This window comes from Collinsella aerofaciens, from assembly GCF_005844325.1.
GTDB lineage: Bacteria > Actinomycetota > Coriobacteriia > Coriobacteriales > Coriobacteriaceae > Collinsella > Collinsella aerofaciens_G.
The window spans coordinates 1-57,671 of record NZ_SPFY01000013.1; the positions used below are offsets into that span (position 1 = coordinate 1).

Below are 57,671 nucleotides of genomic sequence, written 5' to 3' on the forward strand. Positions count from 1 at the left end.
CCCTCCCGTCTCCTGCGCCCCTCCCGGAACTGTCCACATCAGTGTAGCCAATCCACGGCGCGGCTGGCGGCGAGGCCGGGCAGGTGGGCGACCCCGAGCCCCGCGGCGCGGGCCCGCCTCACGGCGAGGGACCCTATGTTGCGGAACTGGTCGACGACGACGAGCGTGCCGGCGGGCGCGGAGGCGAACAGCGCGTCGAGCTCGGCCTCCCTGTTGCGGACGGGGGCGCTGTCCAGCACCTCCCCGTCGCGGTCGATCAGGCAGGCCCAGTGCGATGACTTGCCGACGTCCAGGCCGAGCACGGCCGCGGGTCTGGTGGATGGCGCTTTCACGGTGGTATCCTTCCGGTAGTCGTTCGACCGGATGGCCTCCCCCTCGGCACTCACATTACCAGCCGCGGCACCTGCCCGGCACTTTCCTATCAGCCGTCGGGGGCGGCGCGCCCCGCGCCGGCAGCACCCAACGGGCCCTCTCGGGGCAGGGACGTTCGGCCGTGCGCGGGCGCCCGGTCGGCGGCCCGTTCTGGGCGCGCCTCAATCGTAGCCCGAGACGGTCCCGGGCTGACAATTTCGACTGTAATGGACGTTCTTAAACGACTAGTCATTCAAGAACGTCCCCAATGACTGGGTCGGAAAATTTCTTAAAAAAGTTCTTGCTCTTCGTCCAATCGTCCGTATAATAAACTTCGTTGCTTGAGAGCACGCACCTATTCCTCGGTAGCTCAATGGTAGAGCACGCGGCTGTTAACCGCGCTGTTGTAGGTTCGAGTCCTACCCGGGGAGCCAGAATTTCTCAGCCCATTCCGCTGGGCTTTTAAATTCCTCGGTAGCTCAATGGTAGAGCACGCGGCTGTTAACCGCGCTGTTGTAGGTTCGAGTCCTACCCGGGGAGCCAGGTTGTAAAACCCGTCGCTATGCGGCGGGTTTTTTCATGCCGCGATCGCCGGTGCCGAACGTTACCGTATCAACATTTCGTGTCGAGGATGTAATCGCGAACCCCGTGGCCTTAACATGGCGCGGTCGTTGTAAAATGTTGGAATGATTGCTCCCACGACATGGTGCCGCGAGCACCAGAAAAGGAGATTCTTGTGTCTGAGACCATTAACGGCAGCCTGAGCGTCTCGAACGACGTTATTGCCGATATTGCCGGTTATGCCGCGATGACGTGCTACGGCGTCGTCGGTATGGCTGAACAGCTGCAGGGCGCCGAGAGCGTGCGCCTGCTTGCCGGCCAGCGCCTCCGCAAGGGCGTGCTTGTTTCCGCCGACGAGAACGGCCTCACGGTCGACCTTCACGTCGTGCTCGAGAACGGCGTCAACATGAAGTCCGTCTGCCACAATCTTTCGAGCTCCGTCGCCTTCACCCTGCAGGAGATCGCCCAGATCGATCCCGCCAGCCTTAAGATCGGCATTCACATCGACGCGCTCAAGAGCCGTCTGAACTAGCATCCGAATACGGAGATTTCACCACTCATGATTGCAAAGACCATTCGCACCTGTTTTCCGATCGCTGCGGCTGCCGTTTCCGAAAAGGCCGAGGAGATCAACAAACTCAACGTCTTCCCCGTACCCGACGGTGACACCGGCACTAACATGTCGCTCACGCTCGCCTCGGTGACCAAGGAGCTTTCCGCCCTTCCCGCCGATGCCGGCATGGAGGCCATTGCCGGCGCCATCACCCACGGCTCCCTGATGGGTGCTCGCGGCAACTCCGGCGTCATCACCTCGCAGATCCTGCGCGGTGTGGCCGAGGGCCTTGTCTCTGCCGATGAGCCCATTACGTCTGCCAACATCGCCTTCGCCTTCCGTCGTGCCGTCAAGGTCGCCTTCCAGGCCGTCCGCAAGCCCATCGAAGGCACGATCCTCACGGTGCTGCGCGATGTCTCGACCAAGGCCGACGAGTGCGAAAAGAAGAAGTTCTCGGCCGAGGACGCGCTCGACGCCATCGTCGTCGAGGCCTACCAGTCCGTCGCCCGCACGCCCGACCTGCTGCCCGTTCTGAAGGAGAACGGCGTGGTCGACTCCGGCGCCTTTGGCTTTGCCATCTTCCTGGAGAACTTTGTTGCCGCCGCTCTTGGCCGCAGCACCGTTGTCGAGGATTTCTCCGCCACGTTTGATTCCGCTGGCTCTGCCCGCGACGCGGCCCTCGGTCGCGTTGAGATCGAGGCCAACGACGACTGGGAGGGCTCGGAGTTCCGCTACTGCAACGAGTTCCTCTTTAAGGCCGACGCCCCGTTTGACGAGGACGAGTGCCTTAAGTTCCTGGGTTCCATGGGCGACTGCGAGCTGCTCGTGGGTGCCTACCCCGACTACAAGATTCACGTGCACTCCAACACCCCCAACTTGGTGCTCGAGCACATGCTGCAGCTTGGCCAGATCTACGAGGTCTTTATCCACAACATGGAGATGGAGGCCCACGACCGTACCGCCAAGATTCATGAGGACCAGGAGAAGGCCGCCGAGCCCGCCAAGGCGTTGGGCTTTGTCGCCGTTGCCGCCGGTTCGGGCGAGGCTGACATCCTCAAGTCCCTCGGCGTTGACGTGATCGTCTCGGGTGGCCAGACCATGAACCCCTCGACTGCCGACCTGCTGGGCGCCGTCGACCAGGTCAACGCGACCTCGGTCATCATCCTGCCCAATAACGGCAACATCCGCATGGCTGCCGAGGCTGCCGCTTCTGCCTGCACCGACAAGAAGGTCGCCGTCGTTCCCACCAAGACCGTCCCGCAGGCGTTCTCCGCGCTGTTCGCGGTCCTGCCCGATTCCGAGCTCGAGGACGCCGTCGCCGCCATGGTCGACGCCATCAGCGAGGTTCGCGATGGCGAGGTCACCCGTGCCGTGCGCGATTCCAGCGCCTCTGACGGCTCTCCGATTCACTCCGGTGACGTCATGGGTATCATTGCCGGCTCCATCGACGTGGTCGGCTCCGATGTGAAACAGGTCACGCTCGACTGCATCAACCGCATGCAGGAGGAAGAGGAGGGCGATGCGCTGACGATTCTGGCTGGCGAGGAGCTGTCCGATGAGGCCTTCCGGGAGATCGTCGACGCCATTGAGGAGGCTCAGCCCGACCTGGAGATCGACGCCCATCGTGGCGAGCAGCCGCTCTATCCCGTGATCTTCTCGATCGAGTAGGCATCTGCCCATGTCCGAGCTGTGCTCCGTGCCGCGTGTCTCGGAGCGCTTTGCCCAGAGCAATGCGCTCGACGAGGATATCGCGCGACTCAAATATGTTTCGGGTAAACGTGAGGAGGCCCTTCGCCGTCTGGGAATTCGGACGGTGGGGGACCTCCTTCTCCATATCCCTCATCGATATCTCGACTTCACGCGCTTCTGGTCCATCGAGATGGCGCCCATCGGTACCGTTTGCACGATAGTCGCCACGGTCGATCGCATTGTTCAAAAGCAGCCTCGCCCGCGTATGCAGGTGACCGAGGTCTCGCTGGTGGACGAGACGGGCGTGCTGCAAGTCGCCTTTTTCCGTCAGCCATGGATTGCCCAGCAGTTTAAGCAGGGAGACCGCCTGGCCGTGATGGGTAAGGTCGAGTTTGCCTACGGCTTTAAGCAGATGGCCTCGCCGCATTTCGAAAAGCTCGAGGACGGGCGTGCCGCGGGCACCATCCTGCCGGTCCATTACGTGAGCGATGGCGTGAGCCAGGCGTGGATGCGCCGCATCGTAAGTGGCGCGCTCGAGGTCGTCGGCAATCCCTTCGACCCGATTCCCGCGAGCTTGCGCGCCAAGCGCCGCCTGATGAGCAATGCCCGCGCGCTGCGCTCAATTCACTTTCCATCGAGCATGGCCGAGCGCGATATTGCGCGTGCACGGCTTGCCTATGAGGAGTGCCTCTACCTGCAGCTGGCGCTGCGATTGCGCAACGACGGCGGCTTGGTCGAAGTTGCTCCCTACGCCCACGTCGCTGGTGAGCACCTGGCGGCGCTCAAGCAAGCCCTGCCGTTTTCGCTGAGCGACGAGCAGGAGGCCGCGTTCCAAGACATCCTGCGCGACATGTGCGATGGCGGGCGCGTGATGAACCGCCTTCTGCTGGGCGATGTTGGTACCGGCAAGACGGCCGTCGCCGCCTGCGCGCTGGCTGTCGCGGCCGATTCGGGCACTCAGTCCTGCGTTATGGCGCCTACGGGCGTGCTGGCGCGCCAATATGCCGATAAGACCGGCCCCTTGCTCTCGCAGGCCGGCATGTCCTGGGCGCTCCTGACGGGTGCCACGCCGGCAGCCGAGCGCGAGCAGATCCATGCGCAGCTGGAATCGGGCGAGCTCGACGTCCTCTTTGGTACCCATGCGGTCCTCTCGGATGACGTGACGTTTAAGCATCTGTCGCTTGTCGTCATCGACGAGCAGCACCGCTTTGGTGTGGGCCAGCGCAATGCCCTGCGTGCCAAGGGCCCGGGTGCCGACCTGCTCGTTATGACGGCGACGCCGATTCCGCGCACGCTGGCGCTCTCGGTCTACGGCGACCTGGATACGAGCATCATCCGCCATCGTCCCGTTCCGGGTGCCGGCGTTGAGACGCGCGTCCTCACCGAGTCGAGTCGCGACCTGGCCTATGGCGCCATTCGCGAGGCGCACGAAAAGGGTCAGCAAGCCTACGTGATCTGTCCGCTCGTGGAGCCGAGCGATTCGGCCGATGAGCTCGAAGACGTACCCGGCATCGCTCGCGACGACGAGGGCCGCGTGACCGTGCCCGTGCCGTTGCATGACACGGCGACCGAGCTCGATCGCCTTCGTCTGGCATTACCGGGGCTTACCATCGAGCGTCTTCATGGCCGCATGTCGGCGGGGGAGAAGGACCGGGTCCTCGATGCCTTTAAGCGTGGCGAGATCGATGTGCTCGTCTCGACCACGGTGGTCGAGGTGGGCGTTGACGTGCCCAACGCCACCGTCATGGTCATCGAGAACGGCGAGCGCTTTGGTTTGACGGCCTTGCACCAGCTGCGCGGGCGCGTAGGCCGCGGCAGCGTGTCGGGTACGTGCCTGGTCATGACGCACTCCAAGGGCAACGGCGGCGCGTCGGCGGCACAAGACCGCCTCCAGTCACTCGAGAAGACCTCGGACGGCTTTACGCTCGCCCAGATGGACCTGCGTCTGCGCCACGAGGGCGAAATCCTGGGTTACCGCCAGCATGGCGGCGTGACCTTGCGCTTTGTGGACCTGGACGCCGACGAGGATCTTATCGAATGGGCCCATTTGGACGCGGTCGAGCTCTTGCGGTATGCTAGTAATCTTGACTCTGTGGCGACGCGTCCCCTGCGCGATGCGGTCGCCAAGCGATATCGACATATTTTTAAGGAGGTCAGCGGAGGATGAGAATCATCGGCGGTGAATGGCGCGGTCGCAAGATCGAAGAACCGCGCGGTCGCGATGTTACGCGTCCGACGACCGACCGCGTGCGCGAGGCGTGTGCATCCATGGTCCTATCGGCCTTCGGCTTTGATTTGGACGAGGTTCGCGTACTGGATGCCTTTGGCGGCTCCGGTGCCCTAGGCATCGAGATGCTCTCGCGGGGCGCCCGTTCGCTCACGACGTTCGAGATCGATCGCAATGCCGCGAGGCTCATAACCAAGAATATCGAGTCGCTCTGTCGCGATCGCGCGCGTTGGCGTGTGGTGACGGGCGATGTCCTTGCGAGCGCTTCGCGCGGCCGCGTGCCGGGCGGCCCCTTCGATCTGGTCTTGCTCGACCCGCCCTATGCTTTTGGTGCCAAGCCGGTCGATGAGCTGCTGCAGAACCTGGCCCAGCAGGGTCTGCTCACCCCGGGCGCCTATGCTCTGTTTGAGCATGCTGCCGCCGACGCGGGTGCACATCCTGCCGGCTTTGTAACCGTGCGTGAGAAACGCTATGGCATCACCTCGGTCGATCTGCTCCGTTGGGTCGGCGAGGGCGAGGATGACGACATCGCCACCGATGCCGATGACAGCGACGGCACGACGTTTCAGGAGGATGCCCATGAGTGACACCATTAACCGCGTCATCGTTCCGGGTACCTTCGATCCCATCACGTTTGGCCATATCGACGTCATCCGCCGCGCCCGCCGCATTTTTCCCAGTGTGATCGTGGCCGTTGCCGAGTCGCAGGGCAAAAACGGCGTGGGCACCACGTTTACGCTCGATGAACGCGTGGCGCTGGCCCGTGAGGCACTCGGTGATATCGATGGCGTCGAGGTCCTGCCCTTTACCGGACTGCTCGTCGACTTTGCTCGCGAGCAGGGTGCCGGTGCCGTGGTCAAGGGCCTACGCGCCATGACCGACTTTGAGTATGAGCTGCAGCAAGCCGACCTCAACTACCGCTTGGATAACGAGCTGGAGTCCATCTTTGTCATGAGTGCTCCGCAGTATGGCTACATCTCGAGCTCGGTTGTACGCCAGATCGCCTCGCTCGGTAGTGATGTTTCGACGTTTGTGCCGGCTAATGTGGTCGAGGCGCTTAAACATCGCTTTTCGTGACGTTTTTTATTGCCAGGTGGCATGTGGTAAACTAGCACGATGATATGTTACCTATGAAAGGAGACCGGATGCCGGGCGAGAATTTTCCTGGCGACAGGATCGTGAGCCTTGTCGACGAGCTCGAGGGGCTCATCCAAGAGGCTAAGACGCCGTTCGGCAAGAACGCCCAGATGAAGGTCATCGATGCCGACGTCTTCTTTAACATCCTCGATGAGATCCGCATGAGCTATCCCGAGGAATGGCAGAAGTCCCGCCGTATCCTCAAAGAGCGCGAGGAGCTTATGGCTTCCGCCGCCGCTCAGGCCGATTCCATCATCGCCGACGCTCAGCAGCAGGCCCTCACTATTGCCGGTGAGCAGGAAATTGTTCGCCTTGCGCAGCAGCAGGCCGACGATATCCGCGACCGTGCCCAGCAGTATGAGCGCGAGACGCGCTATGCTGCCGAGGATTACGCCGAGCAGGTCTTTACGCACCTGGAGGAGAACCTCAAGAGTCTGACCGGCACCGTCACCCGTTGCCGCCAGCAGCTCAATGAGGGCGCCGCCCAGCAGAATGGTCAGTGGTAATGGCTGAGTTCCCGAGCGTTACCGTCGATCTTTCCGAGCAGCTCGAGTTTCCCGGAGACTCGTATCCGCTGACCGGTAAGGTCGATGTCGCTGCCTACACGGTGGGCGAGAAAGAGTACCAGCTGCAGGACGGTATCGACTATGACGTGGTCTTTACCAATGCCGGCACCGGTGTTCTGCTTACCGGCATGGTTCGCGCGCACGCCACCGGCGAGTGCGACCGTTGCCTGGAGCCTGCCTCGTTTGACATTGCCGGCGAGATCGAGGAGTTCTATCTCTTCCATGAGCCCGAGGACCCCGAGGCCTACGAAGACGGCTATGAGCTCCTGGGCGAGGATCGCGTCGTCGATCTGGGCGAGCCCATCAACGACGCCGTTGTCATGGACACGCCGTTTGTTGTGCTCTGCAAGCCCGATTGCCGCGGTCTTTGTCCCGTTTGCGGCGCCAATCTCAACGTGGAGCAATGCGATTGTGCTGCCCAAGCCGAGGCCGAATGGGCCGAAGCCACGGAAAATCCATTTGCAGCATTGAAGAATCTCAAGCTTGACGAGTAAAACTGTGGTAGTATCGCTACTTGCGCGTAATCGCCACACTGGATAGTTCATAAGGAAGGTCACTATGCCCGTACCTAAACAAAAGCAGGGTCGTATCCGCACTCACACCCGCCGTTCCGCCAACATGAAGATCTCGGCTGCGGCTCAGTCCACGTGCCCCCGTTGCGGTGCTGTCAAGCTCCCGCACCACGTGTGCCCTAGCTGCGGTTTCTACAAGGACCGCGAGGTTATCGTTACCGAGTAACGGTATACTCTGGATACGATGCCGTTCCAACTGGAACCACAATGGCCGGCTCATTGAGTCGGCCATTTTTGTATAAGGAGCATGTATATGAGTAACGTTCGCGTTTGCGTAGACGTTGTGGGTGGAGACGAGAAGCCGCAGGTTGTCCTCGACGGTATTGAGGCTGCACTTGCCGCCGATCCCGATATCGAGGTCTTGGCAGCTGGTCCCGCCGAAATCGTCAATCCCTTTGCAGCTTCCCATGCACGTGTTGAGGCCCTTGAGGCGCCTGACGTTATCGCCATGGATGACGATCCCATTCGCGCCGTGATGACCAAGCGTAAGTCGTCGATCGTGCTTTCTTGCCGCGCCATTAAGAAGGGCAACGCGGATGCGTTCTTCTCCGCCGGCTCCACCGGTGCCATGACCGCCGCCGCCACCGCCTATGTGACGCCGTTTAGGTATCAGGCCGAAGGCAAGAAGCAGCCGGTGCGTCCCTGTCTGACCAATGCGCTGCCCAATCGCGCCGGCGGTCTGACGGTGCTGTGCGACATGGGTGCCAACCCCGATGTGGAGGTCGATGACATGGTGCGTTTTGCCCAGATGGGTAGCGCCTATGCCCGCGTCGTCCTGGGCATCGAGCATCCTCGCGTGGGCCTGCTTGCCAATGGCACCGAGGATGAGAAGGGCTCCAACTTTACCAAGGCCTGTTTCCCTGCTATGAAGGCCGCCGTTCCCGGCTTTGTTGGTAACTGCGAGGGCACCGACCTCACCTCAGGTAACTTCGATGTCGTCGTTGCCGATGGCATGTCGGGTAATATCGCTCTCAAAGCTACCGAGGGCGCTGCCAAGTTTTTGCTGCAGGAGCTCAAGGGCGCCTTTATGGCCTCGCTCGGCACCAAGATCGCCGCGCTGCTCATCAAAAAGCAGATGCGCGAGATTAAGGCCAAGCTCTCTGGCGACGCCAAGGGCGGCGCGATTCTTCTGGGCCTGCGCGGCGTGGTCCTGATCGGCCATGGCGCCACCTCGGTCGAGGCTGTCAAAAACGGTACGCTCGCGGCGGCCGAAGCCGTGCGCGCCGGGCTGGTCGAGAATGTCGCCAACTCTATGGACAGTATCGTTTTGTAAGAGCGAGTTAGAGCGCTGTTATGTGCTTCGCGGCGCACGTCGTGGGGTAGAATCAGAACCGTGTCTTGGTACCGCCCGGGCGGTACCATTCTTTTGGTATTCATGTACTATGAGAGGAAGCGCTATGGACCGCTCCGAAATCTTCGACAAGATCGCCGAGGTCGCTGCTGACGTTCTGGGCGTCGATGTTGCCGAAATTAGCGAGGAGACCACCTTTGACGACCTCGATGCCAACTCGCTCGAGCGCCTGCAGCTGGTTACGGCTATCGAGGACGAGTTCAACCTCGAGATCGATGACGAGACCCTGCTCTCGCTCAACTCTGTCGCCGACGCCGTCGACGCTATCGAAGCTGCCAAGGAGGCCTAAGTCTTGGCTTTATCCGAACGACTTACGCGCGCCCAGGAAATCCTGGGCCACGAGTTCAACAATAAGGTGCTGCTGCGCGCGGCCCTTACGCATCCCTCGGCAGTCGAGGGCCAGCCGGTTTCTGCCAGCTATGAGCGCCTTGAGTTCTTGGGCGATTCCATTTTGGGCGCTGTGGTCGCACGCTCCCTGTTTGAGTCCTATCCCGAGTTTGACGAGGGCAAGCTCACTCGCTTGAAGGTGTCGCTCGTCTCGGGCGCCACGCTATCCGAGGTTTCTCACGAGTTGGGCATCGACGACATCATTATCTTTGGTGCCTCCGAGACCGGTACCGGTGCGCGCGGCCTGCATTCGGCCCTCGAGAACGTCTATGAGTCGCTCGTGGGCGCGCTGTACCTGGATGCCGGCTGGGACGTTGCGGCGGAGTTCATTCACCGTACGCTTAAGCCGCATTTGGCTTCCGAGCGTGCCGAGCATCCTGCGAACCCCAAGTCGTTTTTGCAGGAGTGCGTGCAAGCCGACGGTCACGAGCCCCCGGCGTACAAGCTCGTTGGCTCCGAGGGCCCGGCGCATGCGCCCACCTTTACCGCTGTGGTTTTGATCGATGGTATTCGCCAGGGTCGCGGCTCCGGCTCCTCAAAGAAGGAAGCCGAGGGAGCTGCCGCGCTTGAAGCGCTCGACCGCATGGGTTACACCACCAACGGCGTGATTCTGAACAAGAAGCACGTGTAAGCGAGGAACCGTGTATCTCAAGTCCCTTACGCTCAAGGGGTTCAAGTCGTTTGCCGACCGCGCCCATATGACGTTTGAGCCGGGCCTGACCGTCATCGTCGGTCCCAACGGCTCGGGAAAATCGAACATCTCCGACTCGATTCTGTGGGTCCTGGGCGAGCAGAGTGCCAAGCAGCTGCGCGGCCAGGCCATGGAGGACGTCATCTTCTCGGGCTCGTCGGCGCGCAAGCCGGTGGGTGTCGCCGAGGTCACGCTGGTGCTCGATAACTCGGACCATATGCTGCCCGTCGACTTTGACGAGGTCGCCATCACCCGTCGTATGTATCGCTCGGGCGAAAGCGAGTACCTCATCAACTCGAGCCCGTGCCGCCTGATGGACATTCAGGACATCCTGCACGATTCGGGCCTGGGCAAGGATACGCATTCCATCATCAGCCAGGGCAAGCTCGACGCCATTTTGCAGAGCCGCCCCGAGGAGCGCCGCGCCCTGATCGAGGAGGCTGCCGGCATCTCCAAGCACAAGCGCCGCAAGGAACGTGCGCTCAAAAAGATTAAATCGATGGACGAGCACCTGACCCGTGCCCGCGACATCAATAAGGAGATCGCCCGTCAGCTGCGGCCGCTGGAGCGTCAGGTCGATCGCGCGCGCAAGTACAAAGAGCTGTCCTCGCGCGCGAACGAGCTTACGCAGATGCTGGCCGTCGACGAGCTCCGTTCGCTGCAGTCGCAGTGGAACGACCTGGAGAGCCGCTCCAAGGAGGGCGCTGCCGAGCTTGAGCTTGCGCAGTACCGCCTGGGCGAAAAGGAGCGCGAGCTCGAGAAGCTCCAGGTCATGCTCGAGGAAAAGGGCCTTTTTGTGGGCGATCTGGGCGAGCAGCGCCGCCATATGCAAGACGTGGTCGGCCGCATTAACTCCGATATGCGCCTGCTCGAGGAAAAAGGCCACAACATGGTGTCGCGCCTGTCCGACATGCGCGGCCAGATTTCGAGCTCCGAACATCAGCGTCGTCGCGTGGTCGAGGAGCTCGAGGATGCGCGTGCCCAGCTTGAGGAAGTTACCGGTGCGCACATGCAGGCCCAGGACGACGTTGACGCCGCTGCTCCTGCCGCCGCCCAGCTCCACGAGCGTCGCGTTGCGCTCGACAATCAGATTTCGCAGCTTACGCGCGAGCAGCGCGATGTGCAGCGTGCGGCCGATAACGCCGCGCTCGAGCTTGCCAAGGTGAAGGACTCGCTGAGCAACGCCGAGGTCGAGGACAACATGTACGCCTCGCGCCTGGAGCAGATCGACGAGCAGCTCGAGGAGGTCACGGCCTCGCTCGAGAGCCGTCGCGACCGCGCTGAGGAGCTCGAAGGTGCGCTCGATCAGGCTCGCCAAGCCCAGGTCGATGCGCGTGAGGCCACCGAGGTCGCCCGTGCGGCGTTGAAGGACCTGCGTAATCGCGAGAGCGAGGCGCGCAATAAACTGTCCGAGGTTCGCTCTGAGCTCGCGAGCCAAAAGAAGCTCGATGCCCGCATGGCTGACAGCTCGCCGCTTGTGAGCCGTCTGATGGGCGCGTTGGGCGATGATGTCTCGGGTCGTCTGGGCGATGTGCTCGAGGCCCCTCGTGAGCTCGAGGGTCTGGTCGAGCAGCTGCTTGCCGGCGATATCGATGCCCTGCTGTTTGATGACGCCGCCACGCTTGAGCGTGCCGGCCGTGCGGCTCTGGACCAAAAGAAGGCCTCAGGTGAGGCGCTGCTGATGGCGCGCGGCGTGAGCGGCGGTGCTGCTGCTAAGGGCGCTGCCGGTTCGCGTTTGGTCGATCGTCTGTCCGTGCGTTCCGGTTATGGCCCGGTTGTCGAGGCCCTGCTTGGCGGCTATTACGTGGTCGATGACTTGGCTGCCGCGCTGGCGGCACCAGTCGTTGACGGTGTGACCTATGTGACTCCCGATGGCGCCCGCGTGAGCTGTGGCGGCCTGGTGCGCGTTGGACTCGATGCCGGCGAGGCTTCGGGCGCCTTGGAGCGCAAGCGCCGTATTCGTGAGCTGGAGGGCCTGGAGCCCGATTTGACTACCGTGTTTGAGCATGTGTCGGACCAGGTTGTCGAGGCCAACGCGGCCGTCGAGGAGGCGCGTTCCGCCGAAGGCGATGTGGCCGGCGAGATTGCCCGCCTTGAGGGCGAGCGTCGCTCGCTGCTCTCCGAGATCGGCCGCCTGGAGCAAAGCGCCAACAATGCCGAGGTCGAGCGCGTGCGCATTTCCAAGCGCCGCGAGCAGGCTGCCGAGGCCGTTCGTGCCGCTCGTCCACGCGTGGATGAACTTACCCGTTCGCGTGACGAAGCTCGTGCGCAGGCGAGCGACTTAGGTCTTCAGATTGCCGAAGCCAACGACGATCTCGACCGCGTGCGTCGCGACGATTCCGAGGCCGCCGGCAAGCTCGCCGACGCTAAGGTGCGCCTGGCTCAGACGAGTGAGCGCCTGCGTTCTCTGAAGGGCCGCGTGCCCGACCTGGAGCATCGCCTGGAGGGCATCGACCGCCGTATCCGCGGAACACGCCAGGCCTCGCGCTCGCTTGAGCTGCTGCGCCTTCGCGTCGATCCCATGCACGAGCGCTATTCTGCCCTGTTGGAGCGCGCCTCGGACTGGGCGGCACGCCTGCGCGATCAGGCAACGCTTGAGGAGGCGGACTCGGCTTCGCTTAAGAAGACCATCGAGGACGCCAAGACCGAGGTCGCCCGCGCCAAAGAGAGGGTCGATGTTGCCGCCACGACGCAAAATGAGTTCAAGGTGGCGCGCGGCAAGCTCGAGGTGCAGGTAGAGGCTGCCATTAAGGCCATCACCGCCGACGGCACCACGGTGCTCGAGGAGGCGCTCATGCTGCCGGCGCCCACCGATCGCGACGCCGCCGAGCGCGAGCTTAACCAACTCGTGCGCCAGATCAACAACCTGGGTCCTGTGAACCAAGTCGCCATGGAGGAGTACGAGCAGCTCAAGCGCCGCGCCGATTACATCGAGGAGCAGCTGGCCGATCTGGAGAGCGCGCGCAAGGCGCTCACCAAGATCACCGTGGCGATCGATCGCAAGATGCGCAAGGCCTTCCTGGTGACCTTTGAGAAGGTCGATGCGAACTTCCGCGAGATCTTCGCCATGCTCTTCCCGGGCGGTCAGGCGCATCTGGAGATGACCGACCCCGAGCATCCGGCCGAGACGGGCATTGAGGTCGTGGCGCAGCCGCGCGGCAAGCGCATCACCAAGATGATGCTCATGTCGGGTGGCGAGAAGAGTCTGACGGCGCTCGCCCTGCTCTTTGCCGTATACCGTACGCGCACGGTGCCGTTCTATGTGCTGGACGAGGTCGAGGCCGCGCTCGACGACGCCAACCTGTCCAAGCTCATCGGTGCTCTCGATGTGCTGCGTTCCGATACGCAGCTCTTGGTAATCTCGCATCAGCGCCGTACTATGGAGGATGCTGACGTTCTCTACGGCGTCTCGATGCAAGCCGACGGCGTCAGTCGCGTCGTCTCGCAAAAACTCGATCGCGAAACCGGAAAGGTCGTGAATGCATAATGGGATTCTTTGACGCACTCTCGCGCGGACTTGAGCGCAGCCGCGAGGCCCTCAACGAGGTCTTCTACTTTGGCGGTGAGGTCGACGAGGATTTTTGGGAGGACCTTGAGGACACCCTCGTTATGGGTGACATGGGTGCCGAGGTCGCCATTCAGGTCTCCGATGACCTGCGCGATGCCGCGGCCAAGAAGAACCTCAAGACCGCCCCGCAGCTTCGCCGCGCCCTGGCCGAGCAGCTCGAGGGCCATTTTGTGCCTGTTGAGCGCGACCCGTTTTCCGATACGCCGAGCTGCGTGCTGTTTGTCGGTATCAACGGCGCCGGCAAGACCACCACGGTCGGCAAGATTGCGAGCGCCATGGCCGCCCGCGGCAAGAACGTGGTCATCGGTTCGGCCGACACCTTCCGCGCCGCCGCTATCGAGCAGCTCGATGTGTGGGGTCAGCGTGCCGGCGTACCGGTTATCAAGCGTGACCGCGGTTCCGATCCGGCGAGCGTGTGCTATGACGTGCTCGACGAGGCCGATAAGCGCGGCAGCGACCTGGTGCTCATTGATACCGCCGGTCGTCTGCACACGAGCCCCGAGCTCATGCGCGAGCTCGCCAAGGTGGTCAATGTGACTCGTAAGCGCGCCGCCAATATGGCCGCCGGTCCCATGCCGGTCTCGGTCGTGCTTGTGATCGATGCCGCCACTGGTCAGAACGGTCTGAACCAGGCGCTCGAGTTTAACGAGGCGCTGGGCCTGGACGGTATTATCATGACTAAGCTCGACGGCACGGCTAAGGGCGGTATCGCCATGGCCGTGGCCGAGAAGCTCAAGCTCCCGATCCTGCGCATCGGCGTGGGCGAGCAGGTCGATGACCTGCAGGAGTTTAACGCCAAAGATTTCTGCCGCGCCCTGGTGGGCGAGTCCAACTAAGGAGTAACCAGTGTTTGATTCCCTGAGCGATCGCCTCAACGACACATTTGACCGCCTGCGCGGTAAGGGTAAGCTGACCGAGGCCGATATTACCTCGGCCATGCGCGATATTCGTATGGCGTTACTCGAGGCCGACGTTAACTTTAAGGTCGTCAAGGAGTTCGTTGCCAAGACCAAGGAGCGCTGCATGACCGCCGAGGTCATGGAGTCGCTGTCGCCGGCGCAAAACGTCGTCAAGATCGTGCTCGACGAGCTCACCGAGATGCTTGGCTCAACCGAGAGCAAGCTCGTCTTTAGCAACCGCATTCCCAATGTCATCATGCTCGTGGGCCTGCAGGGCTCCGGTAAGACCACGGCTGCCGTAAAGCTGGCCTACCTGCTCAAGAAGCAGGGCCGCTCGCCGCTGCTCGCCGCGTGCGACGTCTACCGTCCCGCCGCTGCCGACCAGTTGGCCACGCTCGGTGGCGAGATCGGCGTGCCGGTCTTCCGCGGCGACGGTGCGCATCCGGTCGACATCGCCAAGGGCGCCATCCAGGAGGCCGTCGACCACCTGCGCGACGTGGTCATCGTCGATACCGCCGGTCGCCTTCAGATCGACGAGCAGATGATGCAGGAGGCCGTCGACATCAAGAAGGCCGTCAAGCCCGATCAGGTGCTGATGGTCGTCGATGCCATGACCGGCCAGGATATCGTCAACGTCGTCTCGACCTTCGCCGATCGCACCGACTTTGACGGTGTGATTATCTCCAAGCTCGACGGTGACGCCCGTGGCGGTGGCGCACTTTCGGTGCGTCAGGTGACTGGCAAGCCCATCAAGTTTGTGAGCATGGGTGAGAAGCCCGATTCGCTGGAGCCGTTCTATCCCGATCGCATGGCCAAGCGCATTTTGGGCATGGGCGACGTCGTCGGCATCATCGAGAAGGCCCAGGAGGCAGCCGATGCAGAGCAGCTCGAGGCTGCCGAGCGTATGCTGCGCGAGGGCTTTACCATGAACGATATGCTCGACCAGATGAAAGCCGTCAAGAAGATGGGCGGCATGAAGGGCATTCTGGGTATGCTCCCCGGTGGCCAGCGCGCCCTCAACCAGATGGGCGGCAACCTGGACGAGGGCATCTTCGACAAGAATGAGGCCATCATCATGTCGATGACCAAGGAGGAGCGCCTTCGCCCCTCCATTATCAACGGCCAGCGTCGCGCCCGTATCGCCAGGGGCGCCGGCGTAACCCCCACCGAGGTCAACAGCCTTATGAAGCAGTGGGGCGAGATGAACAAGATGATGGGCCGCATGCGCACGATGGCCAATCAAGCGCAGGCCGGCGGCAAGAAGGGCAAAAAGGGTAAGAAGGGCAAGAAGATGCGCATGCCCAATATCCCTGGCCTGGACGCTATGGGTCTGGGCGGTATGGGCGGCCTGGGCACGGGCGGTCCCAAGTCCGATATGGAGCTGCTGCGCCAGATGGAAGCGCAGATGCGCAATAAGAAATAGGGCTGTAATTCCAGCTTGATATGGCAAAGGCCACTCGGAAGCTACCGGGTGGCCTTTGTTGTTGGCTTTGATTGTTGGGTTGAGTTCGGCGTCGCGCCCCGAGCTCGCGGTGTCGTGCCGTTAGTGGCAGCTGCAGCCCTCGTGGCCCTCGTGCTCGTGATGGTCGTGGCAGCTGCAGGACTCGCCGTGTTCGTGGGCGTGGTCGTGGTCATGGCCGTGGCAGCCGCACGTGGCCTCGCCGTTCTGTGCGAGCGTGCCGGCGATAAGGGCCTCGACGCAAGCGTCGCTGTTGCCCTGGGCACCTGCGTATACCGTGATGCCGGCTTGGGCAAGCGCGTTGATAGCGCCACCGCCGATGCCGCCGCAGATGAGCGCGTCCACGCCACCGTTGGCGAGCAGGCCCGCAAGGGCACCGTGGCCGGTGCCGCCGGTGCCCACGACCTGTTCGTTGAGCACCTTGCCGTCCTGAATGTCGTAGATCTTGAACTGCTCGCTGCGGCCAAAGTGCATAAAGATGTTGCCGTTGTCGTACGTGGTTGCCACCCTCATGGTGTCGACCTCCTTTGCTGGCCATGCGGCCGTCGTTGTGGTGATGGGGGAGTACACGATATTGCCGCCTTTGATGATGAGCGCTCGTCCGTTGACCAGCGCATTTGCTACCTTGCGATGCGCACGGCTGCAGATTGCCGCCACCGTGGCGCGCGCGATGCCCATCTGCTGTGCGACTGCCTCTTGGTTAAGGCCTTCCAGGTCGCACAGGCGCAGCACCTCGAGTTCGTCGATCGTCATGTCGATGGCGTCTCCGCTCGCCAGGCCATCGGGGGTAAAGCCGCGGTATTCGGGGATGATCCCGACGCGGCGCAGTTTCTCGCGTCTTCCTGCCATGCACCCTCCTTATCTGACATATGTCAACAATAGAATAACGAAACTGTAGATTTGCGCAAGGAATTTCTGGCATATGTCAGAATATGAGGGCTTATGTTTGGGCTGTGGGGCCGCGTGCGCCTGGGCTACAATGAATCTCGCTTATAGGCGACTGACAGGAGGGTCAATGAGCAAGGCTGATCAGCAGTTTGTAGCTATGTGCCGCGACATCTTGGACCATGGCACCACGACCGAGGGCCAAAAGGTCCGCCCGGTGTGGGAGGACGGCACCCCTGCCTATACCATTAAAAACTTTGGAGTTACGGCACGCTACGACCTGCGCGAGGAGTTCCCCGCGCTCACCCTGCGTCGCACGGCGCTTAAGTCTGCGATGGATGAGATCCTGTGGATCTATCAGAAGAAGTCCAATAACGTGCATGACCTCAACAGCCATATTTGGGATGAGTGGGCCGACGAGACCGGCTCTATCGGCAAAGCCTACGGCTACCAGATTGGGCAGAAGAGCCATTATGCCGAGGGTGACTTTGATCAGATGGACCGCGTGCTGTACGACCTCAAGCACACGCCGTACAGCCGCCGCATTATGACGAACACCTATGTGTTTAGCGACCTGTCCGAGATGCACCTGTATCCGTGCGCCTACAGCGTGACGTATAACGTGACGCAGCGCCCGCAGGACGACAAGCCGACGCTCAACATGATTCTCAACCAGCGTAGCCAGGATATTTTGGCCGCGAACAACTGGAATGTGTGCCAGTACGCCATTTTGCTGATGATGGTTGCGCAGTCGGTCGATATGATCGCTGGCGAGCTGCTGCACGTGATTGCCGATGCCCACATTTACGACCGTCATGTCGATATCATCCGCGAACTTATCGAGCGTCCGCAGTTTGCCGCGCCCAAGGTAACGCTCAACCCCGATGTGCATGACTTCTATGCGTTTACGACCGATGACCTGATCGTCGAGGGCTATGAGCACGGCCCGCAGGTCAAGAACATCCCCATCGCGGTGTAGGTGACGCGCATGACGTGTAAGCTTTCTGCCATTGTCGCCGTGTGCGATGACTGGGGCATTGGGTGCGAGGGCGACATGGTGGTGTCCAATCGCGCCGATATGCGCCATTTTGTGGCCTGCACCAAGGGCTGCCCGGTTATCATGGGACGCAAGACCCTGCTGAGTTTTCCCGGCGGGCGTCCGCTCAAGAACCGCCGCAATATCGTGCTCACCCGCGACGAGAGCTTTGCCCCCGAGGGCGTCGACGTGGTGCATAGTATCGACGAGGCGCTCGCCGCGGTTGCCGATGAGCCCGTTGCCTGGGTGATCGGTGGCGGCGATGTCTATCGGCATTTTTTGCCGTATTGCGTCGAGGCCGAGGTCACGCATAACCACTGCGTCCATGTCGTGGATACGTACTTTCCCGATTTGGAAGCCGATCCTGCGTGGGAGATTGCGCAGCGTAGCGGGGTCGCGACGATTGCCGCCGGTGAGGGTGACGAGGGCGTCGATTATGAGTTCGTGACGTATCGTCGCATCGAGGCGTAAATCGTCTGGCGTGAACGGTATCATCGGGTTGATTGAATGCATGGGGCGGCGCTTAGCGTCGCCTCGTTTGGTATAGATGTGCTGTATAGAAGGGTGCGGGCTGGCTGCTATGACTGATGCCGTTGAGGTTCTGCGAATTGATTCGCTCGAGGACGAGCGGCTCGATGCCTACGTGCGACTGACCGAGCGTGAGCTTCGCTGCGTGCTGGAGCCGCAGAAGGGCATTTTTATCGCTGAGAGTGCCAAGGTCATCGAGCGTGCGGTTCGCGCCGGATATGAGCCGGTGAGCTTTCTTCTGGGCGAGCGCTGGCTCGACCAGATGATGCCGCTGTTTGACCAGCTTGTCGTGCGCGAGGGAGCGGGTCCGGTTCCCGTGTTCGTGGCCTCCATGGAGCTCATGGAGCAGTTGACGGGCTTTAACGTGACGCGCGGCGCGCTGGCGGCGTTCCGTCGCCCGCGTCAGATTCCGGTTGATGAGTTCTTGGGCGGCGTTGTCGAGGCGGCGGGGGGTCGTCCGGTGCGCGTGTGCGTGCTTGAGGGTATTGTCGATCACACCAATGTTGGCGCGATTTTCCGCTCGGCTGCCGCATTGAACGTTGACGGTATTTTGGTCAGCCCGACGTGCTGCGATCCACTGTATCGTCGCTCGGCCCGCGTGAGCATGGGCACCGTGTTTCAGGTGCCGTGGACGCGCATTGGCAGCGAGGCTCGTGTGTGGCCGCATGATGGTCTGAGCGCGTTGCACGATGCCGGTTTTTCGTGTGCCGCTATGGCGTTGACGGACGACTCTGTTTCGCTTGATGATCCTGTACTGCGGAAGATTGATCGCTTGGCGATTTTTATGGGCACCGAGGGTGCCGGCTTGGGCGCCAAGACCATTGCCGGCTGTGACCACGCGGTGCGCATTCCGATGGCGCACGGGGTCGATTCGCTCAACGTGGCCGCGGCGAGCGCCGTCGCCTTTTGGCAGCTGTGCCCGCACGTGAGCAATGAGTATCACTACCAGCCGGGTTTGTATCACTAGGCAGATATTTTGCACTGGGCTCTGATTCGGGGTGTTTCGGTCGACGCCGGTCGGTGCTAAGCTGGTATTTGCTTTGGTCTTAAATTGCCGTTTTGTTGTTTAACATACGTTGGCGGGGAGGGCGTGTGGCTAAGAAATCTACGGCTATCGATGTAACGCAGGGTGTCATTTGGCAACAGCTGCTGTCGCTGTGCGTTCCCATCTTTTTTAGTTCGTTTTTTCAGCAGGCCTACACGCTTATCGGTACGTATATCGTTGGCCAGTTTGGCGGCAAGCTCGCGCTGGGTGGCATTCAAGCCACGATGGTGCTCACCGAGCTCTGCATTGGCTTTTGCGTTGGCGTCGGCGCCGGCTGCGCGGTCATTACCGGTCAGTATTTTGGCCAGCACGATGATGAGCGACTGAGTCGTTCGGTCCATACAGCCATGACGCTTGCGCTGGTGGGCGGTATCGCTTTCTCGATTCTTGGCATAGTGTTCGTTGAGCCCATGCTGGTGCTTATGAACACGCCGCATGAACTATTGGCCGAGGGCGTGGCCTATGCTCGCTGTTATTTTGCCGCGATGGTTGCGGCACTGCTGCTTAATATGGGAACCGCACTGCTGCGTGCCGTGGGCGACACGCGCGGCCCCGCCGTGATCATTGCCTCTGGCTGCCTGGTTAACGTGGTGCTGGATATCATTTTTGTCGCTGTGTTGCATATGGAGGCGCTGGGCTGCGGCATCGCGGTGGCGCTGACCATTTGCTCCAATGCAACGATGATCGTGTTGCGCATGATGCGCGCTCCGGGTGCATGGCGTCTTTCGCTGTCTAAGCTCGGTATCGATCGCGGTATTTGCAAGAGTATGATCTCGTGTGGTCTGCCACTCGGTTTTCAATCGGCTGCCTATTCGATCTCGAACGTGCTGATCCAGGTATCGGTTAATTCGTTTGGCGCCGATGTCACGACTGCTTGGGGTCTATCTGGGCGCCTGGATGGCATTATCTGGATGGTGACCGAGGCGCTCGGCGTATCGATCACTACGTTCTCGGCGCAGAACTTTGGCGCGCGCAACTACGAGCGCATGCGCAAGGGCTACCATACGTCGCTCGTGCTGTCGTTTATGCTCATTGGTGGCCTGTCTGCCGTGCTGCTGGTGTTCTCGGGCCCGCTGTCGCGTTTGTTTGTCGACGATGCTTTGATTTCGGCGTACACCACGACTATCCTCCATTTCATTGCGCCGTTCTATGCGATTTTCTCGATTATCGAGAACGCCTCGGGTTCCATCCGCGGCGCCGGCGTGAGTTTGCAGCCTATGATGCTCACCATCTTTGGCACCGTTGTCTTGAGGGTGATCTGGGTGTTTGCGATCATGCCCTTCGATCCGTCGCTCGAGCATCTACTGCTGGTCTACCCCGTAACGTGGCTCATTACGGCCACGATGTTCACCATCTACCACCACAGCGGCAACTGGCTCGGCCGCGCCACCGCCTAGCCATTCGGGACGTCCCCAATGGCTAGTATTCGATGCCTTGGCGGGCTAGGAGTCCTTCGTCGAAGTAGTGTTTGATGGGGCGCATTTCGGTGACAAGGTCGGCGAGGTTCGCGAGGGGCAGCAGGCCGCGGCCGGTTAGCACGAGCTCCGTGGTGGCGGGCTTCTGCGCGATCAGCCCCTCCACATCCTTGCGCGTTACAAAGCCGCGGCGCATCGCTTCGCCGAGTTCGTCCAGGATGAGCACATCGACCTGCGAGATCTGCTCGCGTGCTAGCTCCAGAATCTGTGCCGCGCAGGCCTCGGGCGTGTCGCGGTCGGCTTGTACGATGCGCAGACCCAAACGGGGCGCCGCATCATGCTCGGCGCAGTGAAGTTTCTTGGCAAACTGCAGCCTAAGAACGTCGAGTCCGTAGCCCGTCGCGCGCAGCGCGAGCCCCAGCGCAGCCGTCGTCTTGCCCTTGCCGTCGCCTGTATAGATTTGAACCTTGCCGACTTACAGTGATGCCATCTCTGTCCTTTCGTGCCCGGCGTCGGTTTATCGCCGGCCGGGTTGGGTATTCTAGTTAGCATTATCAACCCCAGTAGATGGAGTTCAAGCAGATGGAGATGGATGACAACAAGCGTAGACGGAATATGATCCTCTACGTGCTCATCGCCTTCGTCGTCTACCTCGTGCTCTCGACCGTTCTGTTCCCTAACATCGGTCACACGCAGCAGATTACGAAGACCGATTACTCGACGTTTGTCAAAGCGCTCGATAAGAAGAGTGTCGACAAGGTCGAGTACAACACGGACGATTACTCGATTTATTACACCAAGAAGGGCGAGGACGAGAACATCGCCTATAAGACGACCGGTGTGCCGAACGATGCGGGCTTTACCGATCGCGTGCTTGAGTCTGGCGCTTCGCTGGAGTCGGTCGTTCCCGATAAAAACTCGGGTTTGATGACCTACTACCTGCTCACGCTCATTCTTCCCATGGCGATTTTCTTCCTCATCGGTTGGTGGCTCAACCGCCGCATGAAGAAGGCTATGGGCGATGACGGCCCGTCGATGAACTTTGGCGGCGGCGGTTTTGGCGGCGGCGGACTGGGTAAGTCCGGCGCGCGCGTGATCGCCTCCAAGGACGTGGGCGTGACCTTTAAGGACGTCGCCGGCCAGGAAGAGGCCAAGGAGTCCCTCAAGGAGGTCGTCGACTTTCTGGAGAAGCCGCAGCGCTACGAGGAGATTGGCGCCAAGCTGCCGCGCGGTGCTCTCCTTGTTGGCCCTCCGGGTACCGGTAAGACCCTGCTAGCCAAGGCTGTTGCCGGCGAGGCTGGTGTTCCGTTCTTTAGCATTTCGGGTTCTGAGTTCGTCGAGATGTTCGTCGGCCGTGGCGCCGCCAAGGTGCGTGACCTTTTTAAGCAGGCCAAGGAAAAGGCCCCGTGCATCGTGTTTATCGACGAGATCGATACCATCGGTAAGAAGCGCGATGGCGGCGGTTTTAGCGGCAACGACGAGCGTGAGCAGACGCTCAATCAGTTGCTGACCGAGATGGATGGCTTCGATAACCACAAGGGTATCGTTGTCCTTGCCGCAACCAATCGCCCCGACAGTCTCGATCCGGCGCTGCTGCGCCCCGGTCGTTTTGACCGCCGCATCCCCGTCGAGTTGCCCGATCTGACCGGCCGTAAGAACATCCTCGAGCTTCACGCCAAGAGTGTGAAGACCGAGCCGCCGATCGATCTGACCGCGATTGCCCGCGCCACGCCCGGTGCCTCGGGCGCCGACCTGGCCAATATCATCAACGAGGGCGCCCTGCGCGCCGTTCGCGAGGGTCGCAAGCGTGCAACCCAGGACGACTTCGAGGAGTCGGTGGAGGTCGTCATTGCCGGCCAACAGCGTAAGTCCACGGTGCTTTCCGACCACGAGAAGCAGGTCGTTTCCTACCACGAGATCGGCCATGCTATCGTCGCTGCCCGCCAAAAGGGTTCCGCGCCGGTTACCAAGATCACCATCGTGCCGCGCACGAGCGGTGCTCTTGGCTATACCATGCAGGTCGAGGAGGACGAGCGCTTCCTGACGACACGCCAGGAGGTCTTGGACAAGCTCGCCGTCTACTGCGGCGGCCGTGCGGCCGAGGAACTCATCTTTGGCGAGATGACGACCGGTGCCGCCAACGATATCGAACAGGCCACCAAGCTTGCCCGTAACATGGTGACGCGCTTTGGTATGTCCGACGAGTTTGGCATGATGGCGCTCGGTACCGTGCAGAACGCGTATCTCAATCAGGACACGTCGCTCACCTGCGCCCCTGGTACGGCCGAGCGTGTGGACGCGATTGTCGCTAAGCTGATCGAGGACGCGCACGATCGCGCCCTGCAGATCCTCAAGGAAAACAAGTTCAAGCTCCATGAGCTGGCTCGTTATCTGTACAAGAAGGAGACCATCACGGGTGAGGAGTTCATGAACCTCCTCACGCGCGAGAATCCGCTGATGCCCAAGCAACAGTAACGCCGCGGTCGAGCCAGTAAACGCCGACGCCCCATTTGAGCAGCTTTCTCAAATGGGGCGTTTTGCTTGAGAGGGATGGAAATGAAGATCGTGGTGAGCGCCTGCTTGATGGGCGAGAGCTGCAAGTATAACGGGCTTGACAACTATCGTCGCGAGTTGGTCGAGGCCTGCGAGCGTACAGGGACTGAGGTCCTCTTGGTGTGCCCTGAGGTCTTTGGCGGCCTGCCCACGCCGCGCAGGCCGTCCGAGATTGTGAACGGCGAGGTCCGTACCTGCGAGGGTGCCTCGGTCGATCGCGAGTTTCGCCTGGGCGCTCAACGTGCGCTCGACATGTGCGAGCAGGCGGGCGGCCCGTCCGAGATCGTTGCGTGCATTTTGCAGGATCGCAGTCCGTCGTGCGGCGTGGGCCATATCTACGACGGATCCTTCAGCGGCACGCTCACAACAGGTAACGGTGTCTTCGTTGACCTGCTCCTGCGCCACGGCTACCGCGTTATCCCGGCTAGCGAGTTCGACTCGAGCATGTTACGGCAATAAAAAACCGCCACAAAGGTATTGTCCCCTTTGTGGCGGTTTTGGTCGGTTAGGCCAGGATAGAATGGCCGTAGGCGTTGGCGGCCTTGATGGCGGCGGCGAACTTTTCGTCGGTGAAGGGCTCCGGGTTGCCTTGCTTCCACTCGTTGGTGGCGTGCGCGTATTCGCACAGGGCCGGGATATCTGCCTCGGTAAGGCCAACCTGCTCAAGCGTTACGGGCAGCCCCATCTGCTTGTTAAAGGCGGCGTAGCGCTCAAGGTTCTCGGTATCGCCCGTATAGGCAAACAGTACCAGCACGCCCAGGCTCACGACCTCGCCATGCAGGTAGGTGCCCTCACGCGGAATGCTGCAGGTGGCGTTGTAGAACGCGTGCGCCACGCTCGAGTTGTAGTAATAATCGTTCTGGTTGGTCAGGTTCGAGACATAGCCCGTGTTGACAACGATGTCGAGCGCGATCTGCTTGACGGCCTCGCTCGACAGATTCTGGCGCACATCCTCAAGACCCTGCACACCATAGGTAAACAGCGGCTCGGAGCAGGTGTGGGCGAGTGCCAGGCCAAGACCGGCGGTGTGCTCCAAATTACCGGCGCTCGTGGCGTACTCGACCTCGGGCTGCTTGGACAGGGCATCGCCTACACCGGCCCAGAAGTACTCTGCTGGCGCCTCGGCGATGATCTTGGGGTTGATGAAGATGTGCGCGGGGCGGTTGGGGTACGAATAGCCCTCGAGCGAGCCGTCGTCGTTGTAGACAACGGCAATGGCGGTCGCGGCGGAGCAGTTGGAGCAGATCGTCGGCACGGTAAAGACGATCTTCTTGAGCTCGATGGCCGCCGTCTTGACGGTATCGAGCGCCTTGCCGCCGCCGCAAGCAATGAGCACGTCGGCTTCCTGGCAGGCGGGGGAGTTTACGACCTTGGCGATATTGGCACGCGTACTGTTGGTACCGTAGACGCGCGTCTCCAGGACCTCGACATCGGTACCTTCAAGGGCCGCCTCGATTCCCGGCAGCGCCGCAGCCAGGGCTCGCTTGCCGCCAATGATGGCGACTTTCTTCGCGCCGTACTCCGCCAGTGCAGTTGGCAGCTTGGTAAAGCAATCCTCGCCAACGGTGTAGTCGCTCATTCCAATTGTGCGCATAGCAGCCTTCTTTCGTTCGATAAAGTGCTTTCAGGTATTTTGCTCCTAGTGAAGGCTTGTAATAGCGAGAAATTTCGAACGTATAAAACCAGTGTTGAGGGTTTTTTGCCGACGCGGAACGTGCTAGCATACACCGCATAAGCGTTGATGGGGACGAGTAGTCGGCCGTCCGCATGCTACAGAGAGCGGGAAGCGCTGAGAACCCGTGCATGCGACCGATGAAAATCACCCCGGAGCTGCGGTCCCAACGGACGTGCCGCGCAGACACGTCTTAGTAGATATCGCCGAGATGGTCGTCGATACAGGCCAGCCGAGTAACGGATGCGAGCGCGCGAATACGCGGGCGAGGGCATCTAAGCTGGGTGGTTAAACGAAGAGCTTTTGCGGGCGTACAGCTCGTTTTGTGGCGCTTCGTCCCAGCTTGTAGGGACGGGCGCTTTTTTGGTGCCCAACGGGCGTGTGCGCCCATGACATGAAAGGGGTACCGTGGCAAACGAGTACAAGCAGACGATGAATCTGCCCAAGACCGGTTTTCCCATGCGTGCCGGTCTTTCCAAGTCCGAGCCCAAGCGACTCAAGGACTGGCAGGACAACAAGGTCTACGAGCAGGTTCTGAAGAAGAACGAGGGTCACAAGAAGTTCGTGCTGCACGACGGTCCTCCGTACGCCAACGGCCCGATTCACATCGGCCATGCCATGAACAAGATCTCCAAGGACATGATCAACCGTTACTGGATGATGCAGGGCTATGAGGTTCCCTATGTTCCCGGTTGGGACTGCCATGGCCAGCCGATCGAGCATAAGGTCGAGGAGAAGCTCGGCACCGAGAAGTTCAACCAGACCTCCACGGCTAAGATCCGTGAGCTTTGCAATAAGTTCGCTGTCGAGAACATCGAGCTGCAGAAGGCCGGCTTCCGTCGCCTGGGCGTGCTCGGCGATTGGGACAACCCCTATCTGACGCTCTATCACCAGCATGACGCCGCCGACATCGATGTTTTCAAGGCCATGTTCGACAAGGGCATGATCTATCGCGGTCACAAGCCCGTCCACTGGTGCAAGCACTGCCATACCGCACTTGCTGAGGCCGAGATTGAGTACTCCGACGAGACGAGCCCGTCCATCTTCGTGCGCTTTGAGATGACCTCCAAGCCCGCCGGCCTCGAGAACTTCGACGGCCCGGTTGACTTTATCATCTGGACGACCACGCCGTGGACCATCCCCTCCGACCAGGCAGTTTCTCTCAAGCCCGGTGCCGCCTACGTCGCCGTTGAGCACGACGGCCGCGCCGAGGTCATGCTCGAGGACCTAGCTCCCAAGTGCTGCGAGGAGTTTGGCTGGGAGTACACCCCGGTTGTGGTCGACGGCAAGCCCTATGTGGTTCCCGCCGAGACCTTCCATCACATTCACTATAAGCAGCCGATCTTTGACGGTGTCGAGGGCGTTGCGCTGTTGGCCGATTACGTCGGTGTCGATGACGGTACCGGTATCGTCCACAACTCGCCCGGTCACGGCGTCGACGACTACTTCGCCTGCCTCAAGGAGGGCATCACCGACATTTGCATGCCGGTCGATGACGACGGCAAGTTCTACACCGGCGAGGAGTTTGGCACCGGCGGCCCCTTCAGCGGCATGGATACCGACGAGGCCAACCCGCACATCATCGAGTTCCTGCGCGAGCGCGGCACCCTGGTCCTCGAGAAGAAGATCACGCACAGCTATCCGCACTGCTGGCGCTGCAAGCACCCGGTGCTCTTCCGTGCTACCGACCAGTGGTTTGTCTCGATGGACAAGACTGGTTTGCGCGAGCAGGCTGGTAAGGAGGTTCGCGAGAACGTCAAGTGGTATCCGGCTCACGCCGCCAACCGCATCGGCGCCATGGTTGAGCAGCGTCCCGACTGGTGCATCAGCCGTCAGCGCAACTGGGGCGTGCCTATCCCCAGCTACACCTGTGCCGACTGCGGCGAGAAGGTCATGAACGACGCTACGCTCGACGCCGTCATCAAGCTCTTCCACGAGAAGGGCTCCGACGCCTGGTTCACCGACGCTCCCGAGAGCTACCTGGGCGAGGCCTGCGTCTGCCCCAAGTGCGGCGGCCATCACCTCAAGGCCGATAAGGACATCCTCGACGTGTGGTGGGATTCCGGCGTCTCCTGGAAGGCCGTCTGCGAGTACCGTCCCGAGCTGGAGTATCCGGCGGATGTGTACCTCGAGGGCTCCGACCAGCATCGCGGTTGGTTCCAGAGCTCGCTGCTCACTTCGGTGGGCGCCAACGGCCATGCTCCCTACAAGGCGGTCGTCTCGCAGGGCTTCACGCTCGACGGCCAGGGCCGCAAGATGTCCAAGTCGCTCGGCAACGTCATCGACCCCAATAAGGTCTGTGACGAGATGGGCGCCGACATCATCCGCCTGTGGGTTGCTTCCGTTGACACCAGCTCCGACGTGTCCATCGACCACGAGATTCTTGCCCGTACGTCCGATGCCTACCGTCGTTTCCGCAACACGCTGCGCTTCCTGCTTTCCGAGCTCGAGGGCCAGTTTGAGCCTGAGACCGACGGTGTCGCCTTTGCCGACCTGCTGCCGCTCGACAAGCTCATGGTTGCCCGTCTGACCCAGGTTCAGGCCGAGGTCGACGACGCTTACTCTTGCTACGAGTTCCCGCGCGCTTACCGTGCGCTTTATGACTTCGTGGTTACCGAGCTTTCCAACGTGTACCTCGACGCCCTGAAGGACCGCCTGTACTGCGACAAGCCTGGCTCGCTCGAGCGCCGCAGCGCCCAGACCGTGCTGGCCGAGCTCTTCTCGATGCTCATGCGCGATCTGCAGCCGATTTTGTCCTACACCGTCGACGAGGCCATGGCCTACGCGCCTGCCGGCTGCGTCGACCACCAGAAGTACGCCGCGCTGCTCGATTGGTATAAGTCGCCTATCACGGTCGACGAGGCCAATGAGTTCGAGGGCGTGCTCGAGGCTTCACTCGAGCTCCGTAGCGCCGTGACCAAGGCCCTTGAGGATGCCCGCTCCGTCGGCACCTTCACTAAGAGCCAGCAGGTCCGCGTCAAGGCGGTCGTTCCCGCCGAGATGTACGCGCTGCTGACCGGCGACAAGGCGGTCGACCTGGCCGAGTTCTACATCGTTTCCGATGTTGAGCTGACCCAGGGCGAGGAGCTCTCCGTTGCCATCGAGGCTGCCGAGGGCGAGTGCTGCGACCGTTGCTGGAATTACCGCACCACCGTCGGCGAGTACAACGGTCACGCACATATCTGCAAGCGCTGCGCTGACGCGCTGTAGGTTACGGCGTTCGTAGAACGCCGTAACCTACCGACGCTGCAAACGCTCCTAAGCGGCAATCTGACGTTCAATCGTCGGTCGCGTACCAAAGTACGCTTCCCTCCTCTTTCACGTCACCTTGCTCGCTTAGGGACGTTTTCGCTGTTGATGACGGTAATGCGGCGTTTCTATGGACCTAGTCGTTGGGGACGTTCTTAAACGACTAGTCAAACAAGAACGTCCCCAACGACTACCTGTGTCATATTTAAGCGGCATTCTGTTTTTCGGAATGTCGCTTTCGTTTTGTGCTGGTTATTTCGCTTGCGTTGGTGGATATGTCGTGCGCTCTGCGTATGGCAATATAAGATGGTTAATTGCGTTCAACGGAATCCGATTGTTCTGAGGGCAGGGGATTGATTTGGGTCGTACTGGGGATATGACGCCGCCTTTGGGTTGGCGGTTGGGTGTTGCTGGTGGGGTGGCGCTGGTTGTGCTGCTTGTTGACCAGTTGACCAAGCTTGCGGTTCGTGCCGTGGGCGATGCACTGCATGTGACCGTCATCCCCGGCGTGATCGACTTCCTGTTTGTCCGCAATATCGGCGCTGCCTTTAGCATGGGCGAGGGGCATGGCATCGCGTTTGCCGTGCTGGCGCTGGCGGTCATTGTCGCTATTGCCGTGTACCTCGTTCGTGCACCTCATCTCGCCCATCTTGAGGTTGTGGGCATGGCGATGGTTGCGGGCGGTGCTATCGGCAACGCTATCGATCGTTTGGCCTTTGGCTTCGTGACCGATTTTATTGCCACCACCTTCATCGACTTTCCCGTCTTCAATGTGGCCGATATCGGCATTACGGTCGGTGTTGTGCTGGCGCTTATCGGTTACATTTTCTTGAGTCCCGCCGCTCGCGAGGTCGATGCGACTGCTGAGCTCAATGCCCGTGATGAGGCCCGCGCTAAGCGCAAAGCCAAGCAGCGTGGGGAGCGTGCCCGCAAGATTCGCGAAAGGAATGAGCGTTAATGGCCGACATCCATATTCTTGTTGCCGACGATTGCTCTGGCCAGCGTCTCGACGGCTTTCTGGGTGCCAACGACGGCTGCCCCACGCGCTCTGCCTGCGCGCATTTGATCGAGGGCGGCGCCGTAATCGTGAACGGCGAGACCTGTCTGTCAAAAAAGTATGCCGTACGCGCCGGTGACCGCATCTCGGTCGACCTGCCCGAGCCGCACGATCCCACCGATGTGATTCCCGAGGCCATCCCGCTCGACATTCGCTATGAGGACGACTATCTCATTGTGCTCTCCAAGCAGCGCGGGCTGGTGTGCCATCCCGCCCACGGCCACGAGAGCGGCACGCTTGCGAACGCCTTGGTCTACCACTGCGGTATCGATCATCTTGGTACCGTGCAGGGTGAGGACCGCCCCGGCATCGTGCATCGCCTGGATCGCGATACCTCGGGCCTTATGCTCGCGGCAAAAGACGACGACACCCAGCGCGCGCTTCAAAATCTCATTCGCACGCGTACGCTCGACCGCCGCTATATCACGCTTGTCCACGGGCACATCGCCATGGACGAGGGCACCATCAATACCGGTATTGCCCGATCGACGCGCGACCGTGTCAAGATGGCGGTTTCTGACGATCCTTTCGCCCGCCAGGCCATTACGACCTTTAAGGTCCTCGAGCGCTTCGATTCCATGCGTTTTGACGACGGCTATACGCTCGTTGAGTGCCATCTGTTTACCGGTCGCACGCACCAGATTCGCGTGCATATGCGTCATATCAACCACGCCTGCGTGGGCGATCCACTCTACGGCAAGTGCGATGCGCGCGCCGACCAGGGCCTGACCAGGCAGTTCCTTCATTCCTGGCGCGTGGCGTTCGACCATCCCGTGACGGGGGAGCGCATTGAGTGCCGCGACGAGTTGCCGTGGGATCTCGCTGCGGTTCTCGACGATCTGGCTCCGCGCTCGCTCGGTCGCACGGCCGTTGGAGATGAAATCGTTCCGCAGCTCGGTCTTCTCGAAGCCTAGCCAGTATTAGGTGGTTTCTTGAACTCGGTAAGCCTGCGGTAAGATATACGATTGTTTACGTTACGCGTTGCTGGGAGCCTGCATGCTCGCCTTTTTACAAACCAACACACCCATCGTGATCTTCAACCAGATTGTCGTCACGCTGCTCACGGTCTGCTTTCTGTACCAGGTGGTCTTCTTTGTCATTGGTGCTCTTCGTGGCGAGGTCGCGCCTCCCAAGGCCAAAAAACTCCATCGCTATGCCTTTTTTATTGCGGCGCATAATGAGGAGGCCGTGATCGCCAACCTCGTTCGCTCCATCAAGGACCAGGATTATCCGTCCGAGCTCATCGAGGTTTTCGTGGTCGCCGATGCCTGCACCGACAACACGGCGCAGCTCGCGCGCGAGGCCGGTGCCATTGTTTACGAGCGCAATGACCTGGCCCGCAAGGGCAAGAGCTGGGTCATGGACTTTGGCTTCGACCGCATTCTCAACGAGTATCCCGACACGTTTGAGGGCTACTTTATCTTCGATGCCGATAACGTTATCTCCCGCGATTACGTTTCCAAGATGAATGATGCCTTTGACCAGGGCTTCCATGTGGTCACGAGCTATCGCAATTCCAAGAACTTCGGCAGCTCGTGGATCTCGGCAGCTAATGCCACGTGGTATCTACGCGAGGCGCGCTTCCTCAACAACGCGCGTAATATCTGCAAGACGTCCTGCGCTGTTTCGGGTTCGGGTTACCTTATCTCGTCAAGCGTTATCGAGGGCATGCACGGTTGGCAGTTCCACACGCTGACCGAGGACATTCAGTTCACTACGTTCTGCGCTATTCACGGTATTCGCATTGGCTATGCGCCGGCGGAGTTCTTTGACGAGCAACCCGTGACGTTCAAGGCATCCTGGAAGCAGCGTATGCGCTGGACCAAGGGCTTTTACCAGGTGTTCTTTACCTACGGTAAGCATCTGGTCAAGTCGACGTTCCGCTATCATCGCTTTGCCGCCTACGACATGTTCATGACGATCGCCCCGGGTATGCTGCTATCGCTGATCTCGATGCTCGCTAATGCGACGTTCTTGATTGTGGGTGGCCTTTCGCATGGTTTCTTGGCTACCGAAGTCGAGATGCAGGCGTGCGCCGCTTCGCTCATTATGACCTTCGCCATGATGTATCAGACCTTCTTTATCCTGGCGCTGCTCACGACTATCTTTGAGTACAAGCACATTCACTGCGCGCAAAAGTGGCGTCTGGTGACTAACCTGTTTACCTTCCCGATCTTTATGTTCAGCTATATCCCCATCACGGTGGCCGCGCTGTTCCTGAAGGTCGACTGGGTTCCTACCCAGCACGCCGTCAACGTTACCCTTGACGAGGTCATGCAAGGCGCCAAATAACCACCACCAAAACCACCGCAAAGGGGACAGGCACCTTTGTGGTGGTTTTTGCTTTTGCGATGCAGCTCGAGGAGGAGTCCGATGGTCTATATCCCGTTTTGGATTTGCATCTTTGCCGGCGTGGCAATTGATGCCCTAGAGCGACGGTTTCCCAATGGGCTTGCCGGCGCATGTGCCGTGGCGGCGTTGGCGGGCGTTTGGCTCGACCTCGGTTTGAACACAGCGCTTGACCACGCCGGTCTTGCGGTCATCGTCTACCTTGCCCTTGTGCTCACTGAGTCGCTCTGGCGGCGCCTTCGCCACGCGCCGGGCATCGGCATGGGGGATGCCAAGGCGCTCTTCGCGCTTTGCACGCTCGACCCTATGGGTGGCATCGTGGCATTTGCCGTCGCACTCCTGGCCCTGGCCCTCTCCTGCCTCTTCACAAAATCGCGCTCCCTGCCATTGCTCCCGTTTTTAGTGCCGATTTTTGCCATAATCGAGGTCGTGGGCTGCACTTTGTAACCGATTGCGCATCCTTCTTAAGGAGCATGCCATGGCAACTAATCAAGAAACGGCCGTCATTAAGGCGCGCATGGACCGTATTCCCTCGGCGTTGTCGCCCGAGCTTGTCGAGCGCATTGCCGCCGATCGTGCTTCGGGCTATGTCAACCCGTATCGTTGCAACGACGATCAGGTCATTCGTCGTATTGATCGCGCCGCCGACAAAGGCACGCTTATGCGTCCGGCGTTTATGCGCGATACTGAAAAGATACTTCATCTTCCGGCGTACACCCGTTATGCAGGCAAAACGCAGGTCTTTAGCTTCCGTTGCAATGACGATCTGTCACGCCGCGGTTTGCACGTGCAGCTCGTCTCCCGCATTGCGCGCGATATCGGTCGCGCCCTGGGGCTCAATTGCGATCTGATCGAGGCGATTGGCCTGGGTCACGACTTGGGACACACGCCTTTCGGCCATGCCGGCGAGCGCTTCCTCAACGATATCTATCATGAGCGTACGGGGCGTTATTTTTTCCATAACGTGCAGTCGGTCCGCGTGCTCGACGCACTGTACGGCCGCAACGTGTCGCTCCAGACGCTCGACGGCGTGCTATGCCATAACGGCGAGTACGAGCAACGTGTGTTTGAGCTCTCGGACATGGGCTCCTTTGACCAGTTTGACCAGACGGTTGAGGATTGCATTGCCACGGGCTATAGCGCAATTGAGCATCTGCGTCCCATGACGCTCGAGGGCTGCGTCGTTCGCATCTCGGATATTCTTGCCTACGTCGGTCGTGACCGTCAGGATGCGATCGCGGCGGGCCTGCTTTCGCCCGACGCTTTTGATGATGGCCGGGGCGGTGCCTACAACAGTTGGATCCTCACGCATGCCTCCATCGATATCGTTGAGCACAGCTATGGTAAGCCGCGCATCGGGATGAGCGAGGACCTGTTTGAGGAAATTCGCCGAGCCAAGCGCGAGAACTACGAGAAGATCTATAGCAAGGGCGGTATCGAAGGCGATTCCGAGGCGGAGCTGCGCGAGGCGTTCGTAAAGCTCTACGACCGTTGCCTGCGGGATCTTAACAGTGGCGACGAGTCCTCTTACATCTTTAAGCACCATATTTCGCGCATTGAGCAGCAGCTTTCCTACTATGATCGCACCTATGCCTGGCAGGACGACAAGGATCAAGCCGTGGTGGATTATATCGCGAGCATGACGGACGGTTATTTCTGCGAGCTGACGAGCAAGCTGTTCCCTGGTCTGGAGTTTCCGCACCGTACCTATATTAACGAACGGTAGTTCGTATTAATTCGGTATACTGTTAGTGGAAAACGTTTTTGATTGATACACGGGATGGCTATGGACGACCTTTTTTCTGCTTCGACGCGCGAGCGTTCCTTTCAGAATGCGCCGCTTGCGGTGCGCATGCGCCCCAATTCGCTCGACGAGTACGTGGGCCAGCAAAAGGCCGTCGGTAAGGGTTCATGGCTGCGTGCCGCGATCGAGCACGACGTGCTTTCGAGCGTGATTCTGTACGGGCCTGCCGGTACGGGCAAGACGACGCTGGCCCACATTATCGCCAACCATACCAAGAGCGAGTTTGTTGAGGTCAGCGCCGTCACGGGTACCGTGAAGGACCTGCGTCGTGTGATTGATGAGGCCAAGACGCGCCTGAATACGTACGACCGCCGCACCATTCTATTCATCGATGAGATTCACCGCTTCTCTAAGTCGCAGCAGGATGCCCTGCTGCATGCAGTTGAGAACCGTACCGTCATTATGATTGGCGCTACGACAGAGAACCCGTACTTTGAGGTCAACTCGGCACTGTTGTCGCGCGGGCGCGTGGTGGAGCTTGAACATCTGAAGGATGAGGATATCGCCACGCTTATTGAGCGTGCGCTCGAGGCACCACAGGGCTTGAACGGAAAGTTCTCGGCCGATGAGGATACGGTCAAGACCATTTGCACGCTGGCAGCGGGTGACGCTCGCTCGGCGCTCACGACGCTCGAGCTTGCGAGCGAGATTGCCGTCACGCGTTCCGATACCGAGGGAACGCCAGCGCCTGCGGCGGGGGAGCGCTATCCCATCACCGTGGATGACGTGAAGATTGCCAACCCGCGTCGCGGCTTTACGTATGACAAAAACGGCGACATGCACTACGACATCATCAGTGCGTTCATCAAGTCCATGCGCGGTAGTGACCCCGATGCCACGATCTATTGGCTCGCGCGCATGATCGATGCTGGGGAGGATCCTAAGTTTATCGCTCGCCGCATTATGATTCACGCTTCTGAGGATGTTGGCAACGCCGACCCGCAGGCGCTTTTGGTGGCGCATGCCGCGTTTAAGTCTGCCGAGGTCATTGGCTATCCCGAGTGCCGCATTAACCTGGCTCAGGCTGCACTCTATGTGTGCTTGGCGCCAAAATCCAACGCGTGTGAGGCTTCGATCGATGCGGCGCTGGCCGATATCCATTCTAGTGGGCTTCGCGAGGTGCCGAGTTATCTGCGCGATCGCCATCGCCCGGGCAGCGATGAATACGGTGTGTATAAGTATCCACATGATTATCCCGAAGGCTGGGTCGATCAGCGCTATTTGCCCGAAGGCTTGGAACGCGGTGCATTTTGGCAGCCTGCCGGGCGCGGCTGGGAAGAGTGGCGCGTAGAGCAAAGCGAACGAGACCGCAGCGGGAATGCACCGAGGTAGCTGCTGATAATTTTGTCCCACGTTGCTGCTCTTGGCATGTTCGGTCCCCTTTGGGGTACCATGAAAAGCGTCTGTATTTCGATTCTTCCGGGAGGCTTGTATGAGTCCCATTCAAATCGCCCTGCTGCTGCTCGCCGTTGCCGGCGTGTGGGCCATCGCTGAGCTCGCGCTTACCCTGCGCAAGACCCGCAATGTTGTCGACTCGCTCGATAAGACCGTGAACGACCTCAACAACACCATCGCCGAGGCTCAGCCTGTGGTGGCAAAGCTCGATGGCGCTGTCGATGAGCTTACGCCGGCGCTTGCCCAGATGGAGCCGCTGCTTAAGTCGAGCAAGACGGCAGTTGATGCCCTTACCTCCAATCTCGTAGAGGTCGAAGCCGTGGTTCGCGACATTTCCGAGGTTACGGGCAGCATGGCCGAGGCCAGCAATGCTGTGTCGAGCGTGACCGACTCTGCCGCCGGTGCTGTGCAGAAGCTCTTCAATAAGGTGAAGGCTCCTGCAGCCGACGCCGATCGCAAGCTCGCCGCTGCCGCTGCGGAGGCCGAGCAGCCTACCGAGCGCGTCCTAATTGGCGAGGACGAGGCCGCCGCGGGCGACGATGATGGTCAGAAGTCTGTATCCAAGCCGGCTCAGTATTACACCTATACGCCCGCCGAGACCTCTGAGGAGTCCTGCGATGAGTAGCGAAACAACCTGCCCTATCACGCTGACCGTTGCCGGTGACCCGCGTCTCGCTCGCCTTGTGCGCATGACGGCAGCCAACGTTGGTGCCCTGTGCTCTATGTCTGTCGATCGCATCGAGGACATCCGCATGGCTGCTGAGGAGGCTTTCATCTTTGGTTGCACCGCGGTCGACTGCGATGACATCACCATCAAATTCGATGTCGATGAGACCCACGTTGGCATGACTATTACCTTTGGCGACCAGGCTACGGTCGATGAAGACGACCAGGCTGCGGTGTATGCCGAGCTCATCCTCGCGAGCGTGTGCGACTCCTACGAAAAGACTACGGCGCCCCTGACGCTTTCCCTCGACCTCAAGGCGGATATCTAATATGACCGAACGTTCCCGGAGCGGCAAGACCGCTTGGGACAAGGAGAAAACCCGCGAGCTGTTTCGTCGTTACAAGGAGACCGGTGATCCGGACGCCCGTGAGCAGCTCGTCATGTCCCATATGAACCTGGTAAGGTTTCTTGCCAACAAATTTAAGAATCGCGGCGAGCCGCTCGACGACCTCATGCAGGTCGGCTATCTGGGCTTGCTCAAGGCTATCGACCGTTTTGATCCCGAGCGCGGACTCGAGTTCACGACGTTTGCGACACCCACTATCCTGGGCGAGATCAAACGGCATTTTCGCGACAAGGGCTGGAGTGTGCGCGTACCGCGTCGTCTGCAGGAGCTCTCGGCCAAGGTCAACCAGGCTACTGACAAACTTACCAACGAGCTGCAGCGTTCGCCCAAGGTTGAGGAGATCGCTGAGTATCTAGATGTGACTGTCGATGAGGTCCTCGAGGCTATGGAATCGTCTTCGGCCTATACCTCGGTGCCCATCGAGGCTCCTGGTGCGTCCGATTCCGACGATGCCCCTTCGATTCTCGACCGTTACGCCGACGACGACAACGAGCTCGACTTTACTGATGACCGCCTAGTGATCGAGGAAGCCATCCGTGATTTCTCGCCGCGCGAGCGCGAGGTGATCGAGCTGCGCTTTCTGAAGGGCATGACCCAGATCGAGATCGCCAAGAAGCTGGGTATTTCTCAGGTGCAGGTTTCGCGTCTGCTGCGCCGCACGCTTAAGAAGATTCAGGACAAGATCGACCCCGACGGAGTGATGATTCGTTCATGAGTGAGCACCCCCAACAAACCGATCGCGTGCTGCGCGACACCCGCATTCTGACGCTGCGCATTTGGGCTGTTGTCGGCTGCATTGTCATCGCCGCTGTCATCTTTAACCTTATGGGCATCCTGGCGCCGGTTATCGAGTTTCTCGCTGTTGGTTCCATCATTGCCTTTGTGATGTCCCCGATCACCAACTGGCTCGAGCACCATGGCGTGAATCGCGGCATCGGTTCGCTTATCGCGCTTATTGTTGTTGTTGCCGTGCTCGTCGGTGTCGTTTTCATCTTGTCGCCGATTCTCTTTGGTCAGATCATGGAAGTCCTGAGCCGCCTGCCCGAGCAGCTTCGTGTTGCGGGTGGCGATCTCAACGAGATGATCTCGCATGCCAAGACGCTCAATAACACGCCGCTCAAGGAGTATTTGGACGATAATCTTTCGTCGCTGGTTACCGTGGCATCGAAGTATGTGTCTCAGATTGCTGCCGAGCTTGGCCGCGGTGTGTTCCCGCTCATCACCAATACGGCCTCGCAGTTGTTCGTGATCTTCCTTGGTCTGGTGCTTGCCTACTGGATGGCCTGCGACTACCCTCGCATGCATCACGAGATTTGCACCATCATCGGTCAGGAGAAGGAGACCTCGTACCGCTTTATGGTCGCCATCCTTTCTCGCTCTGTCGGCGGCTACATGCGCGGTATGGTCGTGACGTCCATCTGCGGTGGTTTCCTCGCCTTTATCGGCTTCCTGATTATCGGCCATCCGTATGCGGCGCTCATGGCTATCTTCACTGGCATCATGCACTTGGTTCCGGTCGTCGGTCCCTGGGTGAGCGCGGCAATCGCCACGGTACTCGGCTTTATGTTCAGCCCCATGTTGGCGTTATGGACGCTCATCGTGACGATGGTCGCGCAAAACGTCACCGACAATGTGATTTCGCCTAAGGTCATGCAGAGCTCAGTGCAGGTGCATCCCATTATGAGCCTTACGGCTCTCGTTATTGGTTCGGCACTCATGGGGCCCATCGGCATGATTATTGCCATCCCGCTTTGTGCGGCCCTCAAGGGCATCTTCGTGTACTACTTCGAGAATGAGACCGGCCGTCAGCTTGTGGCCTATGACGGAGCCGTGTTTAAGGGCACGCCGTACCGCGATGCCGATGGCAACCCGGTCGCCGCCTACGACGCGCTCGGCGACGACACCTTCATCTATGAGTCCGAGCTCATCGGTAACGAGACTGCGCCCGAGGCCCAGGCCATGCCCAAACCCGAGCTCGATAATCCCTGGATGAAGCTCTCGGGCCTTCAGCCCGATGCTACGGGCTTTTTCAAGAATCCCTTCGCCAAAGACGACGATTTCAATATGAACGACGACACCAAAACCGGCATCGACGGCTCCATGGACGATTCGGATTCTAAATAGGTTCTATTAACGTTTCTTGAAGTTGTAAATGACAAGAAACGCGACCAAAGCGATTGATAAGGGGCCGGCTACATAGAAAAAGAGAACGTCAATTGCGCGTAGAGTGTAATAAGCCTTATCGCCGGACATTACTGTATACAATACGTATCCAAATGATGGTTGGTTTGCGTACCAGCATGAGAAGGCCAAGAGCGCTAAAAGTGCTACAACCAGAAGTGCATTCAGGACAAATCGTTTGCTTTTCATCGATCGCTCCTTCCGGGTGAATCTTATATGCAATTATACAGCAGTCCTTTTTCAAAGGATCGCGCAGTACTAAATAACGTGCACTTTCGCTGGAGGGTCGCTGTTTGGCGACCCTCTTTTTTGCACTTGCGCGGCGGGATGGTAATATCGTTACGTTTGAACTGTTTCGATGTGAAACCGAGGAGATTCCCTCTATGAGTGCTGACTACCCGTCAATGACTACGGCCGAGATCCGCTCCAAGTTCCTCAACTTCTTTGAGGAGCGCGGTCTTAAGCTCTATCCTTCTTCGTCCCTCGTCCCCGACGATCCTTCACTGCTGCTTGCCAACGCCGGCATGAACCAGTTTAAGGAGTACTACCAGGGCAAGAAGACCATGAAGGAGATTGGCGCGATCTCCTGCCAGAAGTGCGTCCGCACCAACGACATCGACTGCATCGGCGAGGACGGCCGTCACCTGTCGTTCTTCGAGATGCTCGGCGATTTCTCTTTTGGCGGCGTCTCCAAGGAGCAGGCTTGCGCCTGGGCCTTTGAGCTCATCACCAAGGAGTTCAAGCTGCCGCTCGACCGCCTGTACTTTACCGTCTTTACCGAGGACGATGAGACCCATGACGTGTGGCGCTCCCTGGGCGTTGCCGAGGACCACATCTCCCGCTTGGGCGAGGACGACAACTTCTGGGCCGCTGGCCCCACCGGCCCCTGCGGTCCGTGCTCCGAGATCTACTTTGACATGGGCGAGGAGGTCGGTTGCGGCAGCCCCGACTGCAAGCCCGGCTGCGACTGCGACCGCTTCCTTGAGTTCTGGAACCTCGTGTTTACCCAGTACGACCGCCAGGAGGACGGCTCCATGCCGGAGCTGCCGCACCGCAACCTCGATACGGGCATGGGCCTGGAGCGCATGGCTGCCATCATGCAGCACAAGACCGCCAATTACGACGGCGATCTGATGCAGCACCTCATCAAACTCGGTGAGGAGATTAGCGGCAAGACCTATGACGCCGATGACTACTCCGGCGCCAGCCGCTCCCTGCGCATCATCGCCGACCACTCCCGTGCTGTCGACTTTATGATCTCGGACGGCATCCTTCCCGGCAACGAGGGTCGCGAGTACGTCCTTCGCCGTCTGCTCCGCCGTGCCGTGTTCCACGGTCGCCTGCTGGGCATCGAGGGCGCCTTCCTGACCAAGTTCATCGACGAGGTCAACGCTCAAATGGGCGAGGCCTATCCCGAGTTGCTCAAGAACGTCGCGCTCGTCAAGGGTATCGTTGCCTCCGAGGAGGAGCGCTTCTCCACGACGCTCGACAACGGCCGCGTGTACCTGGACGAGGCCCTGGCAGCGCTTGCCGAGGGCGCTGTGCTTCCGGGCGATGTCGCCTTTAAGCTGCACGACACCTTTGGTTTCCCCATCGATCTGACCGTCGAGATCGCCGGCACCGCTGGCCACGACGTCGACATGGACGGCTTCACTGCCTGCATGGAGGACCAGAAGGCCCGCGCCCGCGCTAACGCCAAGGGCGACGCCTGGGGTAGCTTCAACGACGTGTGGGTCGAGCTTTCCGACAAGGTCGCAGCGACCGAGTTCGACGGCTATGACAACGATGTGATCGAGGGCGCCAAGGTTGTCGCCATCGTGCGCAACGGCGAGTCCGTCGAGTCCGCAGCCGCGGGCGAGGATGTCGAGGTCGTGCTCGACCGCACCCCGTTCTATGCCGAGATGGGTGGTCAGCAGGGCGATGCCGGCAAGCTTTCCGCCGAGGGCGTTGTTCTGACCGTTGCCGACACCAAGAACCACAACGGCCTGTATGCCCACGTCGCGCACGTTGCCGATGGCACGCTGACTGTCGGTGCCGCTGTGACCGCCGCTCTCGACGCCGAGCGCCGTGGCTTCCTGCGCCGCAACCACACCGCCACGCACCTGCTCGACGCTGCCCTTAAGCAGGTCCTGGGCGAGCACGTCTCCCAGGCCGGCTCGCTGGTGACGCCCGAGCACCTGCGCTTTGACTTTACGCACTTCGAGGCCCTTTCCTCCGAGCAGCTCAAGGCTGTCGAGGACTTGGTCAACCAGCAGATCTTCGCCTCCAAGCCGGTCGTGACCCGTGTTATGGGCATCGACGAGGCTAAGGCTGCCGGCGCTGTTGCTCTGTTTGGAGAGAAGTACGGCGATGTCGTCCGCGTCGTCTCCGTGGGCGCCGAGGACCAGCCGTTCTCTCGCGAGCTCTGCGGTGGCACGCACGCTGCTAACACCGCCGAGATCGGCCTGTTCAAGATTATTTCCGAGTCCTCTACGGGCTCGAACGTCCGCCGTATCGAGGCCGTGACCTCTAAGGGTGCTCTCGACTATATGGCCGACCGCCTGGCACTCGTTGACGCCGCCGCTGCTGCGCTCAAGTGCCGCGTCGACGAGGTTCCCGCCCGTGTGGAGAACCTGCAGGTCGAGCTGCGCGAGACGTCCAACAAGCTCAAAAAGGCTCTGACCGGTGGTTCCTCCGACGCCATTTCCAGCTCCATCGAGGGTGCTGTCGAGCTCGGTGGCTACAAGCTCGTCGTTGCTGAGCTCCAGGGCCTTGAGGCTGCCGACCTGCGCAACGTATGGGATACCGTGCACCAGAAGGTCGCCGGCCCTGTCGCTTGTGTCGTCGCCAGCGTGACTGAGAAGGGCACTCCGGCCCTGCTCGCTGCCGGCTCCGATGACGCCGTGAAGGCCGGGTTCCACGCCGGTAATGTGATCAAGCAGATCGCGGGTCTGGTCGACGGTCGCGGTGGTGGCCGTCCCAACATGGCCCAGGCCGGTGGCAAGAATGCTGCCGGCATCGCCGATGCCCTCGCGGCCGCCAAGACCGCGCTCGGCGCCTAAGAATCTAAGAAGTCACTGTGGTCGCGCTTGCGCTGGACATAGGGGAGACCAGGATTGGCATCGCCGTCTCGAGCCGTGATGGCAAGATGGCGATGCCCGTCAAGGTGCTCCCGGCCGCCGAGGTCACCGGTATGGCCAAGACGTTCCGCTACCTGGTCGAAGACTATGAGCCCGACATCCTGGTAAGCGGACGTCCCCTGACCATGGGCGGTGAGCCCGGCCCCCAAGCCGAGCGCGTTGCCGCCGTGGCGCAAAAGATTGCCGACGAGCTCGATCTTCCGCTGGAGTTTGAGGACGAGCGTCTGTCCTCGCAAGAGGCCAAGCGTATCCTGCGCGAGCAGGGCCTCAACGAAAAGCAGATGAGGGGCAAGATCGACATGATTGCCGCCAGCCTTTTTTTGCAGACGTGGCTCGATCGTAAAAACGAGGAGGTTTCGCATGCCTAGTGCTTCCGATCCGCGCCAGCCGAATCGTACACGTCAGCCGGCGTCGCGCCCTGCCCAGCCTGGCCAGCGTCCGGCACAGCCGACGCAGCGCGCAGCTCAGCCTGCCGCGCGCCCGGTGCAGTCCTTCTCTCGTTCGGCCCAACCTGTTCAACGGACGGGTCAGCAGCCTTCTGCTCGTTCGGTTCAGCATCCGGCTTCTCACGCGGCTCAGCAGCCCACTGCTCGTACGGCCCAGCCTGCAGGCGGTACCCGCTTTAAGCAGCAGGCACCTACCCAGCGAACGCAGGCCCCCCAATCGCATTCTCATCACGCCCGCGGTTCGCATGGCGTTGCTCCGGCGACCCGCTCGAGCTACAACACGCATACTCGTCGCGGTGCTCAAAAGAAGAGCTCTCCGGTTCCCATGATCATCGGCGTTGTGGTGGCGGTGCTTGCGCTTGTCGCGATCGTTTTCTTTGTCGTGCCGGCCGTCAAGGGCTTCTTTGCCGGTGAGGATACGAAGGTCACGGCTGGTCAGCAGGTTACGGTAACCATTCCCGACGGTGCTTCGGGCGATACGATCGCCTCGATTCTCTCCGAGAACCATATCGTCGAGAATCCCAAGGATTACTATGCGGCGGTGAAAAAGCTCAACGCCGATATGTCGCTCAAGCCTGGTACCTATTTGTTCACCACACTCATGGACGCGACCAAGGTTGTTCAGCAGCTCATGGAAGGTCCCAACGCGGGCTCCAATGCGCTAACAATCCCTGAGGGCCTGACGGTCGATCAAGTCGCCGATCGTGTGGCCCAGGCCTACGATGGCATCTCTAAGGAAGACTTCCTCAACCAGGCTAAGGCCTCCAACTACGTGGACGACTATAGCTTCCTTAAGGGCGCCGCCAACGACTCGCTTGAGGGTTTCTTGTTCCCCAAGACTTATTCGTTGGGCGATTCGCCGACGGTCGATGACGTGATTCGCGCTATGCTCGATCAGTTTAAGACCGAGTACAAGTCGCTTGACTTTGCGAGCTGCGAAGCCAAGATCAAGGAACGCTACGGTGTGGAGATGTCCGACTACGACATCGTCAACTTGGCCTCTATCGTTGAGCGCGAGGGCCTCAACGCCGACCAGCGCGCGCACGTGGCCTCGGTCTTCTACAACCGTCTTGCCGGCAAGCTCGATGGTCTGCGCTATCTCAACAGCGATGCGACCATGATGTATGTCACCGGTGGCGAGGTTACCGCCGACGACCTGCAGAGCGATAGTCCGTATAACACCTATAAGCATGAGGGTCTGCCATCCACGCCCATCTGCTCTCCGTCGCTCGAGGCACTCAAGGCCACGCTTGAGCCGACCGACTCCGATGACCTGTATTTCTACATTACGCAGGACGAGGAGTACTTCTCGCAAACCTACGAAGAGCATCAACAGTCTTGGAATTAGCATGAGGATTTTTAGCCCCAAACGTTACGTTGCCTCGGTCGATCGCATCGACCTTGATACCCTTTGGGCCGACGGCAAACGCGCCATTCTGCTCGATCGCGATAACACCCTGGTGCCGCGTGACACCGAGCAGGTTCCCGCTGCGGTTTCCGCTTGGCTCGATACCGCCCGCGCCAAAGGCTTTAAGCTGTGCATGGTGTCCAACAACTGGCATCGCGACCAGGTCATGGCATCAGCACGCGAGCTGGGACTCGAGGCCATCAGCCATGCCATGAAGCCGGCGCCGTTTGCCCTCAAGGCGGGTCTTAAGCGCCTCGGCGCCACGGCCGACGAGGCGGTGCTGATCGGTGATCAGCTCTACACGGACGTGTGGAGCGGCAACTTCGCCGGCGTCGATACCATCCTGGTAAAGCCGCAGGCCACGCAGGACCTGTGGTATACGCAGATCTTCCGTATCTTTGAGCGCCGGGCCCTGCGCGACCTTCCCTGCGAGGAATAGGTCTCGTCATGTCCCAGCACACCAAACACGGCTGCGACCATATCTTCTTTATCGGCTTTTTGGGCGCGGGCAAATCGACGCTCGCGCGCAACGTCGGCACTATGTTCAAGCGGCGTTTTATCGATACCGACCGCCTAGTCGTCCGCCGTTGCGGCAAGTCGGTAACCGAGATTTTTGAGACCGAGGGTGAGGATCGTTTTCGCGAGCTCGAGACCTCGGCGCTCCGTTCGCTCCAAAGCGAGCGCAGTCTGTTGGTTTCGTGCGGGGGCGGTATCGTCGAGACGCCGGTGAATATTGAGCTGATGCACGAAATGGGTACGTGCGTGTACCTCGAGGGCGACTTTGAGGATTCGATTCGCCAGATTCGTCGGTCCGACACGCGCCCCGATTTCCGCTCGCCCGAGCATGCCGCGCGCTTGTTTGAGCATCGCCGTCCGCTGTATCGCCAGGCCGCCGATATTACCCTTGATATTCGCAACAAGTCCTTCGAGGACGTTTCCTACCTTTGTGCCGAGATGCTTTTGGAGCGTGGACTGCTATGATTCGCCGCCAACTGATCAATTTCCAAAACCGCAGCGTCGATGTCCGTGTCGGATTGGGCGCGTTCGATGAGCTGTCGCGTATGTTTGCCTCGGCTGTGGGCAAGCCTAAGCGCGCGATGGTGGTTTGGAACTCCGCCTCGTCAGAACGTTTTGATGAGGTCGTCGAGCATGCGCTGGTCGACGCCGGTTTTGCCGTGTCGCAGTTCTCCCTTGAGGTTTCGCCTGCTGGTGCCACGCTGGCCGATGCCGATGCTATCTTTGGCGCCTTGTCTGCCAACGGCATTACCTGCGACGATCTGGTTGTCGCCGTTGGCGATGCCGCAACCTGCTCGGTTGTTAGCTGGTGCGCCAACCAGTGGTGTGGCCGAACCGAGTGCGCGCTGCTGCCGACGACCTTTGACGCCATGCTCACGGTCGCGACGACCATGAAGCCGCTCATTGCCTCGTCGTCGAATGCGCTTCCCGCTATCGCGTTCCGTCCCGAACCGGGCTTGGTCGTGTGTGACCTCGACCTTGTTCGCGAGGCGGACCCCGAGGACCTCAAGCTCGGCTATGTGGTACTTGTTGGCACCATGCTTTCGAGCAGTAAGTCCCGTTGGAATCAGTTTACTGAGACCGTCCCCGAGATTCTCGCGGGCGAGGAGGTCGCGCTCGTCAATGCCGTTCAATGGTCTCAGACTGCCCGCAAGGACGTACTGATGGCCACGAACCCGAGCGCTCGCCATGCGCTCGATTTTGGCAAGACGGGGGAGCGTACCCTGCGCGCCTGCTTGGGCGATGCCGCTTCGCAGGCCCCTGCCTACCAGCTGTTGTCCGAGGGCATTCGCTTTGAGGCACGCCTTGCACATGATGCCTGCGATTTCGATATCGATTACGTCTTTGAGGTCGATGACTGCTTGGAGGACTTTGGTATCGAGGAACTTGCCTTCGATCTGGAGTCTGCCGCATATATCGAGGAGTTCCGCAAGCAGCAGTTTGCACGCTCGAACCGCAGCATGTTGCCGCTGCCCGCGGCACTCGGCGCCATTCGCCTAACGAACGTTGAGGACGAGGTTCTTAAGCGCCATGCTCACGCCTACTTGGCTTCTCGTAAAGAACTTCTCTAAGATTTATTGACTTCCATCCTCTTTCGTATCATGTTGAGGGGCGGGTTTCCAATCGGTTGCGGATCGCATGCGATTCCGTCGTTCGGTTGAGACCCGTCCCGTCTATATAGAGACAACAAGAAAGGAATCTGCATGTCTGAGTTTGCTGCCGGTCCTGCCGGTCGTATCGAGCGTGTCCGTGCCCTGATGGCCGAGCGTGGCTACGACGCCATCGTGGTGCGCGACGAGGCCAATCTTCGTTGGCTTACGGGCGTGAAGGGCGTTTTCGATTACACCTTTGAATTCCCGCACGCGGCGTTTATTACGGCCGACCAGTGCCTGTTCCATACCGACTCGCGCTACCTCAACAGCTTTGAGGAGAACACGCCCGCCGGCAGCCCCTGGGTTTACGACATGGACGAGGGTACCATCCCCGGCTGGGTCGCCGGCAAGATTGCGGCTAACAAGTGCCGTGTCTGTGCTGTCGAGGACGATATGCAGATTAACTTCTACCAGGGTATTCAGCGCGGCCTGGAGGACCGTTCCGTCGCCTGCATCCTACCGCTGATGCACGACGACATCCGCAAGATGCGCGCCATCAAGGATGCCGAGGAGATTGAGCTTATGCGCCATGCGCAGTCGATCACCGATGCCGCTTTCCAGCATATGCTCGGCTTTATTAAGCCCGGTATGACCGAGAAGCAGGTTCGCAACGAGCTCGAGAACTTTATGTTCGCCAACGGCGCCGACAGCCTTGCCTTCGGCTCCATCGTGGCGAGCGGTCCCAACACCGCCAACCCGCATGCCGTGCCGAGCGATCGCGTGATCGAGAAGGGCGATTTCGTTCTCATGGATTACGGCGCGGGCTACTGCGATTACCGCTCCGACATGACGCGCACCGTCGTGATGGGCGAGCCCACGCAGGAGCAGCTCGACCTGTACGCGCTCGTGCGCCGCACGCACGAGGAGTGCGTCGCCGCCATCCATCCGGGCGTTGAGGGTAACGACATCTTCAAGCTTTCCAAGAAGATCATCGGCGATGCCGGCTATGGCGATTACTACAATCATGGCCTGGGCCACGGCGTCGGTATCGACATCCACGAGCTGCCCAACTTCAACCGCAGCAAGAACACCATCGCGATCGGCTCGGTTGTCACCATGGAGCCCGGCGTTTACCTGCCCGGCGTGGGCGGCGTGCGCCTGGAGGATTACGGCGTGGTCACCGAGAACGGCTACGAGCCTTTCACCAAGACCCCGCACGACCTGCACGTCATCGATTGCTAGCCCATTTCGATAGATTTTTGGGGCGGGGCGTCCGAATCGATTCGGACGCCCCGCGTTCTCTTTTTATGCGCTCGCCGCAGGCGCCGTCTGCAAGTGTATAATTTCTGTCGTATGTAATTTGGACGCTTGTGCGTTCTGCCCATAACAAGAAAGGTCGCTATGCCTACCATTTCTACCGCCGACTTCAAGAACGGCCTCGGTCTCCGTATCAAGGACAAGGTCTACACCATCGTCGAGTTCCAGCATGTCAAGCCGGGCAAGGGCGGCGCGTTTGTGCGCTACAAGACCCGCGACATCAAGAGCGGCCGCGTCGTCGAGAACACCTGCAACGCCGGCACCAAGTTCGAGAGCGTCATGCTCACCACCCGTGAGTTCCAGTACCTCTACAACGATGGCACCGACTACATCTTCATGGACAACGAGTCCTATGAGCAGGTTCCCGTTCCCGAGGACATGGTGGGCGAGAACTCCAAGTGGCTGCGCGAGAACGACATCTGCCAGCTGCTCTTCGCCGACGATGAGCTCATGGGCGTGACCCCGCCGATGTTCATCGAGACCACCATCGTCCAGACCGACCCGGGCTTTAAGGGCGATACCGTCCAGGGTTCCACCAAGCCGGCCACGATCGACACCGGCGCTGTCATCCAGGTCCCCATGTACCTCAACGAGGGCGAGGTCATCAAGGTTGACACCCGCGACGGCAAGTTCGTCTCCCGCGTCTAGCAACCAACTCTTCTAGGAGGACTCATGCCCCAGGAAATCAAGATTGACGGCATCGGCATTTCGCCCGATGTTTTGACCGCCATCGTCTCGCGCGCCGTGTCGGATGTCGAGGGCATCGCCTCCGTTGGCGTCAAGGACCTTGCCACCAACCTTGTCTCCATGATGCTCTCGTCCAAGGCCCCGGCTTCCGAGCCGGCTGTCGAGGCCGAGGTCGTTGGCGACAAGCTCGCACTCACCGTGCGTGTCGTGGTGTTCTTTGGCTATCCGTTCAAGAAACTCGCCGAGGCCGTTCGCGCTGCCGTGGTCGCTGCCATCGATGCCCAGGTTGGCGTTGAGGTTGAGCGTGTTGACGTTTGCATCGACGGCCTCGTTTTCCCCAAGGAGTAACCTTTGAGCCTTAAGGTTTATCGCGGGCGTACGCTTGCCCGCAGTCAGGCGCTGCAGCTGCTGTTCCAGGCCGAGGCCACGGACAGCCCGCTCGAGCGCGTCCTCGAGGGTGATTTCCTGATCTCGAAGGGTCCCCTCGACCCCTATGCGCTGGAGCTGTGCCGCGGTGCCTACGAGCATATCGACCGCATCGACTGCGCTCTGCGCTCCGTTGCCAAGAACTGGGATCTTATGCGCATGCCCGGTGCCGACCGCAATCTGCTGCGTATCGCCGTTTACGAGATGCGTTTCCTCACCGACGAGGAGGTCTCGGACGCCATCGTGATCAACGAGGCCGTCGAGCTTGCCAAGGCCTATGGCACCGACCGGTCCGCGTCGTTCGTCAACGGCGTGCTGGGCAAGATCGCTCGCAGCGAGGAGCTGCCGGGCGAGGACCTATACCAGGAGCTGCTGGCCGAGGATCGCGCTCGCGAGGAGGCACAGGCTGCCGAGGCTGCCGCTAAGGTTGCGGTTGCCCAGGCTGAGGCTGGTGTGTTGGCCGAGGATGCGGACGCTGCTGAGGCCGTCGAGGCCGACTCCGTCGAGGAGTAGCCATGCCAGAGGGTTCTGTCCGTAACTTTGATGAGATTTCGGACCGTCTGGATCAGATCATCGCTACCGTTCGCTCCAAGGATACCTCCTTGGAGCGTTCGCTCGATTTGTTTGACGAAGCGATTGAGCTGGGCTCCCGCGCGGTCGATATGGTCGACAAGTTTGAGTTGACGCCGCGTGAGGCCGACAAGCTCGAGCAGGAATACGATGAGGATGCGGCAAACGAATCCCAGGATAGCTAGGCCGCATCTCCGGATACGAATGGTTGATGGCATTCATGAAACGCGTGCGTCTTGATGACGAACTGATTTCACAGGGCATCTGCGCCGATCGCGCGGATGCCCTTCGCACTCTTATGGCCGGCTTGGTCTCGAGTGGCGGTGAGCGCTTGACTTCGCCGGGCCTTAAGGTGATCCCGGGGCTGCCGCTGCATGTGAAGAGGCGCATTCCCTATGTTGGCCGCGGCGGTCTTAAGCTCGAAGGCGCGCTTGATGCGTTTGGCATCAATCCGACGGGCCTTGCCTGTCTGGATGTGGGCTGCTCTACCGGCGGCTTTACCGATTGTCTGCTCAAGCGCGGAGCTGCGACCGTTGTCTCGGTGGACGTGGGTCGCGCCCAGTTCGATTGGTCGTTGCGCCAGGACGATCGCGTGACGCTGCATGAGCGCACAAACGTGACGCAGCTGCCTGAGCTTGGCTATGCCGGCACTATCGACCTGGCTGTGTGTGATGTCTCGTTTACCAGCATCGCGAACATTATCGATGCGGTACTGGCGTGCCTGGCGCCTACGGGTGCATTCTGCACGCTCGTAAAGCCGCAGTTTGAGGCTCCGGCGGCGCTGGTGGGCGAGGGCGGCATTGTGACCGATCCCGCCGTGCGCCGCGATACACTCGTGGCGGCGGTTGAACTCTTTGCTGCCAAGGGCCTGTTCCCGGTCGATGTGTGCGTGTCGCCCATTCATGGTGCCAAGGGCAACGTTGAGTTTTTCCTGTACGGCACGAGATTTGACCCCGGCGATCGCTCGCAAGACGAGCTGCAATCCCAGGTATCGGTTATGAGCGAGAAAGCTGCAACGCTATGAAGGTCTTTCTGGTTCCCAATTACTACAAGCAAGAGGCGGTCGAGAGCGGCCTGATGCTCGAGCTTTGGCTGACTCGCCAGGGCTATGAGGTCGCATGGGCTGCCGACCAGCGATCCAAGATTCAGAGCACGCCTGATATTGACGGCTCCGATCTGGTCATTACGCTCGGCGGCGACGGTACGTTGCTGCGCGCTGCCCGCATCCTCAACCATCGTGAGATTCCTATCCTCGGTCTTTCCTATGGTCACCTGGGCTTTCTAACTGCTGCGAGCCCCGAGGAGCGCGACATCCTGCAGGTCGTGAGCGACGCCCTGTCCGGTGAGCTGCACGTGAGCCGTCGCGCCACCATCGCCGCGGATATCGTGTCCGTGCGCGAAGACGGTACGAAGGATGTCGTGCGCACCTTCGCCCTCAACGACATGGCGCTTACCCGCGGTCCGCTGTCCGATATGGTCGAGTTCGACATCACGGTGTCCGGCCATCATATCGACCGTCTGCGTGGCGACGGCGTGGTCGTGTCCACGGCGACTGGTTCTACGGGTTACGCGCTCAGTGCCGGTGGCCCCATCGTGAGCCCCGACTATACGGGCATGGTCTGCGTACCCATTGCGCCGCACACCATTCAGGCTCGTGCCTTTTTGACCTCGCCGAGTGATGTCGTCGAAATCTTTATGTCCGATGATCGCCCGAGCGTTCCGGCGATCGCTATCGATGGACAGTTTATTACCTGCGATGGCACCGTTGAGAGCGTGGCGGTGCGCCGCGGGCCCGGAGATGTGTTGCTGCTGGATTACGGCCCCGAGAGCTTCTATAACTCGGTGAGCCGCGTATTCTACGGAGTCCGTCATGATCGATGAGCTGCAGGTTTATAACATTGCACTCATTCGCGAGGCGACGCTGGTGCCGAGTGCCGGCCTGACTGTCCTGACTGGCGAGACTGGCGCCGGCAAGACCGCGCTGCTCTCGGCCCTCAAGCTAATTTTGGGCGAGCGTGCGGATTCGTCGACGGTGCGCGAGGGCGAGGCACTGGCGAGCGTCGAGGCGCGACTCTTCGACGGACCGCACGACACGGAGGGGTTCACCGTACAGCGCAGCCTTTCTGCCGAGGGCCGCAGCCGCGTGAAGATTGACGGTCGCATTGCCAGTGTGCGCGAGCTTTCGGAGCGCGTCGGCGTGATGATGGATCTGTGCGGCCAGCACGAGCACCAGCGCTTGCTCGATCCGGCGCATCACGTTGCGATGGTCGATGCCTGGGCGGGACGCTCTGCGCTCGAGGCGCTCGAGCACTACCGTGCTTGCTTTAAAGCCTCGCGCGCGGCTGCCAAGGAGGTCCGTCGCGTCGAGGAGGCCTCACGTGCGCGGGGGAGTCGCGTCGAGGAAGCGCGCTTTGCGCTCGAGCGCATCGGCGAGGTCGACCCCAAACCGGGCGAGTATGAGGAACTCGAGGAACTGCTGCCGCGCTCCGAACATGCCGAGGTACTGGTTGCCACAGCTAACGATGCCCATGCATCGCTTGCCTCCGAAGGGGGAGCGCTCGACGCCGTGAACAGCGCCGTGGCAGAACTTTCCCGAATGGCTACCGTCGATCGCAAACTGGGCGACATTGCCGATGCGCTTTCGGATGCCTGTATCTCCCTTGAGGATTGCGCGAACGAGCTTCGTACCTATCGCGATGGCGTCGCCTTCGACCCGCGCGAGCTCGCACGCATGCGTGAGCGATATTCCGACCTCAAGGGCCTGTTGCGTCAGTGGGGTCCCACCATGGACGATGTTTTTGCCATGCGCGATCGCTCGCAAGAGCTGCTGTCCCTGGTCGATGATGGCGATGAGCAGATCAAAAAGGCGCGTGAGGCACTCGGGAGCGCCGAGCGCGAGTTGTTTGCCGCTGCCAAGGCACTTAAGCGCGCACGCAATACGGCGGCCCCGCGCTTCTGCCACGAGGTTGGCCGCCAGATGGCGCGCTTGGAGATGGGTAGTGCCGAGCTCGTCTGGGAGTCGCGCGATCTTCCCCGTGCTGAGTGGACGCCCGTTGGTCCTTCGAGCTACGAGCTGCTATACCGCAGCGGTGCCGGCTTGACGCCACGTCCCCTGCGCCGCATTGCGTCGGGCGGCGAGCTCAGCCGCGTCATGCTTGCAAGCAAGGTTGTCCTCGGTAACGCGGACGGTGTCGATACGCTGGTGTTTGACGAGGTCGATGCCGGTGTCGGTGGCTCCACGGCGCGTGCACTCGCGGGCGTGCTGGCAGATCTCGCCTCTACGCATCAGGTGATTGTCGTAACCCACTTGGCGCAGGTCGCCGTCATGGCCGACAAGCATTATGTTGTCAGCAAGGAACCAGGCGATGTTCCCCAGACGCATTTGGACGAGGTAACCGGCGAAGCGCGTACCGCCGAGATCGCCCGCATGTTGAGCGGCGATCAGTCCGAGGCTAGCCTGGCGCACGCAAAGCAGATGCTCGAAGAAGCTCGAGGTTAGGTCGTATCAGCGGTGTTGGTGGGACAAAATAGACTGAAATTTTTGTCCCACTACGCATTTTACTCCACAACCTTATCCGGCTGGATGAGCTCTTCGTAGTAGCTGATATGCTCGCGGGCGTCTTCGATTTCGGGCAGCAGGAAGTTGTAGATGACCTCGATGATCATCGTGGCGCTCATCTTGGAGAACGCGAAGTCGCCCGTTGTCAGTAGTGCTTCGTGGTTGACGGTATTAAAGGTGTAGTCTGCCAGGCGCGCGAGCGGGGATTTGCTGTCGCTGCTGATGACGACTACGGTTGCGCCGCAGTCGCGAGCCGCTTTTGCCATGCGATTCAGACGGCGCGACTTGCCGGAGTTTGAGATCAGCACGATAACGTCACCGGGGCGCAGCGTGAGCGCAAAACCAATCGAGGTCTCGCTGATGGTGCTTGCCATGCAACGAAGGCCCAGCTGCGAGAACTTGAACGTCGCGTCGAGCGCGACGGCGTTGGTGTTGCCTACGGCCGCAAACTCAATAACGCCGGCATTCTTAAGCGCGTGTACAACTGCGGCCAACGTGTCGTGATCAATGCCGTCGATGGTCGCATTAAGCTCACTCACCTTGGCGGCGAGGATATTTTTAAGGCTCTGCTCCATGTTGTCGAGCGAGACCTCGTCGGTCAGGCCCTCGTTGCGCTGACTCTCTAAGTCGCGCGCCAACGAAAACTGAAAGCTGCGGAAGCTGCCAAAGCCCAGCTTGCGGCAGAAACGCGAAACGGTCGCCTCGGACGTGGCGGCAGCGCGCGAGAGCTGAGCCGCCGTGAGGCGTGGCGCCTCGGACTGGTGCTCCAATATATAGTCGACAATGCGCTGCTCGGACTCGCTGTATCCCTGGTGGGTACTAATGAGGGAAAGTGCGCTTTTGCTACTATCGGTCATGGATGGCTCCTGGTTGGCATGAAAATCTAACTTGATTTGCAATGCCATAGTATACGGGCATTTTCAATTACAAGATACACCTTGCCGTTTCAAGTGTTGATGGTAAACTTTCACTTGCCGTTTACGGTTATGAAAGAACCTTTCACCGGAGAATTGCGCCTTGTCTCTTCTCACGCGGACGGTAGGTTGGTATCTTTCAGTTGTGGAAAAACGCGCATCGAAGCGCGTGTAGGGGAGCGCCCGCGGGCGCTGTACTCAAGAAGGAGGGACACATGGCTAAGTTTGACATCATCGCCGCGACCGGTTGCCCGACCGGCATTGCGCACACCTTCATGGCGAAGGAGGCGCTGGAGAAGGCAGCTGCCGAGCGCGGTCTGACCATTAAGGTCGAGACTCATGGCCAGGTCGGTGTCGAGAACGAGCTCACCAAGAGCGAGATCGCCGGTGCCAAGGCCGTCGTCGTCGCAGCCGATAAGGATGTCCAGGCTGAGCGTTTCGCCGGTAAGCCCATGGTTTCCGTTGGTGTTTCCAAGGCCTTGTCTGTCGAGACTGCTGGTAAGCTGATCGACCGCGCGCTCGCCGCCAAGGGCGACGACACGGTTGCCGCTGCCGCCGATGTCGAGGACGAGGTCGAGGAGAAGGAGTCCATCGGCCACGTCATCTACAAGCACCTCATGAACGGCGTCAGCCACATGCTGGTCTTCGTCGTTGCCGGTGGTGTTCTGACCGCCATTTCGTTCCTGTGGGGCATCACGTCCTTTGATTCGACGGCTGCCGACTACAACAGCTTTGCTGCGATGCTCAAGATCATCGGCGGCATCGCCATGAACCTTATGGTTCCGGTGCTTTCCGCCTACATCGCCGAATCCATCGGCAAGCGCCCGGCGCTCGTCCCCGGTTTCGTTGCCGGTATGATTGCCATCCAGGGCCTGCCTGTTAACGCCGAGACCGGCATGATCGACGCCGGTGGCGCCGGCGTGGGCTTCGGCTTCCTGGGCGGCATCGTCGGCGGCTTCCTTGCTGGCTATGTCATCCTGCTGCTCGAGAAGGTTTTCTCTAAAATTCCCGCGAGCCTTAATGGCCTGAAGGCAATCTTTCTGTATCCGCTGTGCTCTACCGCCATCGTCGGCCTGGTCATGCTCGGTATTTCCGGCCCCATGGCTGCCATTAACCAGGGTATGATGGATTTCCTGCAGAGCCTCGGTAACTCCGGTCCGGTGATCCTTGGCCTGGCCATCGGCTGCATGTGCGCCTTTGATATGGGCGGCCCGGTCAACAAGGCTGCTTACGCTACTGGCACCTTCCTGCTCGGTACCGCTCTCGAAGCTGGCGTCGGCACCGAGACCTACAACTTCGGCACCAACTTCATGGCTGCCGTCTCCGCCGCTTGCATCGTTCCGCCGCTGATCACCACCTTCGCCGTCGTTGTCGGCAAGAAGTACTTCAGCCAGGAGGATCATGACGCCGGTATCGTCAACCTCATCCTTGGTTGCACCCACATCACCGAGGGCGCCATTCCGTTCATGACCAAGAACATCTGGCCCGTCATGCCCATCATGATGCTCGGTTCTTCCATCGCTTCCATCTTGACCATCTTCTTCAACGTTCACGATCCGGCGCCTCACGGCGGCTTCCTGGTCCTGCCCGTTGTCGAGAACGGTCCGCTGTGGGTCCTCGCGATCCTCATCGGCGCTGTGGTCGGTGGCATCCTGTTCGTGGCCTTCAAGAAGTACGATTTCGAGAAGAATCAGAAGGCCGCTCCTGTAGCCAGGTCCGTTGAGGCCCCCAAGGCCGCTGCCGTCGAGGCCCCCAAGGCCGAGGCTGCCGACTTCGTGAAGGTCGAGAATGTCTTTGTCGCCGAGGACTTCGCTTCTCGTGACGAGGCTCTGAGCTTCGTTTCCAACCAGGCTGTCAAGGCCGGTATCGCCAGCGACGCCGACGCCGTGATGAACGCCTTCCTGGCCCGCGAGGCCGAGGGCACCACGGGCATGATGGAGGGCTTCGCCATCCCGCATGCCAAGTCCGACGCCATTACCGAGGCTGCCGTCATCGTCGTCAAGGACGAGTCCGGTGTGACCGGTTGGGACACCATGGACGGCGCTCCCGTCAACGTGGCCATCGCGCTGCTCATCCCGGGTGCCCAGGCCGGCACCACGCACCTTAAGATCCTGTCCAAGGTCGCCGAGGCGCTCATGGACGAGGACTTCCGTGCCACCGTCAAGGGTTCCACCGACGCCGCCGAGATCGCCAAGACGATCAACGCCCGCCTGGTCTAATCCCCCAGCCCGCGAATAACATCGCCCCCTGTATATAAGGCGGAGTCCCTCCCCAGGGCCTCCGCCTTTTTTCTATCCCTCCCATAAGTTGCGGTGAAATAGGGACTGTTTAAACGATTCAACCCCAAATTCAGTCCCTATTTCACCGCAACTTACAAAAGGGCATAGAGGGGGCTACCTATCGAGTCTTTGTCGCGAACAGATCATTAGCCAGAATTCCGTTCGCACGATATTGCTCTGGACCGACCGAGTTTCTGCAGCTTGCTCGCCCACAGGGGGCCGGGCGCGGCCTGTGAGATTTATCGCGAGTTCCGCACGAGCCGAAGAGCACTTAATGTGCTCTTCGTGCGAGCAGGACTGTAGAGCAGGAAATCTCACAGGCCGCGCACGGGCCCCTGTGGGCGAGCAAGCGGACGACAAACACATCTGTCCAACAATTCGTCCGAAACATAATGAAAAACCGTTTGATGTGAGTTAATATAAACAACGTCGTGAATCTGACTCCTGCCACATACATGACAGGGGTTAAACACAAAAAAGGAGTCAACTATGGTTTCTGAGAAGGCTACCCTCGTTAATCCTCAGGGTCTGCACATGCGTCCGGCTGGTCTGTTCGCCTCCACCATGGGCAAGTACGCCTGTGACGTGACGGTCGTCACCCCCGAGAAGGAGGTCAACGGCAAGTCCCCGATGGCCCTCATGGCTGCTGGTATCCCCTGCGGCACCGAGGTCGAGGTCAAGTGTGACGGCGCTGACGAGGCCGAGGCTCTGGCTGCTGCCATCGAGCTCATCAAGAGCGGTCTTGGCGAGTAGAACTCAAACGGGTCGCATGTTGAACAACTAAGTTATATTTGGGGGCGCAGTGACCTGTTGTAAGGTAACTGCGCTCTTTTGTCATGGATATGGCAAAACGCTTTATCACATGACACGGAGAGAGGAATGGGAATGTATCAGGGAGTCAACGCTTCCGAGGGCATCGGTATCGGCACCGTCATGGTCGCCGTCGATCCCGACTTGACGTTTGAGCCGCATGAGGTTGCTGATTCGGCAGCAGAGAAGGAGCGCTATCAGTCCGCTCTTTCGGTCTTCTGCGAGAAGACCCAGGCTCAGGCCGACCACATGAAGGAGACGGTGGGCGAGGCCGAGGCCGAGATCATGAGCGGACACATTGTCCTGGCTCAGGACCCGGGTATGACCGACGCCATCAACGCCGCCATTGACGGCGGTACCTGCGCCGAGCAGGCGCTCATGGACACCTCGACCATGTTCGAGAACATGTTCCTGTCCATGGACGACGAGATGTTCCGTCTGCGCGCGGCCGACATCGCCGACATCCGCACCGGTATTCTGGCCGAGCTGCTGGGCAAGGAGGTCGTCGACCTCTCCGTCCTGCCCGAGAACACTGTCGTTGTCGTGCACGACCTCACGCCGTCCATGACCGCCACGATCGATAAGGCCCACGTTGCCGGTATCGTCACCGAGACCGGTGGCCGCACGTCGCACTCCGCGATCATTGCGCGAGCCCTCGAGATCCCGGCTGTCCTTTCGGTCTCCAACAGCTGCACCGCACTGCGCAACGGCATGACCGTTGTCGTCGACGGCGGCAAGGGTATCGTCGAGGCCGATCCCGACGAGGAGACGCTCGCTGCCTACACCGCCAAGGCCGAGGCCTTCGCTGCCGAGAAGGCAGCCCTCGAGGCCTTCCGTGGCAAGCCGTCCGTGACTGCTGATGGCATCAAGAAGATCATCGCCTGCAACATCGGTAACCCCGATGACGTGCCCAACGCGCTCGATCACGACGCCGAGGCTATCGGTCTGTTCCGCTCCGAGTTCCTGTTCATGGACTCTGCTGAGCTTCCTTCCGAGGAGGAGCAGTTCAACGCCTACCGTAAGGTCGCCAGCGCGCTCAAGGGTGCTCCGGTCATCATCCGCACGCTCGATGTGGGTGGCGACAAGGAGATTCCGTATCTGCATATGGTCAAGGAAGACAACCCCTTCATGGGCTTCCGCGCCGTGCGTTACTGCTTGGCCAATCCCGACCAGTACAAGGTCCAGCTCCGCGCTCTGCTGCGCGCTAGCGCCTTCGGTGACGTCAAGATCATGATCCCGCTCGTCACCTGCGTCGAGGAGGTCTTGGCTGTCAAGGAGCTCGTCGAGCAGTGCAAGGCCGAGCTGACCGAAGAGGGGCGCAAGTTCAACGAGAACATCGAGGTCGGCATCATGGTCGAGACGCCCGCCGCTTCGCTGCTCGCAGACCGTCTTGCCGAGGTCGCCGACTTCTTCTCCATCGGCACCAACGACCTGATCGGCTACACCATGTGCGCCGACCGTGGCAACGACACCATCTCCAACCTGTACCAGGTTTACTATCCCGCCGTGCTCCGCTCGCTCAAGAACATCATCGAGAGCGGCGTGAAGGCCGGCATCATGGTCGGTATGTGCGGCGAGGCCGCTGCCGATCCGCTGCTCGAGCCGCTGCTGATCAGCTGGGGCCTGGAGGAGTTCTCGATGAGTGCTCCGTCGATCCTGCGCGCCCGTAAGACCATCAGTCAGTGGACCAAGGCCGAGTGCGACGAGCTCGCCGAGAAGGCGCTCGCCTGCAACACCGCCGCCGAGGTCAAGGCACTGCTCGAGTCCGCAGCTCG

General features: G+C 60.3%; 53 protein-coding genes and 2 tRNA genes (1 of these 55 running past the window's edge). 50 read left to right on the top strand and 5 right to left on the bottom strand.

What is annotated here, in order from left to right; all coding sequences use genetic code 11:
* Positions 1-38: 38 nt before the first annotated feature.
* The gene (locus tag FGQ61_RS05405; RefSeq protein WP_212745441.1) at positions 39-386 is read right to left on the bottom strand and encodes an IS110 family transposase; all 348 of its coding nucleotides are present in this window, start codon (positions 384-386) and stop codon (positions 39-41) included.
* A gap of 324 nt (positions 387-710) precedes the next feature.
* Here FGQ61_RS05405 and FGQ61_RS05410 point away from each other — a divergent pair.
* From FGQ61_RS05410 to ffh, 16 genes are all read left to right on the top strand, one after another.
* Positions 711-785, top strand: a tRNA-Asn gene (locus tag FGQ61_RS05410).
* A gap of 34 nt (positions 786-819) precedes the next feature.
* Positions 820-894 (top strand) — tRNA-Asn (locus FGQ61_RS05415).
* Positions 895-1,054: 160 nt separating this feature from the next.
* Positions 1,055-1,444: an Asp23/Gls24 family envelope stress response protein gene (locus FGQ61_RS05420; protein WP_006234031.1), complete on the top strand. Its 390-nt coding sequence runs from the start codon at positions 1,055-1,057 to the stop codon at positions 1,442-1,444.
* A gap of 27 nt (positions 1,445-1,471) precedes the next feature.
* A complete protein-coding gene (locus tag FGQ61_RS05425; RefSeq protein ID WP_138374825.1) occupies positions 1,472-3,133 on the top strand; it encodes a DAK2 domain-containing protein in 1,662 nt (553 codons plus the stop codon).
* Between the two features lie 10 nt (positions 3,134-3,143).
* Positions 3,144-5,321 (top strand): ATP-dependent DNA helicase RecG, encoded by a 2,178-nt coding sequence (recG, locus tag FGQ61_RS05430; protein ID WP_138374826.1) that lies wholly within the window; start codon positions 3,144-3,146, stop codon positions 5,319-5,321.
* Positions 5,318-5,968: a 16S rRNA (guanine(966)-N(2))-methyltransferase RsmD gene (gene rsmD, locus FGQ61_RS05435; RefSeq protein WP_138374827.1), complete on the top strand. Its 651-nt coding sequence runs from the start codon at positions 5,318-5,320 to the stop codon at positions 5,966-5,968. Before recG ends, rsmD begins: the two co-directional genes overlap by 4 nt.
* Positions 5,961-6,458, top strand: coding sequence for a pantetheine-phosphate adenylyltransferase (gene coaD, locus FGQ61_RS05440; protein WP_138374828.1), 498 nt, complete (start codon positions 5,961-5,963; stop codon positions 6,456-6,458). The genes rsmD and coaD overlap by 8 nt, the downstream gene beginning before the upstream one ends.
* A gap of 68 nt (positions 6,459-6,526) precedes the next feature.
* Positions 6,527-7,024: an ATP synthase subunit B family protein gene (locus FGQ61_RS05445; protein WP_138374829.1), complete on the top strand. Its 498-nt coding sequence runs from the start codon at positions 6,527-6,529 to the stop codon at positions 7,022-7,024.
* Positions 7,024-7,578: a YceD family protein gene (locus tag FGQ61_RS05450; protein ID WP_138374830.1), complete on the top strand. Its 555-nt coding sequence runs from the start codon at positions 7,024-7,026 to the stop codon at positions 7,576-7,578. Before FGQ61_RS05445 ends, FGQ61_RS05450 begins: the two co-directional genes overlap by 1 nt.
* A 64-nt stretch (positions 7,579-7,642) precedes the next feature.
* Positions 7,643-7,822 carry a 50S ribosomal protein L32 gene (gene rpmF / locus FGQ61_RS05455; protein ID WP_022094017.1) on the top strand — a complete coding sequence of 60 codons (180 nt, stop codon included), beginning with the start codon at positions 7,643-7,645 and terminating at the stop codon, positions 7,820-7,822.
* A gap of 87 nt (positions 7,823-7,909) precedes the next feature.
* On the top strand, positions 7,910-8,929 hold the full coding sequence (gene plsX / locus FGQ61_RS05460) for a phosphate acyltransferase PlsX (RefSeq protein WP_138374831.1): 1,020 nt from the start codon (positions 7,910-7,912) through the stop codon (positions 8,927-8,929).
* A 124-nt stretch (positions 8,930-9,053) separates the two neighbouring features.
* Entirely contained in the window at positions 9,054-9,296 is a 243-nt protein-coding gene (locus FGQ61_RS05465) for an acyl carrier protein (protein WP_055286398.1), read from the top strand.
* Positions 9,297-9,299: 3 nt separating this feature from the next.
* Entirely contained in the window at positions 9,300-10,025 is a 726-nt protein-coding gene (gene rnc / locus FGQ61_RS05470; RefSeq protein ID WP_055286400.1) for a ribonuclease III, read from the top strand.
* Positions 10,026-10,035: 10 nt separating this feature from the next.
* A complete protein-coding gene (gene smc, locus FGQ61_RS05475; protein ID WP_138374832.1) occupies positions 10,036-13,572 on the top strand; it encodes a chromosome segregation protein SMC in 3,537 nt (1,178 codons plus the stop codon).
* Positions 13,572-14,489, top strand: coding sequence for a signal recognition particle-docking protein FtsY (gene ftsY / locus FGQ61_RS05480; protein WP_117564147.1), 918 nt, complete (start codon positions 13,572-13,574; stop codon positions 14,487-14,489). Before smc ends, ftsY begins: the two co-directional genes overlap by 1 nt.
* A 10-nt stretch (positions 14,490-14,499) precedes the next feature.
* Positions 14,500-15,975 (top strand): signal recognition particle protein, encoded by a 1,476-nt coding sequence (gene ffh, locus FGQ61_RS05485; protein WP_138374833.1) that lies wholly within the window; start codon positions 14,500-14,502, stop codon positions 15,973-15,975.
* A gap of 120 nt (positions 15,976-16,095) precedes the next feature.
* Here the strand turns inward: ffh and FGQ61_RS05490 are convergent, their stop codons facing one another.
* Positions 16,096-16,860 carry a DUF134 domain-containing protein gene (locus FGQ61_RS05490; RefSeq protein WP_138374834.1) on the bottom strand — a complete coding sequence of 255 codons (765 nt, stop codon included), beginning with the start codon at positions 16,858-16,860 and terminating at the stop codon, positions 16,096-16,098.
* 166 nt (positions 16,861-17,026) lie between these two features.
* Between FGQ61_RS05490 and thyA the strand changes: the two genes are divergently transcribed.
* From thyA to FGQ61_RS05510, 4 genes are all read left to right on the top strand, one after another.
* Positions 17,027-17,875, top strand: coding sequence for a thymidylate synthase (gene thyA, locus FGQ61_RS05495; protein ID WP_138374835.1), 849 nt, complete (start codon positions 17,027-17,029; stop codon positions 17,873-17,875).
* 9 nt (positions 17,876-17,884) lie between these two features.
* On the top strand, positions 17,885-18,403 hold the full coding sequence (locus FGQ61_RS05500; protein ID WP_138374836.1) for a dihydrofolate reductase: 519 nt from the start codon (positions 17,885-17,887) through the stop codon (positions 18,401-18,403).
* Positions 18,404-18,512: 109 nt separating this feature from the next.
* Positions 18,513-19,427 (top strand): TrmH family RNA methyltransferase, encoded by a 915-nt coding sequence (locus tag FGQ61_RS05505; RefSeq protein WP_138112397.1) that lies wholly within the window; start codon positions 18,513-18,515, stop codon positions 19,425-19,427.
* 125 nt (positions 19,428-19,552) lie between these two features.
* Positions 19,553-20,902, top strand: coding sequence for an MATE family efflux transporter (locus FGQ61_RS05510; RefSeq protein WP_138374837.1), 1,350 nt, complete (start codon positions 19,553-19,555; stop codon positions 20,900-20,902).
* 22 nt (positions 20,903-20,924) lie between these two features.
* On the opposite strand, the gene FGQ61_RS05515 is transcribed toward FGQ61_RS05510, so the two are convergent.
* Positions 20,925-21,380: a cob(I)yrinic acid a,c-diamide adenosyltransferase gene (locus tag FGQ61_RS05515; RefSeq protein WP_138374838.1), complete on the bottom strand. Its 456-nt coding sequence runs from the start codon at positions 21,378-21,380 to the stop codon at positions 20,925-20,927.
* A 122-nt stretch (positions 21,381-21,502) separates the two neighbouring features.
* Here FGQ61_RS05515 and ftsH point away from each other — a divergent pair, with 122 nt between their 5' ends.
* Entirely contained in the window at positions 21,503-23,395 is a 1,893-nt protein-coding gene (ftsH, locus tag FGQ61_RS05520; RefSeq protein WP_171021520.1) for an ATP-dependent zinc metalloprotease FtsH, read from the top strand.
* An 81-nt stretch (positions 23,396-23,476) separates the two neighbouring features.
* Entirely contained in the window at positions 23,477-23,932 is a 456-nt protein-coding gene (locus FGQ61_RS05525; RefSeq protein ID WP_138374839.1) for a 2-thiouracil desulfurase family protein, read from the top strand.
* Positions 23,933-23,978: 46 nt separating this feature from the next.
* Here the strand turns inward: FGQ61_RS05525 and FGQ61_RS05530 are convergent, their stop codons facing one another.
* A complete protein-coding gene (locus FGQ61_RS05530; RefSeq protein WP_138374840.1) occupies positions 23,979-25,067 on the bottom strand; it encodes an iron-containing alcohol dehydrogenase family protein in 1,089 nt (362 codons plus the stop codon).
* A gap of 510 nt (positions 25,068-25,577) precedes the next feature.
* On the opposite strand from FGQ61_RS05530, the gene ileS reads away from it, so the two are divergent.
* The 25 genes from ileS (at position 25,578) to FGQ61_RS05655 (ending at position 51,833) form a co-directional block, all read left to right on the top strand.
* Positions 25,578-28,355, top strand: coding sequence for an isoleucine--tRNA ligase (ileS, locus tag FGQ61_RS05535; RefSeq protein ID WP_212745443.1), 2,778 nt, complete (start codon positions 25,578-25,580; stop codon positions 28,353-28,355).
* Positions 28,356-28,752: 397 nt separating this feature from the next.
* Positions 28,753-29,352 carry a signal peptidase II gene (gene lspA / locus FGQ61_RS05540; RefSeq protein WP_229025850.1) on the top strand — a complete coding sequence of 200 codons (600 nt, stop codon included), beginning with the start codon at positions 28,753-28,755 and terminating at the stop codon, positions 29,350-29,352.
* Complete coding sequence (locus FGQ61_RS05545) at positions 29,352-30,365, top strand: RluA family pseudouridine synthase (protein WP_138374842.1); 1,014 nt, start codon at positions 29,352-29,354, stop codon at positions 30,363-30,365. Before lspA ends, FGQ61_RS05545 begins: the two co-directional genes overlap by 1 nt.
* An 82-nt stretch (positions 30,366-30,447) precedes the next feature.
* Positions 30,448-31,743, top strand: coding sequence for a glycosyltransferase family 2 protein (locus FGQ61_RS05550; protein ID WP_006233999.1), 1,296 nt, complete (start codon positions 30,448-30,450; stop codon positions 31,741-31,743).
* 81 nt (positions 31,744-31,824) lie between these two features.
* Entirely contained in the window at positions 31,825-32,247 is a 423-nt protein-coding gene (locus FGQ61_RS05555; protein WP_138374843.1) for a prepilin peptidase, read from the top strand.
* A 31-nt stretch (positions 32,248-32,278) separates the two neighbouring features.
* Positions 32,279-33,526: a deoxyguanosinetriphosphate triphosphohydrolase family protein gene (locus FGQ61_RS05560; RefSeq protein ID WP_138374844.1), complete on the top strand. Its 1,248-nt coding sequence runs from the start codon at positions 32,279-32,281 to the stop codon at positions 33,524-33,526.
* Positions 33,527-33,586: 60 nt separating this feature from the next.
* Complete coding sequence (locus FGQ61_RS05565; protein ID WP_138374845.1) at positions 33,587-34,936, top strand: replication-associated recombination protein A; 1,350 nt, start codon at positions 33,587-33,589, stop codon at positions 34,934-34,936.
* 100 nt (positions 34,937-35,036) lie between these two features.
* Positions 35,037-35,624: a hypothetical protein gene (locus FGQ61_RS05570; RefSeq protein WP_138374846.1), complete on the top strand. Its 588-nt coding sequence runs from the start codon at positions 35,037-35,039 to the stop codon at positions 35,622-35,624.
* Complete coding sequence (locus tag FGQ61_RS05575; RefSeq protein ID WP_138374847.1) at positions 35,617-35,994, top strand: ATP-binding protein; 378 nt, start codon at positions 35,617-35,619, stop codon at positions 35,992-35,994. Before FGQ61_RS05570 ends, FGQ61_RS05575 begins: the two co-directional genes overlap by 8 nt.
* A 1-nt stretch (position 35,995) precedes the next feature.
* A complete protein-coding gene (locus FGQ61_RS05580) occupies positions 35,996-36,787 on the top strand; it encodes an RNA polymerase sigma factor SigF (protein ID WP_138374848.1) in 792 nt (263 codons plus the stop codon).
* Positions 36,784-38,196: an AI-2E family transporter gene (locus FGQ61_RS05585; RefSeq protein ID WP_138374849.1), complete on the top strand. Its 1,413-nt coding sequence runs from the start codon at positions 36,784-36,786 to the stop codon at positions 38,194-38,196. Before FGQ61_RS05580 ends, FGQ61_RS05585 begins: the two co-directional genes overlap by 4 nt.
* 440 nt (positions 38,197-38,636) lie before the next feature.
* A complete protein-coding gene (gene alaS, locus FGQ61_RS05590; protein ID WP_138374850.1) occupies positions 38,637-41,294 on the top strand; it encodes an alanine--tRNA ligase in 2,658 nt (885 codons plus the stop codon).
* Between the two features lie 17 nt (positions 41,295-41,311).
* Complete coding sequence (ruvX, locus tag FGQ61_RS05595; protein ID WP_138374851.1) at positions 41,312-41,740, top strand: Holliday junction resolvase RuvX; 429 nt, start codon at positions 41,312-41,314, stop codon at positions 41,738-41,740.
* Entirely contained in the window at positions 41,733-43,166 is a 1,434-nt protein-coding gene (gene mltG / locus FGQ61_RS05600; protein WP_229025849.1) for an endolytic transglycosylase MltG, read from the top strand. Before ruvX ends, mltG begins: the two co-directional genes overlap by 8 nt.
* Position 43,167: 1 nt before the next feature.
* The gene (locus FGQ61_RS05605; protein ID WP_117639353.1) at positions 43,168-43,665 is read left to right on the top strand and encodes a YqeG family HAD IIIA-type phosphatase; all 498 of its coding nucleotides are present in this window, start codon (positions 43,168-43,170) and stop codon (positions 43,663-43,665) included.
* 8 nt (positions 43,666-43,673) lie between these two features.
* Positions 43,674-44,207, top strand: a complete 534-nt coding sequence (locus FGQ61_RS05610) for a shikimate kinase (RefSeq protein ID WP_138374852.1) — start codon at positions 43,674-43,676, stop codon at positions 44,205-44,207.
* Positions 44,204-45,313 carry a hypothetical protein gene (locus tag FGQ61_RS05615; protein ID WP_138374853.1) on the top strand — a complete coding sequence of 370 codons (1,110 nt, stop codon included), beginning with the start codon at positions 44,204-44,206 and terminating at the stop codon, positions 45,311-45,313. Before FGQ61_RS05610 ends, FGQ61_RS05615 begins: the two co-directional genes overlap by 4 nt.
* Before the next feature lie 132 nt (positions 45,314-45,445).
* Positions 45,446-46,576, top strand: a complete 1,131-nt coding sequence (locus FGQ61_RS05620) for a M24 family metallopeptidase (protein WP_138374854.1) — start codon at positions 45,446-45,448, stop codon at positions 46,574-46,576.
* 159 nt (positions 46,577-46,735) lie between these two features.
* Entirely contained in the window at positions 46,736-47,299 is a 564-nt protein-coding gene (gene efp, locus FGQ61_RS05625; RefSeq protein WP_006233983.1) for an elongation factor P, read from the top strand.
* Positions 47,300-47,323: 24 nt separating this feature from the next.
* Positions 47,324-47,686 carry an Asp23/Gls24 family envelope stress response protein gene (locus tag FGQ61_RS05630; RefSeq protein WP_006233982.1) on the top strand — a complete coding sequence of 121 codons (363 nt, stop codon included), beginning with the start codon at positions 47,324-47,326 and terminating at the stop codon, positions 47,684-47,686.
* A gap of 3 nt (positions 47,687-47,689) precedes the next feature.
* On the top strand, positions 47,690-48,277 hold the full coding sequence (gene nusB / locus FGQ61_RS05635; RefSeq protein WP_138374855.1) for a transcription antitermination factor NusB: 588 nt from the start codon (positions 47,690-47,692) through the stop codon (positions 48,275-48,277).
* Between the two features lie 2 nt (positions 48,278-48,279).
* A complete protein-coding gene (locus tag FGQ61_RS05640) occupies positions 48,280-48,519 on the top strand; it encodes an exodeoxyribonuclease VII small subunit (protein ID WP_006233978.1) in 240 nt (79 codons plus the stop codon).
* A 35-nt stretch (positions 48,520-48,554) separates the two neighbouring features.
* Positions 48,555-49,358 (top strand): TlyA family RNA methyltransferase, encoded by an 804-nt coding sequence (locus FGQ61_RS05645; RefSeq protein ID WP_138374862.1) that lies wholly within the window; start codon positions 48,555-48,557, stop codon positions 49,356-49,358.
* On the top strand, positions 49,355-50,215 hold the full coding sequence (locus tag FGQ61_RS05650) for an NAD(+)/NADH kinase (RefSeq protein ID WP_035138200.1): 861 nt from the start codon (positions 49,355-49,357) through the stop codon (positions 50,213-50,215). The genes FGQ61_RS05645 and FGQ61_RS05650 overlap by 4 nt, the downstream gene beginning before the upstream one ends.
* Positions 50,205-51,833 carry a DNA repair protein RecN gene (locus tag FGQ61_RS05655; protein ID WP_138374856.1) on the top strand — a complete coding sequence of 543 codons (1,629 nt, stop codon included), beginning with the start codon at positions 50,205-50,207 and terminating at the stop codon, positions 51,831-51,833. The genes FGQ61_RS05650 and FGQ61_RS05655 overlap by 11 nt, the downstream gene beginning before the upstream one ends.
* Before the next feature lie 59 nt (positions 51,834-51,892).
* Here FGQ61_RS05655 and FGQ61_RS05660 read toward each other — a convergent pair whose 3' ends face one another.
* A complete protein-coding gene (locus FGQ61_RS05660; RefSeq protein ID WP_035138402.1) occupies positions 51,893-52,750 on the bottom strand; it encodes a MurR/RpiR family transcriptional regulator in 858 nt (285 codons plus the stop codon).
* A 272-nt stretch (positions 52,751-53,022) separates the two neighbouring features.
* On the opposite strand from FGQ61_RS05660, the gene FGQ61_RS05665 reads away from it, so the two are divergent.
* The 3 genes from FGQ61_RS05665 to ptsP all read left to right on the top strand — a co-directional run.
* Positions 53,023-55,026 carry a fructose-specific PTS transporter subunit EIIC gene (locus tag FGQ61_RS05665; protein WP_138374857.1) on the top strand — a complete coding sequence of 668 codons (2,004 nt, stop codon included), beginning with the start codon at positions 53,023-53,025 and terminating at the stop codon, positions 55,024-55,026.
* A gap of 549 nt (positions 55,027-55,575) precedes the next feature.
* Complete coding sequence (locus tag FGQ61_RS05670; RefSeq protein ID WP_022094575.1) at positions 55,576-55,839, top strand: HPr family phosphocarrier protein; 264 nt, start codon at positions 55,576-55,578, stop codon at positions 55,837-55,839.
* 132 nt (positions 55,840-55,971) lie between these two features.
* Positions 55,972-57,671 carry the 5' portion of a phosphoenolpyruvate--protein phosphotransferase gene (gene ptsP / locus FGQ61_RS05675; protein WP_035138206.1) on the top strand. The gene runs 4 nt beyond the window's last position, so the window shows 1,700 of its 1,704 coding nt (coding positions 1-1,700); its start codon is at positions 55,972-55,974; its stop codon lies off the right edge, out of view.

Coding starts and splice junctions, on each gene's coding strand:
- coaD (WP_138374828.1), top strand. CDS start 5,961: ATGAGTGACACCATTAACCGCGTCATCGTTCCGGGTACCTTCGATCCC.
- FGQ61_RS05640 (WP_006233978.1), top strand. CDS start 48,280: ATGCCAGAGGGTTCTGTCCGTAACTTTGATGAGATTTCGGACCGTCTG.
- mltG (WP_229025849.1), top strand. CDS start 41,733: ATGCCTAGTGCTTCCGATCCGCGCCAGCCGAATCGTACACGTCAGCCG.
- FGQ61_RS05525 (WP_138374839.1), top strand. CDS start 23,477: ATGAAGATCGTGGTGAGCGCCTGCTTGATGGGCGAGAGCTGCAAGTAT.
- FGQ61_RS05420 (WP_006234031.1), top strand. CDS start 1,055: ATGGTGCCGCGAGCACCAGAAAAGGAGATTCTTGTGTCTGAGACCATT.
- FGQ61_RS05650 (WP_035138200.1), top strand. CDS start 49,355: ATGAAGGTCTTTCTGGTTCCCAATTACTACAAGCAAGAGGCGGTCGAG.
- FGQ61_RS05670 (WP_022094575.1), top strand. CDS start 55,576: ATGGTTTCTGAGAAGGCTACCCTCGTTAATCCTCAGGGTCTGCACATG.
- FGQ61_RS05500 (WP_138374836.1), top strand. CDS start 17,885: ATGACGTGTAAGCTTTCTGCCATTGTCGCCGTGTGCGATGACTGGGGC.
- FGQ61_RS05490 (WP_138374834.1), bottom strand. CDS start 16,860: ATGGCAGGAAGACGCGAGAAACTGCGCCGCGTCGGGATCATCCCCGAA.
- FGQ61_RS05560 (WP_138374844.1), top strand. CDS start 32,279: ATGGCAACTAATCAAGAAACGGCCGTCATTAAGGCGCGCATGGACCGT.
- efp (WP_006233983.1), top strand. CDS start 46,736: ATGCCTACCATTTCTACCGCCGACTTCAAGAACGGCCTCGGTCTCCGT.
- FGQ61_RS05655 (WP_138374856.1), top strand. CDS start 50,205: ATGATCGATGAGCTGCAGGTTTATAACATTGCACTCATTCGCGAGGCG.
- FGQ61_RS05555 (WP_138374843.1), top strand. CDS start 31,825: ATGGTCTATATCCCGTTTTGGATTTGCATCTTTGCCGGCGTGGCAATT.
- ftsY (WP_117564147.1), top strand. CDS start 13,572: ATGGGATTCTTTGACGCACTCTCGCGCGGACTTGAGCGCAGCCGCGAG.
- FGQ61_RS05450 (WP_138374830.1), top strand. CDS start 7,024: ATGGCTGAGTTCCCGAGCGTTACCGTCGATCTTTCCGAGCAGCTCGAG.
- FGQ61_RS05570 (WP_138374846.1), top strand. CDS start 35,037: ATGAGTCCCATTCAAATCGCCCTGCTGCTGCTCGCCGTTGCCGGCGTG.
- FGQ61_RS05585 (WP_138374849.1), top strand. CDS start 36,784: ATGAGTGAGCACCCCCAACAAACCGATCGCGTGCTGCGCGACACCCGC.
- rsmD (WP_138374827.1), top strand. CDS start 5,318: ATGAGAATCATCGGCGGTGAATGGCGCGGTCGCAAGATCGAAGAACCG.
- FGQ61_RS05665 (WP_138374857.1), top strand. CDS start 53,023: ATGGCTAAGTTTGACATCATCGCCGCGACCGGTTGCCCGACCGGCATT.
- FGQ61_RS05465 (WP_055286398.1), top strand. CDS start 9,054: ATGGACCGCTCCGAAATCTTCGACAAGATCGCCGAGGTCGCTGCTGAC.
- alaS (WP_138374850.1), top strand. CDS start 38,637: ATGAGTGCTGACTACCCGTCAATGACTACGGCCGAGATCCGCTCCAAG.
- FGQ61_RS05530 (WP_138374840.1), bottom strand. CDS start 25,067: ATGCGCACAATTGGAATGAGCGACTACACCGTTGGCGAGGATTGCTTT.
- FGQ61_RS05615 (WP_138374853.1), top strand. CDS start 44,204: ATGATTCGCCGCCAACTGATCAATTTCCAAAACCGCAGCGTCGATGTC.
- recG (WP_138374826.1), top strand. CDS start 3,144: ATGTCCGAGCTGTGCTCCGTGCCGCGTGTCTCGGAGCGCTTTGCCCAG.
- FGQ61_RS05645 (WP_138374862.1), top strand. CDS start 48,555: ATGAAACGCGTGCGTCTTGATGACGAACTGATTTCACAGGGCATCTGC.
- FGQ61_RS05580 (WP_138374848.1), top strand. CDS start 35,996: ATGACCGAACGTTCCCGGAGCGGCAAGACCGCTTGGGACAAGGAGAAA.
- FGQ61_RS05610 (WP_138374852.1), top strand. CDS start 43,674: ATGTCCCAGCACACCAAACACGGCTGCGACCATATCTTCTTTATCGGC.
- FGQ61_RS05505 (WP_138112397.1), top strand. CDS start 18,513: ATGACTGATGCCGTTGAGGTTCTGCGAATTGATTCGCTCGAGGACGAG.
- FGQ61_RS05620 (WP_138374854.1), top strand. CDS start 45,446: ATGTCTGAGTTTGCTGCCGGTCCTGCCGGTCGTATCGAGCGTGTCCGT.
- FGQ61_RS05660 (WP_035138402.1), bottom strand. CDS start 52,750: ATGACCGATAGTAGCAAAAGCGCACTTTCCCTCATTAGTACCCACCAG.
- FGQ61_RS05630 (WP_006233982.1), top strand. CDS start 47,324: ATGCCCCAGGAAATCAAGATTGACGGCATCGGCATTTCGCCCGATGTT.
- FGQ61_RS05575 (WP_138374847.1), top strand. CDS start 35,617: ATGAGTAGCGAAACAACCTGCCCTATCACGCTGACCGTTGCCGGTGAC.
- FGQ61_RS05425 (WP_138374825.1), top strand. CDS start 1,472: ATGATTGCAAAGACCATTCGCACCTGTTTTCCGATCGCTGCGGCTGCC.
- FGQ61_RS05605 (WP_117639353.1), top strand. CDS start 43,168: ATGAGGATTTTTAGCCCCAAACGTTACGTTGCCTCGGTCGATCGCATC.
- plsX (WP_138374831.1), top strand. CDS start 7,910: ATGAGTAACGTTCGCGTTTGCGTAGACGTTGTGGGTGGAGACGAGAAG.
- ftsH (WP_171021520.1), top strand. CDS start 21,503: ATGGAGATGGATGACAACAAGCGTAGACGGAATATGATCCTCTACGTG.
- thyA (WP_138374835.1), top strand. CDS start 17,027: ATGAGCAAGGCTGATCAGCAGTTTGTAGCTATGTGCCGCGACATCTTG.
- FGQ61_RS05545 (WP_138374842.1), top strand. CDS start 29,352: ATGGCCGACATCCATATTCTTGTTGCCGACGATTGCTCTGGCCAGCGT.
- FGQ61_RS05550 (WP_006233999.1), top strand. CDS start 30,448: ATGCTCGCCTTTTTACAAACCAACACACCCATCGTGATCTTCAACCAG.
- FGQ61_RS05445 (WP_138374829.1), top strand. CDS start 6,527: ATGCCGGGCGAGAATTTTCCTGGCGACAGGATCGTGAGCCTTGTCGAC.
- ileS (WP_212745443.1), top strand. CDS start 25,578: ATGAATCTGCCCAAGACCGGTTTTCCCATGCGTGCCGGTCTTTCCAAG.
- rpmF (WP_022094017.1), top strand. CDS start 7,643: ATGCCCGTACCTAAACAAAAGCAGGGTCGTATCCGCACTCACACCCGC.
- FGQ61_RS05565 (WP_138374845.1), top strand. CDS start 33,587: ATGGACGACCTTTTTTCTGCTTCGACGCGCGAGCGTTCCTTTCAGAAT.